Annotated in this window: 53 protein-coding genes and 1 pseudogene (2 of these 54 cut by a window edge); 41 read left to right on the top strand and 13 right to left on the bottom strand. The window is 34.6% G+C overall.

Going from position 1 to position 57,671, the window contains the following annotated elements; translation table 11 throughout:
* The 3 genes from ACHRWY_RS19400 to ACHRWY_RS19390 all read left to right on the top strand — a co-directional run.
* Positions 1-346 carry the final stretch of an alpha/beta fold hydrolase gene (locus tag ACHRWY_RS19400; RefSeq protein ID WP_395356880.1) on the top strand. Its footprint begins 593 nt before the window's first position, so the window shows 346 of its 939 coding nt (coding positions 594-939); its start codon lies off the left edge, out of view; the stop codon is at positions 344-346.
* A 334-nt stretch (positions 347-680) separates the two neighbouring features.
* Positions 681-2,672 (top strand): excinuclease ABC subunit UvrB, encoded by a 1,992-nt coding sequence (uvrB, locus tag ACHRWY_RS19395; RefSeq protein ID WP_395356879.1) that lies wholly within the window; start codon positions 681-683, stop codon positions 2,670-2,672.
* 99 nt (positions 2,673-2,771) lie between these two features.
* Positions 2,772-4,955, top strand: coding sequence for a prolyl oligopeptidase family serine peptidase (locus ACHRWY_RS19390; protein ID WP_395356877.1), 2,184 nt, complete (start codon positions 2,772-2,774; stop codon positions 4,953-4,955).
* Positions 4,956-4,990: 35 nt separating this feature from the next.
* On the opposite strand, the gene ACHRWY_RS19385 is transcribed toward ACHRWY_RS19390, so the two are convergent.
* The gene (locus ACHRWY_RS19385; RefSeq protein ID WP_395356876.1) at positions 4,991-5,392 is read right to left on the bottom strand and encodes an excinuclease ABC subunit B; all 402 of its coding nucleotides are present in this window, start codon (positions 5,390-5,392) and stop codon (positions 4,991-4,993) included.
* Positions 5,393-5,448: 56 nt separating this feature from the next.
* Between ACHRWY_RS19385 and ACHRWY_RS19380 the strand changes: the two genes are divergently transcribed.
* The 4 genes from ACHRWY_RS19380 (at position 5,449) to ACHRWY_RS19365 (ending at position 9,141) form a co-directional block, all read left to right on the top strand.
* Positions 5,449-6,249 carry an alpha/beta hydrolase gene (locus tag ACHRWY_RS19380; RefSeq protein ID WP_395356874.1) on the top strand — a complete coding sequence of 267 codons (801 nt, stop codon included), beginning with the start codon at positions 5,449-5,451 and terminating at the stop codon, positions 6,247-6,249.
* Positions 6,250-6,279: 30 nt separating this feature from the next.
* Positions 6,280-7,290 carry a dipeptide epimerase gene (locus tag ACHRWY_RS19375; protein ID WP_395356873.1) on the top strand — a complete coding sequence of 337 codons (1,011 nt, stop codon included), beginning with the start codon at positions 6,280-6,282 and terminating at the stop codon, positions 7,288-7,290.
* A gap of 5 nt (positions 7,291-7,295) precedes the next feature.
* Entirely contained in the window at positions 7,296-8,330 is a 1,035-nt protein-coding gene (locus tag ACHRWY_RS19370) for an aminotransferase class I/II-fold pyridoxal phosphate-dependent enzyme (protein WP_395356872.1), read from the top strand.
* 349 nt (positions 8,331-8,679) lie between these two features.
* Entirely contained in the window at positions 8,680-9,141 is a 462-nt protein-coding gene (locus ACHRWY_RS19365) for a DUF1456 family protein (protein ID WP_395356871.1), read from the top strand.
* Positions 9,142-9,294: 153 nt separating this feature from the next.
* Here the strand turns inward: ACHRWY_RS19365 and ACHRWY_RS19360 are convergent, their stop codons facing one another.
* Both ACHRWY_RS19360 and ACHRWY_RS19355 read right to left on the bottom strand, forming a co-directional pair.
* Positions 9,295-9,999, bottom strand: a complete 705-nt coding sequence (locus tag ACHRWY_RS19360) for a LytR/AlgR family response regulator transcription factor (protein ID WP_395356870.1) — start codon at positions 9,997-9,999, stop codon at positions 9,295-9,297.
* Between the two features lie 2 nt (positions 10,000-10,001).
* Positions 10,002-11,042 (bottom strand): sensor histidine kinase, encoded by a 1,041-nt coding sequence (locus tag ACHRWY_RS19355; protein WP_395356869.1) that lies wholly within the window; start codon positions 11,040-11,042, stop codon positions 10,002-10,004.
* Between the two features lie 220 nt (positions 11,043-11,262).
* Here ACHRWY_RS19355 and ACHRWY_RS19350 point away from each other — a divergent pair, with 220 nt between their 5' ends.
* Positions 11,263-12,066, top strand: a complete 804-nt coding sequence (locus ACHRWY_RS19350) for a DUF5694 domain-containing protein (protein ID WP_395356868.1) — start codon at positions 11,263-11,265, stop codon at positions 12,064-12,066.
* Between the two features lie 239 nt (positions 12,067-12,305).
* On the opposite strand, the gene sucC is transcribed toward ACHRWY_RS19350, so the two are convergent.
* A complete protein-coding gene (sucC, locus tag ACHRWY_RS19345) occupies positions 12,306-13,499 on the bottom strand; it encodes an ADP-forming succinate--CoA ligase subunit beta (RefSeq protein ID WP_035684436.1) in 1,194 nt (397 codons plus the stop codon).
* A gap of 415 nt (positions 13,500-13,914) precedes the next feature.
* Between sucC and gltB the strand changes: the two genes are divergently transcribed.
* The 9 genes from gltB (at position 13,915) to ACHRWY_RS19300 (ending at position 26,519) form a co-directional block, all read left to right on the top strand.
* Complete coding sequence (gene gltB / locus ACHRWY_RS19340) at positions 13,915-18,429, top strand: glutamate synthase large subunit (protein WP_395356867.1); 4,515 nt, start codon at positions 13,915-13,917, stop codon at positions 18,427-18,429.
* Between the two features lie 94 nt (positions 18,430-18,523).
* Complete coding sequence (locus ACHRWY_RS19335) at positions 18,524-19,978, top strand: glutamate synthase subunit beta (protein ID WP_395356866.1); 1,455 nt, start codon at positions 18,524-18,526, stop codon at positions 19,976-19,978.
* Between the two features lie 274 nt (positions 19,979-20,252).
* Positions 20,253-21,476 (top strand): diaminopimelate decarboxylase, encoded by a 1,224-nt coding sequence (lysA, locus tag ACHRWY_RS19330; RefSeq protein ID WP_395356865.1) that lies wholly within the window; start codon positions 20,253-20,255, stop codon positions 21,474-21,476.
* Between the two features lie 631 nt (positions 21,477-22,107).
* Positions 22,108-23,301, top strand: a complete 1,194-nt coding sequence (locus tag ACHRWY_RS19325; RefSeq protein ID WP_395356864.1) for a DUF4062 domain-containing protein — start codon at positions 22,108-22,110, stop codon at positions 23,299-23,301.
* Positions 23,302-23,588: 287 nt separating this feature from the next.
* A complete protein-coding gene (locus ACHRWY_RS19320) occupies positions 23,589-23,987 on the top strand; it encodes a helix-turn-helix domain-containing protein (protein ID WP_395356863.1) in 399 nt (132 codons plus the stop codon).
* A gap of 536 nt (positions 23,988-24,523) precedes the next feature.
* Entirely contained in the window at positions 24,524-24,973 is a 450-nt protein-coding gene (locus tag ACHRWY_RS19315) for a hypothetical protein (RefSeq protein ID WP_395356862.1), read from the top strand.
* Between the two features lie 87 nt (positions 24,974-25,060).
* A complete protein-coding gene (locus tag ACHRWY_RS19310) occupies positions 25,061-25,483 on the top strand; it encodes a hypothetical protein (RefSeq protein ID WP_395356860.1) in 423 nt (140 codons plus the stop codon).
* A 127-nt stretch (positions 25,484-25,610) separates the two neighbouring features.
* Positions 25,611-25,979: a hypothetical protein gene (locus tag ACHRWY_RS19305; protein ID WP_395356858.1), complete on the top strand. Its 369-nt coding sequence runs from the start codon at positions 25,611-25,613 to the stop codon at positions 25,977-25,979.
* A gap of 150 nt (positions 25,980-26,129) precedes the next feature.
* Positions 26,130-26,519 (top strand): VOC family protein, encoded by a 390-nt coding sequence (locus ACHRWY_RS19300; RefSeq protein WP_395356857.1) that lies wholly within the window; start codon positions 26,130-26,132, stop codon positions 26,517-26,519.
* A 79-nt stretch (positions 26,520-26,598) separates the two neighbouring features.
* Here ACHRWY_RS19300 and ACHRWY_RS19295 read toward each other — a convergent pair whose 3' ends face one another.
* Entirely contained in the window at positions 26,599-26,955 is a 357-nt protein-coding gene (locus ACHRWY_RS19295) for a hypothetical protein (protein WP_395356856.1), read from the bottom strand.
* Between the two features lie 247 nt (positions 26,956-27,202).
* Here ACHRWY_RS19295 and ACHRWY_RS19290 point away from each other — a divergent pair, with 247 nt between their 5' ends.
* The 19 genes from ACHRWY_RS19290 to ACHRWY_RS19200 all read left to right on the top strand — a co-directional run bounded on the left by ACHRWY_RS19290 (position 27,203) and on the right by ACHRWY_RS19200 (position 39,935).
* Positions 27,203-27,865 (top strand): hypothetical protein, encoded by a 663-nt coding sequence (locus tag ACHRWY_RS19290; RefSeq protein ID WP_395356855.1) that lies wholly within the window; start codon positions 27,203-27,205, stop codon positions 27,863-27,865.
* 148 nt (positions 27,866-28,013) lie between these two features.
* Positions 28,014-28,268 carry a hypothetical protein gene (locus tag ACHRWY_RS19285; RefSeq protein ID WP_395356854.1) on the top strand — a complete coding sequence of 85 codons (255 nt, stop codon included), beginning with the start codon at positions 28,014-28,016 and terminating at the stop codon, positions 28,266-28,268.
* A gap of 50 nt (positions 28,269-28,318) precedes the next feature.
* The gene (locus ACHRWY_RS19280; protein WP_395356853.1) at positions 28,319-29,359 is read left to right on the top strand and encodes a hypothetical protein; all 1,041 of its coding nucleotides are present in this window, start codon (positions 28,319-28,321) and stop codon (positions 29,357-29,359) included.
* Positions 29,360-29,399: 40 nt separating this feature from the next.
* Complete coding sequence (locus ACHRWY_RS19275; protein ID WP_395356852.1) at positions 29,400-29,813, top strand: hypothetical protein; 414 nt, start codon at positions 29,400-29,402, stop codon at positions 29,811-29,813.
* Positions 29,814-29,868: 55 nt separating this feature from the next.
* Positions 29,869-30,582, top strand: coding sequence for a M949_RS01915 family surface polysaccharide biosynthesis protein (locus ACHRWY_RS19270; protein ID WP_395356851.1), 714 nt, complete (start codon positions 29,869-29,871; stop codon positions 30,580-30,582).
* A gap of 56 nt (positions 30,583-30,638) precedes the next feature.
* A complete protein-coding gene (locus tag ACHRWY_RS19265) occupies positions 30,639-31,364 on the top strand; it encodes a hypothetical protein (RefSeq protein ID WP_395356850.1) in 726 nt (241 codons plus the stop codon).
* 8 nt (positions 31,365-31,372) lie between these two features.
* Entirely contained in the window at positions 31,373-32,080 is a 708-nt protein-coding gene (locus ACHRWY_RS19260) for a hypothetical protein (RefSeq protein ID WP_395356849.1), read from the top strand.
* A complete protein-coding gene (locus ACHRWY_RS19255; protein ID WP_395356848.1) occupies positions 32,061-32,549 on the top strand; it encodes a DUF2947 family protein in 489 nt (162 codons plus the stop codon). The genes ACHRWY_RS19260 and ACHRWY_RS19255 overlap by 20 nt, the downstream gene beginning before the upstream one ends.
* A 78-nt stretch (positions 32,550-32,627) precedes the next feature.
* Positions 32,628-33,185: a hypothetical protein gene (locus ACHRWY_RS19250; protein ID WP_395356847.1), complete on the top strand. Its 558-nt coding sequence runs from the start codon at positions 32,628-32,630 to the stop codon at positions 33,183-33,185.
* A gap of 148 nt (positions 33,186-33,333) precedes the next feature.
* Complete coding sequence (locus ACHRWY_RS19245) at positions 33,334-33,822, top strand: DinB family protein (RefSeq protein ID WP_395356846.1); 489 nt, start codon at positions 33,334-33,336, stop codon at positions 33,820-33,822.
* Positions 33,823-34,077: 255 nt separating this feature from the next.
* Positions 34,078-35,265: a hypothetical protein gene (locus ACHRWY_RS19240; protein ID WP_395356845.1), complete on the top strand. Its 1,188-nt coding sequence runs from the start codon at positions 34,078-34,080 to the stop codon at positions 35,263-35,265.
* Positions 35,266-35,288: 23 nt separating this feature from the next.
* Positions 35,289-35,777 carry a YegJ family protein gene (locus tag ACHRWY_RS19235; RefSeq protein WP_395356844.1) on the top strand — a complete coding sequence of 163 codons (489 nt, stop codon included), beginning with the start codon at positions 35,289-35,291 and terminating at the stop codon, positions 35,775-35,777.
* 11 nt (positions 35,778-35,788) lie between these two features.
* A complete protein-coding gene (locus ACHRWY_RS19230) occupies positions 35,789-36,202 on the top strand; it encodes a hypothetical protein (RefSeq protein WP_395356843.1) in 414 nt (137 codons plus the stop codon).
* A 194-nt stretch (positions 36,203-36,396) separates the two neighbouring features.
* Complete coding sequence (locus tag ACHRWY_RS19225; RefSeq protein WP_395356842.1) at positions 36,397-36,723, top strand: ArsR/SmtB family transcription factor; 327 nt, start codon at positions 36,397-36,399, stop codon at positions 36,721-36,723.
* The gene (locus ACHRWY_RS19220; RefSeq protein WP_395356841.1) at positions 36,713-37,213 is read left to right on the top strand and encodes an SRPBCC domain-containing protein; all 501 of its coding nucleotides are present in this window, start codon (positions 36,713-36,715) and stop codon (positions 37,211-37,213) included. The genes ACHRWY_RS19225 and ACHRWY_RS19220 overlap by 11 nt, the downstream gene beginning before the upstream one ends.
* A gap of 160 nt (positions 37,214-37,373) precedes the next feature.
* A complete protein-coding gene (locus ACHRWY_RS19215; protein WP_395356840.1) occupies positions 37,374-37,904 on the top strand; it encodes a hypothetical protein in 531 nt (176 codons plus the stop codon).
* A gap of 10 nt (positions 37,905-37,914) precedes the next feature.
* A complete protein-coding gene (locus tag ACHRWY_RS19210) occupies positions 37,915-38,784 on the top strand; it encodes an alpha/beta hydrolase (RefSeq protein ID WP_395356838.1) in 870 nt (289 codons plus the stop codon).
* A gap of 36 nt (positions 38,785-38,820) precedes the next feature.
* Positions 38,821-39,507 carry a GNAT family N-acetyltransferase gene (locus ACHRWY_RS19205; RefSeq protein WP_395356837.1) on the top strand — a complete coding sequence of 229 codons (687 nt, stop codon included), beginning with the start codon at positions 38,821-38,823 and terminating at the stop codon, positions 39,505-39,507.
* 59 nt (positions 39,508-39,566) lie between these two features.
* A complete protein-coding gene (locus tag ACHRWY_RS19200) occupies positions 39,567-39,935 on the top strand; it encodes a nuclear transport factor 2 family protein (protein ID WP_395356835.1) in 369 nt (122 codons plus the stop codon).
* A 76-nt stretch (positions 39,936-40,011) separates the two neighbouring features.
* Here ACHRWY_RS19200 and ACHRWY_RS19195 read toward each other — a convergent pair whose 3' ends face one another.
* Positions 40,012-41,547 (bottom strand): YifB family Mg chelatase-like AAA ATPase, encoded by a 1,536-nt coding sequence (locus ACHRWY_RS19195; RefSeq protein WP_395356833.1) that lies wholly within the window; start codon positions 41,545-41,547, stop codon positions 40,012-40,014.
* A gap of 127 nt (positions 41,548-41,674) precedes the next feature.
* Here ACHRWY_RS19195 and ACHRWY_RS19190 point away from each other — a divergent pair, with 127 nt between their 5' ends.
* On the top strand, positions 41,675-42,169 hold the full coding sequence (locus ACHRWY_RS19190) for a DUF2004 domain-containing protein (protein ID WP_395356831.1): 495 nt from the start codon (positions 41,675-41,677) through the stop codon (positions 42,167-42,169).
* Between the two features lie 35 nt (positions 42,170-42,204).
* On the opposite strand, the gene ACHRWY_RS19185 is transcribed toward ACHRWY_RS19190, so the two are convergent.
* A complete protein-coding gene (locus tag ACHRWY_RS19185) occupies positions 42,205-43,182 on the bottom strand; it encodes a Gfo/Idh/MocA family protein (protein WP_395356830.1) in 978 nt (325 codons plus the stop codon).
* A gap of 130 nt (positions 43,183-43,312) precedes the next feature.
* Here ACHRWY_RS19185 and ACHRWY_RS19180 point away from each other — a divergent pair, with 130 nt between their 5' ends.
* The 3 genes from ACHRWY_RS19180 (at position 43,313) to ACHRWY_RS19170 (ending at position 49,311) form a co-directional block, all read left to right on the top strand.
* Positions 43,313-46,309, top strand: coding sequence for an amidohydrolase family protein (locus tag ACHRWY_RS19180; protein WP_395356828.1), 2,997 nt, complete (start codon positions 43,313-43,315; stop codon positions 46,307-46,309).
* A 39-nt stretch (positions 46,310-46,348) separates the two neighbouring features.
* Positions 46,349-47,656 carry an amidohydrolase family protein gene (locus tag ACHRWY_RS19175; RefSeq protein ID WP_395356826.1) on the top strand — a complete coding sequence of 436 codons (1,308 nt, stop codon included), beginning with the start codon at positions 46,349-46,351 and terminating at the stop codon, positions 47,654-47,656.
* A gap of 338 nt (positions 47,657-47,994) precedes the next feature.
* Entirely contained in the window at positions 47,995-49,311 is a 1,317-nt protein-coding gene (locus tag ACHRWY_RS19170) for an ammonium transporter (RefSeq protein ID WP_395356824.1), read from the top strand.
* 197 nt (positions 49,312-49,508) lie between these two features.
* On the opposite strand, the gene ACHRWY_RS19165 is transcribed toward ACHRWY_RS19170, so the two are convergent.
* The 3 genes from ACHRWY_RS19165 to ACHRWY_RS19155 form a co-directional block, all read right to left on the bottom strand.
* Entirely contained in the window at positions 49,509-51,608 is a 2,100-nt protein-coding gene (locus ACHRWY_RS19165; protein ID WP_395356822.1) for a cytochrome c biogenesis protein CcdA, read from the bottom strand.
* Positions 51,605-52,918 (bottom strand): tRNA lysidine(34) synthetase TilS, encoded by a 1,314-nt coding sequence (gene tilS / locus ACHRWY_RS19160; RefSeq protein ID WP_395356821.1) that lies wholly within the window; start codon positions 52,916-52,918, stop codon positions 51,605-51,607. Before tilS ends, ACHRWY_RS19165 begins: the two co-directional genes overlap by 4 nt.
* A 179-nt stretch (positions 52,919-53,097) precedes the next feature.
* Entirely contained in the window at positions 53,098-54,384 is a 1,287-nt protein-coding gene (locus ACHRWY_RS19155; protein WP_395356820.1) for an anthranilate synthase component I family protein, read from the bottom strand.
* A 333-nt stretch (positions 54,385-54,717) separates the two neighbouring features.
* Here ACHRWY_RS19155 and ACHRWY_RS19150 point away from each other — a divergent pair, with 333 nt between their 5' ends.
* Positions 54,718-55,092 (top strand): DoxX family membrane protein, encoded by a 375-nt coding sequence (locus ACHRWY_RS19150; protein WP_395356818.1) that lies wholly within the window; start codon positions 54,718-54,720, stop codon positions 55,090-55,092.
* A gap of 87 nt (positions 55,093-55,179) precedes the next feature.
* Here the strand turns inward: ACHRWY_RS19150 and ACHRWY_RS19145 are convergent, their stop codons facing one another.
* From ACHRWY_RS19145 to ACHRWY_RS19135, 3 genes and pseudogenes are all read right to left on the bottom strand, one after another.
* Entirely contained in the window at positions 55,180-55,722 is a 543-nt protein-coding gene (locus ACHRWY_RS19145) for a lipocalin family protein (RefSeq protein WP_395356817.1), read from the bottom strand.
* A gap of 173 nt (positions 55,723-55,895) precedes the next feature.
* Positions 55,896-57,299, bottom strand: coding sequence for a dihydrolipoyl dehydrogenase (gene lpdA / locus ACHRWY_RS19140; RefSeq protein WP_395356816.1), 1,404 nt, complete (start codon positions 57,297-57,299; stop codon positions 55,896-55,898).
* 220 nt (positions 57,300-57,519) lie between these two features.
* Positions 57,520-57,671, bottom strand: a pseudogene (locus ACHRWY_RS19135) (type II toxin-antitoxin system RelE/ParE family toxin); its annotated part runs 28 nt beyond the window's last position; the annotation flags it as partial.

Genomic DNA, 57,671 nt, shown 5'->3' with positions numbered 1-57,671 from the left:
CCCAAGTGAAAAGAAATTCGGCAAAACATTAAATACATTTTCTACTCATCCCGAAAAAATTAGCCCTGTTTATAAACGACAATTTTATCTGGCCAATAAATATGCAAAGTCAAATTCAAGTATGCTCAAAATGCATCCTTTTTCAGATGACGAATTAAAGTCGATCACCAATCCGGTTTTGGTTTTAATTGGTGACCATGATGTCATTAATTCTGAAGAAAGTCTGGAAAGAGCAAATAAATATTTAATCAAAAGCAAAACGCAAACTATAAAAGACGCAGGACATTTTTTATCCATAGATCAATCAAAACTGGTAAACGATGCTATGATTAACTTTTTAGAATAGTCTTAAAAAGGTGTAGTCTCTACGGGACATATATTAGTTAACTAAATTATTTTTCACCAACATTTAATCTCTACGAGATATTCTTTTAAGGATTTCAATATTTAGAAAAAACTCCGTTAGGAATTTAATTTTGGTATAAAAGAACCATAACACGTCCAGAATGTCCCTTAGGGACTACACAAGTTCAATCAATAATAATATAAAAAAAAATTCGCAAAAATTCGTGTAATTGCTTCGCCTGTTCGCTGGCGCTCGGGTCGTGGCAACATTTTTTAGCTTTTATATAGAATTCAAACTTTGTATCTTTACAAAACTAATCTTTCATCGTCCAAAAATGAATTTCCAAGTATCCTCAGAGTATAGTCCAAAAGGTGATCAGCCGCAAGCAATCGAAAAACTTTCGCAAGGTGTAATCGATGGCGAAAAGTACCAGACATTATTAGGTGTTACCGGATCCGGAAAGACATTTACGGTGGCCAATGTTATTCAGGAAGTTCAAAGACCTACTTTGGTTTTGGCGCACAATAAAACATTGGCAGCCCAATTATATTCAGAGTTCAAACAATTTTTCCCGAATAATGCGGTTGAATATTTCGTTTCCTACTACGATTACTACCAGCCCGAAGCTTTTATGCCTGTAACAGGGGTTTTTATCGAAAAGGATTTATCTATCAACGAAGAGCTCGAAAAGATGCGTCTGAGCACCACTTCTTCCCTCCTTTCAGGACGTCGGGACGTTTTGGTTGTCGCTTCTGTTTCGTGTTTGTACGGTATTGGAAATCCAGTTGAATTTAAAAAGAATGTAATTGAAATAACCAGAGATCAGGTTATTTCGAGAACTAAATTACTTCATAGTCTGGTTCAGAGTTTATATGCCAGAACCGAGGCTGATTTTAATCCGGGAACTTTCAGAATCAAAGGTGATACAGTCGAAGTATATCCAAGTTATGCCGATGATGCCTTTAGAATTCACTTTTTTGGTGACGAAATAGAAGAAATAGAATCATTTGATGTGAAGACCTCACAAGTGATAGAAAAATTCAAACGATTGACCATTTATCCTGCTAATATGTTTGTGACTTCTCCGGATGTATTGCAAGGTGCAATTTGGGAAATTCAGCAGGATTTAGTGAAACAAGTCGATTATTTTAAAGAAATAGGAAAACACTTAGAAGCAAAACGTCTGGAAGAACGTACCAATTTCGACTTAGAAATGATACGGGAATTAGGGTATTGCTCCGGAATCGAAAATTATTCGAGATACCTTGACGGAAGACAAGCCGGAACGAGACCGTTCTGTTTATTAGATTATTTCCCGAGTGATTATTTGATGATTGTAGATGAAAGTCACGTAACCGTTTCTCAGGTGCACGCCATGTATGGAGGCGACAGAAGCCGTAAAGAAAATCTGGTAGAATATGGTTTCCGCTTACCCGCTGCAATGGACAACAGACCTTTGAAATTTGAAGAGTTTGAAGCCATACAAAATCAGGTCATTTATGTATCTGCAACACCCGCAGATTACGAATTACAAAAAACAGATGGTGTTTATGTAGAACAAATTATTCGTCCAACGGGATTATTAGATCCCGTTATCGAAGTAAGACCTAGTCTGAATCAAATTGATGATCTGATCGAAGAAATTCAGGTACGCTGCGAATTAGACGAAAGAGTCCTGGTTACAACTTTGACCAAAAGAATGGCAGAAGAACTAGCCAAATACTTAACTAAGGTTAACATTCGTTGCCGTTATATTCACTCTGAAGTGGATACTTTAGAGCGTATCGAAATCATGCAGGATTTACGAAAAGGTATTTTTGATGTCTTGATTGGTGTAAACTTACTTCGTGAAGGTCTTGATTTACCGGAGGTTTCTCTTGTTGCAATTTTAGATGCAGACAAAGAAGGTTTCCTTCGTAACCACAGATCGCTAACGCAAACTATTGGTCGTGCGGCAAGAAATTTAAACGGAAAAGCCATTTTGTATGCCGACAAAATTACTGCGAGCATGCAAAGAACAATTGACGAAACAGACTATCGCCGAACCAAACAGATCAACTATAACACTGAACATGGAATCACGCCACAGGCTTTAAATAAAAAAATCGAAAGTGCTTTTACTAAAAATCCATTGGTCGAATATGAACTAGGCCATACTTTATCAGTAGCAGCCGAACCGGAAACGGCATATTTATCTAAAGCAGAATTAGAAAAAATGATTCGTGAGAAACGAAAATCAATGGAGAAAGCCGCAAAAGAATTAGACTTTTTGCAAGCAGCAAAATTACGTGATGATATTAAAAAATTGCAGGAACAATTGGCTTAAAAAATCATTAATTATCAATTAACTAAAATGGTTTTATATATATTTACGTTTGTAAAAACCACCTGTTATTTTAATCGTACTGTCAAACTAAATTAATTTATGAATACAAGATTCATCTTAATTACTGCTTCTTTTTTAGGTTCCATAATTTCTATTTCAGCACAAAATAAGCCACAGCCAGCACCCGAAGTAATTGTTACCGACAATTATTTTGGAGAAACCATATCAGACCCTTATCGTTATCTCGAAAATCTAAACGATACTAAAGTGATTGACTGGATGAAAAGCAATGCTGATTATGCTCGCGAAAAGTTAAACGAAATTCCGGAACGTGAAAACTTAATAGCTAAATTAAAGGAGTTTGATTCCAGAAGAGAAAGTGTAATTTCTGATTTGAAGATCACCAAAAATAATACGTACTTCTATCTAAAACGAAATGCTAACGAGGCAAATCCTAAATTATATTACAGACAAGGATTTAAGGGAGTCGAGAAATTGCTTTTTGATCCCCTAACTTACAAAAAAACTAACGCTGTTACTTATAATATAAGTACAATTCGCCCCAATATTCAAGGAGATAAAGTTGCCGTTGAAGTTTCTCCAAACGGATCCGAAAGCAGTGATCTCTTTATCATTGATATTACAGGTAAAATATATCCGGAAGTATTTGATAAATGTGGATATAGCTATGCTTCCTGGATGCCTGACGGGAATTCCTTTACTTTTACAAGACTCAATTCATCTGATGTTACAGATCTCAACAGATCCTTAAACACAAAAGTTTATTATCATAAATTAGGTCAAAGCGAAAAAGAAGATATTGAATTTCTTTCTAACGCCACCAATCCCGAACTTAATATTGCTCCCGAAGAAAGCCCCTATAATTTTTATCATGAAAATTCAAATAGAAACTACGCCCTGATTCGTACTGTAGACAATAGGATTATACTGTATACCAGCAAATTCAAGAATAATTTCTCTCCTGTAAGCTGGACAAGTTTGGTCAGTAAAAAAGATGAAGTTGTTAATTATCTCCACGATAAAGAATTTATGTATTATCTAACTTTTAAGAATGCCTCTAACTTCAAAATCATCAAGGTTCCTCTTTCACATCCTGAAATAGAAAATGCCGTAACAATAGTAAAAGAGCCCAAAAATGGGAGTATTACAGATTTTAGCCTCACAAAAGATGGTTTGTATTATTCAATTACAGAGAATGGTGTCGAAGCAAAAGTTTACTTTCTGGCAAAAAATAAAACGAATCCAGTTGAATTAAAATTACCTTTTCAGGCAGGCTCAGTATCCTTTTCGACTCCAGATGAAAACAAAAGCGATATCTGGATGACATTCGCGGGCTGGACTTCTCAGTCTAAAAGATATTTATATAATCCATCAAACAATACATTTACTTTCCAGCCTTTAACAAAACCAATCGAATATCCAGAATTTAAAGATATAATCTCTAAAGAGGTTATGATACCTTCATACGATGGTGTTATGGTTCCTGTTTCACTTATTTATGACAAAAACACCAAACTCAATGGAAATAATCCTGTGCTTATAGTAGGATATGGATGTTACGGAACCTCCCTTGAGCCTTATTTTAGTCCTAATCGGGTTCTACAATATTGTACTTATGGCGGTATCTATGTTGTAGCTCACGTTAGAGGTGGCGGAGAGTTAGGAGAAAAATGGCATAAAGAAGGTTTTAAAGAAACAAAGCCGAATACCTGGAAGGATCTGATCGCAACAACAGAATACCTGATTGATCAAAAATATACCAGGCCAGAAAAAATCACAATTCGCAGCTACAGTGCAGGTGGAATACTAATAGGAAGGGCAATTACCGAACGTCCGGATTTATTTGCCGCATCGATAATTGATGCAGGTTCATTGAACGCTATTCGGTCAGAAGTTCAAGCTAACGGACCGGCCAATATTCCTGAATTTGGCACAGTAAAAGATCCAAAAGATTTTAAAGCTTTATTAGAGATGGATGCCTATCATCACATTAAGAAAGGAACTTCTTATCCGGCAACCTTAATCACGGCAGGAATTAATGATCCGCGTGTTACCGCGTGGGAACCGGCAAAATTTGCTGCATTACTTCAAAACGCTAACACATCAGACAAATCAATACTCTTTTTTACAGATTTTGAAGCCGGTCACGGAATAGGTAATAGCAGCACAAAAAATATAGAAATTTCGGCCAACATAATTAGTTTCGCTTATTCTAATACAGGACATCCAAAATTTCAGCCTTCAAAAAAATTAAAACCTTAATAATTAAAAAAGGACTGTAGCATTACAGTCCTTTTTTAATTATGTTGTTCCTGAAAAACTTTCAATAAAACTTTAGGATCAATGATCGCATTTGGCGCTTTTTTCATCAGATCTAAAACGCGTTTGGTCGCATTTGGATTCAAACCCATTTCTATGGCAATTTGCTGTATGGCTTTAGCTTCTTTTTCATGCAAAATACCATCGCAATACATGATTAAAGCTAATCTGTAAAACTGCTGAATACGCTGAAATTCTGATTTGATAATTGAACCAGTCATTTCCTGATGAAATAAATCATGAAAAACATCCAGTCCAATATTTAATTCCTGCGCTACAAGCCACAAAAAATCATACTCTCTTTTGTGCAGGTGCCCATCAACAGTAGAAAAAGCAATCATTTCTAAAAGTAAACTTCTCTTTTCTGCTTCGGTATTCATCAATTTATTATTTTTAGCTAAAATATTGTTTTTAAATCTAAAACGCAACAGCACTCATGATTAGAGCATTCTTCTTTTTTATATTACTCTGCATAACAGCTGTTGGAATTGCACAAGAAAGTACTGCTGCAAAAAATGTATCTGTTTTTACAATTGAAGCACCTCAATTAAAAACTACCAAAAAAATCTGGATTTACCTTCCTAAAGATTATTCGGCTTCAGCCAAAAAATACAGCGTGATTTACATGCACGATGCACAGAATTTATTCGATGCTAAAACCGCTTATTCCGGAGAATGGAATGTCGATGAAAAACTGGATAGTTTGAAAGCGCCAGTAATTGTAGTTGGAATAGAACACGGAAATGAGAAACGTACAGAGGAACTAACGCCTTATAAAAATGAAAAATACGGCGGAGGAAATGCCGATAATTATTTGAATTTTATAGTAAAAACAGTAAAACCTTATATCGATGCAACCTACAGAACCAAGCCAAAAGCAAAAAATACCCTAATCATGGGAAGTTCGCTTGGCGGATTAGTTTCGTATTATGCCATTCTGAAATATCCGGAAACATTTGGAAAAGCGGGCGTTTTCTCGCCATCTTTCTGGTTTTCGAATGATATTTATACTTTAACAGAACAAGCTCCGAAGATCAAAACCAAAATTTACTTTTTATGCGGAGACAAAGAAAGTGATGACATGGTAAAAGATATGACCAAAATGGAACGCTTACTCGATACTAAACGGTGTTATTGCCTGCATCTTACTAAATCTAAAGTAGTAAAAGACGGAGAACACAATGAAAAATTATGGAGGGATGGCTTTGTAAAGGCTGTTCTTTGGCTTGGGTATTAATAAAAAATCTAGCAAAAAATAATACAAATAATGAAACTGATCTTAAGAGAATATAATCTAAAATTAAAGCACACCTTTACCATTTCGAGAGAATCAATCGATTTTCAGCCCTCTTTGATTGTAGAATTACAAGGTGATGGATTTTCCGGTTTTGGAGAAGCAACTTCAAATCCGTATTATAAAACTACAGTACCAATGATGATGCAGGATTTAGAAAAAATCAGAAACATCATTGAAACAACAGAAAATGAAACTCCTGACATTTTTTGGGCAAAAATTCATCCTTTTTTAAAAGACGATATGTTTGCCTTATGCGCTTTAGACTTGGCTTATAATGATTTATATGCACGCAAAAAAGGCAAAAAACTATACGAATTATGGAATTATACTATAGAGAATAATCCGCTTACAGATTATACTATAGGAATTGCTTCTATAGAAAAAATGGTTTCAAAAATGCAGGAACTTCCCTGGCCTATTTATAAAATTAAATTAGGAACCAAAGAAGATATTGCTATCGTAAAAGAGCTTAGAAAACATACTGACACTGTATTCAGGATCGATGCCAATTGCGGCTGGGGTGTTGACGAAACCATAAATAATGCCGTCGAACTAAAAAAATTAGGCGTAGAATTTCTGGAACAGCCTATGAAAGCTGATAATTGGGAGGCACATAAAGAAGTTTTCAAACATTCGGTTTTACCAATTATTGCTGATGAAAGCTGTATTATCGAAGAAGATGTCGCTAAATGTTTCAGTCATTTTCACGGTGTAAATGTAAAACTGGTAAAATGCGGCGGATTGACTCCCGGAAAGCGCATGATCGAAGAAGCCAAAAAACTCGGTTTAAAAACAATGGTAGGCTGTATGACCGAATCTACTGTTGGTATTTCGGCAATTGCGCATTTATTGCCTCAACTCGATTATGTTGATATGGACGGAGCATTACTTTTAGCCGAAGATATAGCAACCGGAGTAACTATAGAAAACGGGGTTATTCATTATTCTGAACGTAACGGAACCGGAGTTACCTTAATCTAAATGTTATGAATGTCAATCAATTTCCGGATCGAATTATCGAAATCGACCACGAAGAATATTTATATTTTGGCGGAACGGCTTATCTGGGATTACCAACCAATAAGGAGTTTCAGGAATTGGTGATCAAAAATATTCGAAAATGGGGAACATCTTACGGAAGTTCCAGAAGTGCCAATATCAAACTAACGGCGTATGAAAACGGCGAGACTTTTTTAGCCAGCCTTATCAAAGCAGAAAGTGCCGTAACGGTTTCTTCCGGCATGCTTGCGGGAAAACTCGTCATTGATGAACTGAAAAAACAAACAGATTCTTTTTTTCATTTTCCTGATATACATCCTGCAATTCAGGTTAAGGATAGTTTTCCCGTCTTTTTAAACAGAGAAATCAACCCACGCTTGTTCGATGCTCAATCAGAAAAAATTACGTTTTTAACCGATGGAGTTTCGGGATTTAAGACTAAAGCAATTGATTTGTCGATTTTGAAAGCAATCCCCAATCATAAAGAAATTACTTTATTGATTGATGAATCGCATTCGTTTGGAATTTTAGGCCAAAATGGCTGTGGAATGTATTCTGAAATCGATCTTCCTATTAAAAGAAAAATCATGATTTCTTCTTTAGGAAAAGCATTTGGTTTAAATGGCGGCGTTATTGCAAGCGACGCTGCTTTCATCCATCAAATAAAAAATCTGAATATTTTTATTTCTGCTGCGGGAATGAACCCTGCTTTTGTTCAGACTTTGGCTGATGCCGCAGCTCTTTATAAAATTCAGCATCAAAAACTCCTGGAGAATTTGAATTATATGGATCAGAAGTTAATCAAAAATCAAAACATCAAATTTGATAAAACCTATCCGTTAATTTATTTAGAAGACAACAATCTGATCGATATATTAAAAGCCAACAAAATCATTATTGCCAATTTTAAATATCAGGAAAATGCTAATAATCTGAACCGAATCGTGATTACGGCGAATCATCTTCAGAAGGATTTAGATAAACTTATAGAGATTTTAAATCAACATAATTCTAAACCTTAGTAAAAGTAGTTAAAGAAATATTGGATTAATCTCGCGCAAAGTCACAAAGACGTTAAGTGTGAATTTGTTTACTTTGAGACTTTGCGGCTTTGCGCGAAAATAACTGCATCAGTTATACTTCATTACAAGTATCCTTTTCAATAAAATCTTTGCATTAATTCTAAATCTAAAATTGTCCTCAAATTAGTTTTAAAACGTACCTTTGTAGCAAATAAGTGCATAGTTTGCCATTCACACGAAAGAGGAATCTTCGTTGTTTGCTCACATTGCGGAAATTCCTCCTTTGTCTGAATGATAAAGATTGCAGGAATTTGAAACTTAAAACAAACTTGAAACTAAAAAACAAAAAATGACGAACAACGATATCCTAAAAAAACTTCGCGTGGCTTTGATGCTCCGTGACGACCAAATAGTTGAGATTTTAGAATTAGTAGATTTTAGAATTACAAAATCAGAATTGGGTGCTTTTTTTAGAGCAGAAGATCATGAAAACTACATGGAATGTGGGGATCAGGTTTTACGTAATTTCTTAAACGGATTGGTAATTCACTTAAGAGGAACAAAAGAAAACCCGAAAAACCCAAATGATGTTTTAGCCAAACATAAAGCTGAAATTCCTAAAAAAGACAGCACAAAAGAACGACCTGAATTTAAAGCCAGTGCCAAAGATGCTGAAAAAGGAAGAGGCGACAAAGCTCCTTCTAAATCAGGACCTGCAGCTAAAAAGCCTTTCAAGAAAAATACGAAAACTGCTCCTAAAGTACAGGTGGTAGAAAAAGTGATCTACAAAAACGGTAAGAATAAAAAATAAAGTTTTTTAACCGCTAAGAACGCAAAGGTTTACGCAAAGTTCGCAAAGTTTTTATTAATAAAGCTTTGCGAACTTTGCGTTTATCAGCGTAATGTTAATCAAAAATCTTTGCGTGCTTTGCGGTTAAACCACTCATCAAAACACAATACATGATTATATCTTATTCTGATCAATCCGATCAAAAAATGCATCTTTATAGGTTGCCCCTATTGGCAGTTCTTTACCATGAATAAAAACAGAAAAACTATCTGTAGATTCTATTTGTTTTAAAGCAACTACATACGATTTATGAATCTGGATAAAGTTCTTTTCAGGCAATGACTCAATGACATTTTTTAAAGAAGAATGGGTAATAATTTGTTGTTTCAAAGTATGAATACAAACATAATTCTGCAGACTTTCGACATATAGGATCTCCTCTAAAAACAGCTTCTGAAATTTATTCTTCCCGTCTGTTTTAATAAAAATAAAATCAGATGAGTTATTGGTTGCCACCTCCGTTTTTGGATCAGTATTCAGTTTAGAAACAGCCTGATAAAAACGTTCAAAAGCAATGGGCTTTAATAAATAATCAATAGCATTGAGTTCAAAACCTTCTAATGCAAAATCAGGATAAGCAGTTGTAAATATGACTTTTATATCTTTAGAAATAATTCTGGAAAGCTGCAGCCCCGTTAATTGCGGCATCTGAATATCCAAAAAAATAACATCAACAGATTGTGTATTTAAAAATTCCAAGGCTTTCAATGCATCATTAAAAACGCCCACTTTTTCCAGAAAAGATACTTTCGAGATGTAATTCTCCAGAATGCGGGTTGCTGGCGGTTCGTCATCAACAATGATACATTTAAAGGCCATAATTATTGTTTTAGTGGTATTTTTAAATAGGTTTTAAAGGTATTGTTTTCTGCTGTTTTTTCAAGTGTAAACTGATCTTTATAGGTATATTCTAATCGCTTGATGAGGTTTTCAAAACCAATTCCGGTCGATGAATAATTCTCTCCTCCTACATTATAATTAAAGGTAGACAATTCTAAAAACCCTTCTTTTATTTGTATCGAAATAATCGCTTTTTCATCCGGATTATTGAGTTTAGCATGCTTAAAAACATTTTCGATAAAATGAATCAACGCCGATGAAAGGATTTTTTGGGCCAAATAAACTCCTTCCACTTCAAAATCCAAATAGAGCTGATCTTCAAATCGTTTTTGCTGTAGATGAATATAATTTTGAAGAAACTGAATTTCCTTTGAAAGCAATACTTCCTCTTTTTCTGTTTCAGTAATCACATAGCGTAACAAATCCGACAATACTAAAATATCCGAAGCCATTTTATCATCTTTCAAAATCAACTGGCTATAGAAAGAATTAAGCGTATTAAATAAAAAATGGGGGCTCACCTGCGATTTTAGCATTTGGAGCTGTGCTTTTTTATTCTCTAACAACAATTCCTGATTTTGTTTATACGCATTCTGAAATTGCCAAAACAAATAACTCAAAGCACTTAAAACTATAGCCGGCAATCCGAAGAAAAAATTATCCCGAATATAATAGCCAACTTCACGTGTTTCCTCTCCATAATTATGAATTCCGGTAAGTTCAAACACCACAACTTCCTGCAAAAAATAACGCGTTCCCGCAAAGATGAATAATGAAACAGGAATACTTAGCAAATACAGTAAAATTCTTTTTTTATTTAAAAACCAATCGCAAAATGTATAGAAATTTAAAAGATAAACGATAAAAATAGACAGAACAAAGCCAATATTAAAAAAGAAATACAAACGGCTAAAAACAAAATCTATTTTTTGATTGCTCACTGCAATATCCCAAAGATAAAAGGTTAGAAATAATCCTAAGAAAAGAAGAATATGGTAATAAAAGGGGATTTTTAGCTTCATAATGATGTCGTTATTAATTCAAAAATACAATTATGGCTTTACATGAATACTATATTTATATAAAATGGCTCTTTTCTGTGATGAACACTCAAAAACAATACACGAAATTTTTTGACAGTAAATTATCAATGTTTGTAATCCGGAATTTGGAGTTCATCAAAAACTAAAAATTCAGTTCAAAAGCCACTCTACATTTGTCCTGAATTTAAAACAAATCATCATGAAAAAAATCGCTTTATTACTAGTTTTTACAATCGCATTGAATACTGTTGCTGCTCAAACAAAAAAGAAACAAATTTTATTACTCGGAACTTTCCATTTTGAAAATCCAGGACTTGATGTTGCTAAAGTAAATACGTTTAATGTAATGTCAGACAAGAGTCAGAAAGAACTGGAGAACATTACCAATAAAATTAAAAAGTTTGGACCGGATAAAATTTTCGTAGAATGGAATTACCAAAAACAAGACAAATTAGATAAATTCTACAACAGAAACGCAGATAGTTTACTGCACATAAAAGCAGATGAAATCGTGCAAATTGCAGTACGTTCAGCGAAAAAACTAGGTCACAAAAAGTTATACGGAATTGATTACAACAACACCGACTTTCCTTATGACAGTTTGGTAAAAGGAATGACTGCAGCCAATCAGTTTGATTTGATTAAAAAGAATGAAGACGAAATGAAGCAGTATGAAATTGATCAAAATAAAAAAATTGCTAAATATAATTTAACTGAACTTCTTTTAGACCTTAACACAAAAGCATCTAATGAAGAAAATATTGGCTGGTATCTTGAAACAGCAACCAAAGGTGGAAAAACAGATAATTTCGTAGGAGCCTATTTAGTTTCGGAATGGTACAGACGAAACCTTTATATGTATGCTTTAATACAGAAACTAACAGAAAGCAAAGACGATAAAATTATGGTTTTACTGGGAGCAGGCCACACTGCCATGATCAGAGAATTTGTGGAGCACAACCCTGAATTTGAAATTGTAGAATTAGCGACGGTTTTGAAGTAGCGGATAATTTAACCGCGAAGATCACAAGGGTTTACGCAAAGGTCGCAAAGTTTTTTTTATGCGCAAGGTTCGCAAGGCTACACTTAATAAAGCTTTGCGAACCTTGCGTATATATCGATTCCTATATTTAAAAATCCTTGCGTGCCTTGCGGTTAAATCTCCCTACGCTCAAAACAACTCAAAAAAAAAATCCCTCCGATGACCGGAAGGATTTTCTATATAATTGATTTCTTATTTGATTAAGAAAGTGCAGCTTTAACCTGATCAGCAGCTTCCTGAAACTGAACAGCTGATAAAATTGGCATACCAGAGTTGTCAATTAATTCTTTTGCAATTTCAGCATTTGTTCCTTGCAAACGAACGATAATTGGCACATTGATAGCATCACCCATATTTTTGTAAGCGTCAACAACTCCTTGCGCCACACGGTCACAACGAACGATTCCACCAAAAATATTGATTAAAATAGCTTTTACGTTAGGATCTTTTAAGATAATACGGAAAGCAGTTTCAACACGTTTTGCATCAGCAGTTCCACCAACGTCTAAGAAGTTAGCAGGCTCAAAACCAGCGTATTTAATTAAATCCATAGTTGCCATTGCAAGACCTGCTCCGTTTACCATACATCCTACAGTACCGTCAAGATCTACATAGTTCAATCCTACTTCTTTAGCTTCTACCTCGATTGGATTCTCCTCACGGATATCTCTCATCTCAGCATATTTTGGTTGTCTGTATAAAGCATTATCATCGATATTTACTTTAGCATCAACAGCCATAATTTTATTGTCTGAAGTTTTCAAAACCGGGTTGATTTCAAACATAGAAGCATCAGAACCAATGTAAGCATTGTATAATGAATCGATGAATTTTACCATTTCTTTGAAAGCATTTCCGGAAAGACCTAAGTTAAAGGCAATTCTTCTTGCCTGAAAACCTTGTAATCCAACAGAAGGATCAACTTCTTCAGTAAAAATTAAATGAGGAGTGTGCTCAGCAACTTCTTCAATATCCATTCCACCTTCAGTAGAATACATAATCATGTTACGACCAGTAGCTCTATTTAATAAAACAGAAACATAAAATTCAGAAGTTTCACTTTCACCAGGATAGTAAACATCTTCTGCAACTAATACTTTGTTTACTTTTTTACCTTCAGCAGAAGTTTGAGGTGTAATCAATTGCATTCCGATGATTTGTCCAGCAATTTCTTCCACTTGTTGCAAGTTTTTTGCTAACTTAACTCCACCACCTTTTCCACGACCACCTGCGTGAATTTGTGCTTTTATTACGTGCCATCCTGTACCAGTCTCGGCAGTTAATTGTTTTGCAGCAGCCACAGCTTCAACTGCATTGTTAGCCACAATTCCGCGTTGAATGCGTACTCCGTAACTCGCTAAAATTTCTTTTCCTTGATATTCGTGTATGTTCATAATATAGAATTTGTCTGGTTCTGAATTTATTTCAGAATAAAAGTGCGACAAAAGTAGCAAAATTCAACTTAAAAGTAAAATCTTTTTCAATTAAAAAATGAGTGCGATATCTCTAAGGCGTTTATTCTTTTTCAATACCAAGAAATAGTTAACAAAACGATTTGTTAATATTAACTGAAAACCACTAAAACGTTTGATATTTAACAAAAATATCACTGTATTCATTAGCCTTACGGCGATTTTTCTTAATATATTTTAACACGTGTTGTCATTTTATCAATTCGCAATGGTTAATATAATATTATTATCAATTAAGAAGCGTTTTTCTAGTATTACAATAAAAATGTAAGTCAAATTATAATTTCAATACATTATGTTTAACGAAATCTTTATTTTTGTAGAAAAAATATCAAGAATGAAAGTTAAAGAACAAGGGCTTTATTTGCCTGAATTTGAACACGACAATTGTGGTGCAGGATTTATTTGTAATTTGAATGGTATTAAATCAAATGATATTATTCACAAAGCATTGGATATCTTAATAAAATTGGAACATCGTGGTGCCGTTAGTTCTGATGGAAGAACTGGAGACGGGGCTGGAATTTTATTCGATATCCCACATGATTTTTTTAAAAAAGTATGTGACTTTGAAATCCCTGAAACACGTGAGTATGCAGTAGGAATGGTTTTTTTACCAAAAAGCAAAAACCAGGTTTCTTTTTGTATCAACGCTTTCGAATCGACTATTAAGGATCAGAACTTAAAGATCCTTGGTTGGAGAGATGTACCGGTTGAAGTGGAGAATTTAGGGCAGATTGCCGCAGAAAAAGAACCAACAGTTAAACAGGTTTTTGTTAGCAAAAACGGTCAGGATTTAACTGAAAACGAATTTAATGCAAAACTTTTTGCAGCTAGAAAAATTGCTGAACATGCCGTAAGAGGATCTAAAACCTCTGAAAGCCATATGTTTTATTTCTCTAGTTTATCGACAACTACCATAATATATAAAGGTTTATTGATGCCGGAAGACATCAGCCGTTATTATGTTGACTTAAAAGATCCCGATTTAGTGACTCGTCTGGCGTTAGTGCACCAGCGTTTCTCTACCAATACTTTTCCTTCATGGGAATTAGCGCAGCCATTTAGATACATGTGTCATAATGGTGAGATAAATACACTTCGCGGAAACGTGAGTCGTATGCGTGCTCGTGAAGAATTGATGGAAAGTAAAGTTTTCGGAAATGATATCAAAAAATTATTCCCAATTATCTTAGAAGGAAAATCAGATTCTGCTTCTATGGATATGGTGGTTGAACTTTTATTAATGACAGGTCGTTCGTTGCCGGAAGCAATGATGATGGTGGTTCCTGAAGCCTGGGAAAAACACCAGACGATGTCTCCTGAAAAAAGAGCATTCTACGAATTCAACTCTTGTATTATGGAGCCTTGGGATGGTCCTGCTTCTATTCCGTTTACAGATGGTAACGTAATTGGTGCGTTATTAGACCGTAACGGATTACGTCCTTCCCGTTATACTTTAACAAAAAGCGGTTTCGTAATCATGTCATCAGAAATTGGTGTATTGGATGTAGAACCGGAAGATGTAGTACAACACGGTCGTTTAGAGCCAGGGAAAATGTTCCTTGTAGACATGAACGAAGGCCGTATTATTGAAGACGATGAAATTAAAAAAGCGATTGTAACAAAACGTCCTTACCAGGAATGGATCGACGCTAACTTGTTGCCATTATCTAAAATACCATATACCAATAATCCTACTCCTGTTGAGAAACTTGATTTCCAGACAAGACAACGTTTATTTGGTTATACTATCGAAGATTTAAAAACAATCATTAACCCAATGGGAGCTCAGGGCGCCGAAGCCATTAGTTCTATGGGTAACGATACACCATTGGCTGTATTATCAGATCAGCCGCAATTGTTGTACAACTATTTCAAGCAATTATTCGCTCAGGTTACCAACCCGCCTTTGGATGGTATTCGTGAAGAAATCATTACTGATATTAGTTTAGCAATTGGTGGAGATTTTAATATTTTTGAAATTGAATCAAAACAATGTAAAAAATTAAAAATCCAGAATCCGGTTATCTCGAATGAGGATTTGGATAAAATCAGAAACATTGATCACGCAGATTTCAAATCGGCTACCATTTCTACTTTATACAAAATAGAAAAAGGAGTTAACGGTTTAGAAAGAGCCCTTGAAAAATGTGTTCAGGCCACTTTTAAAGCTGTTTCTGAAGGATGTAACATCATCATTTTATCAGACAGGGGTGTTAGCGAAGAATTTGCTCCAATACCAATGTTACTGGCTTGTTCTTACATTCACCACTCTTTGAATATCTTACAGGTACGCTCTAAATTCGGAATCATAATCGAATCTGCTGAGCCTCGTGAGCCGCATCATTTTGCTTTATTGTTTGGGTACGGTGCAAGTGCCATCAATCCTTACATGGTAAACGAAATCATTCACGATCAGGTAAACCAGGGATTCATTACCGGAGTAAAAGCGGATTATGCTATTGTAAATTACAATAAAGCAATTGCAAAAGGTATCCTTAAAATCATGAACAAAATTGGTATCTCGACTTTACATTCGTACAGAGCTGCACAGATTTTTGAGATTTTAGGTTTAAATAAAACTTTCACTAATAAGTATTTCCCATTCACACCTTCAAGAATCGAAGGAATTGGTTTGATCGAAGTAGAGAAAGAAGTGAAGAAACGTTTCCAAAAAGCATTTCCAAATTCAAAAATAGCCAACTTATTACCTTTAGAAATTGGAGGCATTTACAGATGGAGAAGATCAGGAGAAAAACACATGTTCAACCCAACAACTATTGCTAAATTACAGCAAGCAGTTCGTTTGAACAGTCCTGAAAGTTATAAAGAATATTCTAACATGGTCAATGAGCAAAGCTCAAACTTAATGACTATTAGAGGTTTATTCGAATTCAATAATTTAGATCCAATTTCTATTGATGAAGTAGAGCCATGGACAGAAATTGTAAAAAAATTCAAAACGGGTGCGATGTCTTACGGATCTATCAGTAGAGAAGCACACGAGAATTTAGCCATTGCAATGAACAGAATTGGCGGAAAAAGTAACTCTGGAGAAGGTGGAGAAGATCCTAAACGTTTCCAGAAAGAAATTAACGGAGATTCAAGAAACAGTGCGATCAAACAAGTGGCTTCGGGACGTTTTGGTGTTTCGATCAACTATTTGACAAATGCTAAAGAAATCCAGATTAAAATGGCTCAGGGTGCAAAACCTGGAGAAGGTGGACAATTACCTGGAGAAAAAGTAGTGCCGTGGATTGCTGAAACCAGAAACTCTACACCTTATGTAGGTTTGATTTCGCCTCCGCCTCACCACGATATTTACTCTATTGAGGATTTATCACAGTTAATTTTCGACTTAAAAAATGCCAATCGTGAAGCGCGTGTAAACGTAAAATTAGTTTCTGAAGTTGGAGTTGGAACCATAGCTGCCGGTGTTGCCAAAGCAAAAGCCGACGTGATCCTGATTTCAGGTTATGACGGAGGAACTGGTGCTGCACCATTAACTTCTTTACAACACACAGGTATTCCTTGGGAACTTGGATTAGCAGAAGCACAACAAACTTTGATTCTTAATGATTTAAGAAGCCGTGTGGTTCTTGAATGTGACGGACAATTGAAAACAGGTCGTGACGTAGCTATCGCTGCATTGTTAGGAGCTGAGGAATTTGGTTTCGCTACTGCCCCACTTGTAGCTTCTGGCTGTATCATGATGAGAGCTTGTCACTTAAATACCTGCCCTGTTGGTATCGCAACTCAGGATCCTGAATTGAGAAAAAATTTCAAAGGAACTCCGGAGCACGTGATTAACTTCATGTATTTTATTGCTGAAGAGTTAAGAGAAATCATGGCACAATTAGGTTTCAGAACGTTGAAAGAAATGGTGGGTCAGTCACAAAAATTAAATGTGAACAAAGCGATCAAACATTATAAAGCCAATGGTTTAGATTTATCATCGATTCTATACAAACCAGAAAAAGCGAAGACAGTTCCAAATCACAATACAACTGAGCAAGATCACGCTTTAGAGAACGTATTGGATTTCGAAATTATCAAAGAAGCTATTCCTTCTATTTATAGAAAAGAAAAAACAAGAGTTACATTTAAAATTAAAAATACAGACCGTTCCGTAGGGGCTATTTTGAGTAATGAAATCTCAAAAATATATGGCGCACAAGGTTTACCTGAAGACACTATTTTAGTTGATTTTGAAGGTTCTGCCGGACAAAGTTTTGGTGCTTTTGCAACAAACGGATTGTCGTTTAAAATTCACGGAAACTGTAATGATTATTTAGGAAAAGGATTGTCCGGAGGAAAATTGATTATCAAAGTCCCTCCTACTGCAACTTTCAAACCTGAAGAGAACATCATTATTGGTAACGTTGCCCTTTACGGAGCTATTACCGGAGAGGCTTATATTAATGGAATGGCCGGTGAGCGTTTTTGTGTGAGAAACTCCGGAGCAACTGCGGTTGTTGAAGGAATTGGAGATCACGGATGCGAGTACATGACAGGTGGTACAGTGGTTGTTTTAGGAAAAACAGGAAGAAACTTCGCAGCAGGTATGAGCGGTGGTGTAGCTTATGTTTACGACCCTAAACAACAATTCGATGCAACATTATGCAACATGGAAATGGTTGCTTTTGACCCTATCGAAGAAGAAGATGTGACTAAATTGAGAAAATTAATCAAAAATCACTCTTTGTACACTAACAGTCCATTAGCAAAAAGAATTTTAGCAGACTGGGAAAACGAACAAAACCATTTCGTAAAAGTAATGCCAACTGATTACAAAAAAGCATTACAACGAATTGCAGAAGAGAAAAAAATAGAAGAATTAATAGCTTAATTAAAAGGTTCTGAGGACAAAGGTGCAGAGGTGCTAAGTTTTTCAACTCACCTCTCACATTTTACAACTCACAACTAAATTTATTAAAAATGTCATGGGTAAAATAGGCGGATTTAAAGAATATAACAGAGCCGACGAAAGTAATTTAGCAGTTGCAGAACGTGTTTCGAACTACAGCGAATTTACCATTCCGTTAGCAAAAGATAAAATAAAAGAACAAGGTTCAAGATGTATGGATTGTGGTATTCCTTTTTGCCACAGTGCTTGTCCGTTAGGGAATTTAATCCCTGATTTCAACGACATGGTACATCAGGAAGAATGGCAAAGTGCCTTAGAGATTTTACAATCTACTAACAACTTTCCTGAATTTACAGGTCGCTTATGCCCTGCTCCATGTGAGAAATCATGTGTATTAGGTATTATCAAAGAACCTGTTGCCATCGAAAACATCGAGAAAAACATCATCGAAAGAGGTTTTGCCGAAGGCTGGATCAAACCACAAACACCATTAACCAGAACAGGAAAAACTGTAGCCGTTATTGGTTCAGGTCCTGCAGGTTTGGCAGCAGCTCAACAATTAAACAGAGCCGGTCACACGGTAACTGTTTTTGAAAGAGATAATGCTATTGGAGGTTTATTGCGTTACGGAATTCCGAATTTCAAATTAGAAAAAGGAATCATCGACAGACGTGTAGCGATCCTTGAAGCTGAAGGAATCACTTTTAAAACCAATGTAAATGTTGGAGTTAACTTTAGTGTAGCAGAACTTAATGCATTTGATTCTATCGTATTGTGCGGAGGAGCAACAGAAAGAAGAAGTTTGCCAACTAAAGGAATCGAAAGCAAAGGCGTTGTGCAGGCAATGGATTTCTTAACACAGCAAACCAAAGTTTTATACGGAGAATCAATTCCGGATCAGGTTAAAGCGACCGGAAAAGACGTAATTGTAATTGGTGGTGGAGATACAGGTTCTGACTGCGTTGGAACTTCAAACCGTCACGGAGCAAAATCAGTAACTAACTTTGAGATTTTACCAAAACCTCCGGTTGGAAGAAGCGAGTCTACGCCTTGGCCTTTCTGGCCGTTGCAGTTGAAAACTTCATCTTCTCACGAAGAAGGTTGCGACAGAAACTGGTTAATCAATACTAAAGAATTCATATCTAACGAAAAAGGTGAATTAGTTGGATTAAAAACCGTTGAAGTACAATGGAAAATGACTCCTGGTCAACGTCCTGAATTAATCGAAAAAGAAGGCTCTGAGAAAATCTGGCCTTGCGATTTAGCCTTATTGGCTTTAGGATTTACAGGTCCCGAGAAAACTTTAAGCGAGCAATTAGGTCTTGAAGTTGACATGAGAAGCAACTATAAAGCAAAAAATTATCAAACGAATGTACCTCATATCTTCACTGCCGGAGATATGCGTCGCGGACAATCATTAATCGTATGGGCTATTTCAGAAGGTCGCGAAGCAGCAAGAGAAGTAGATTTGTTCTTAATGGGCTCTACTAACTTGCCAACCAAAGGAAACGGAGACTTACCAAGTCTTTAATTTCCTTATAACAACACACAGTAAAAAGCCCTTGACTAACGTCAGGGCTTTTTAGGTTCAAAGGTGCAGAGAAACAAAGGAACAAAGGTTAAAAACCTAAGAAAAAACCTTTGCTCCTCTGAACCTTTGTATCTTTGCACCTAAAAGATTTACAAAAATCCAAAATAAGCAACTTTTTGTTTAAAATTAAACAATTTGTTATAATTTGTTATTTTTCTACAATTAATTTGCTGTTACTTAAAAGTGTAATAACTTTGCTCAAAATAGTTTAAAAATGCAAGCAAAAGATTTACTGCAGTTAGCAGACCAATTTGGAAGTCCATTATATGTTTATGATGCCGAAAAAATTCAATCTCAGTACAATAGATTAACTAAAGCTTTCTCTAAGGTAGAAAACTTAAGAGTTAATTACGCCATGAAGGCATTGTCAAACGTTGCGATTCTTCAGTTATTAAAGAACATGGGGTCTGGTTTAGATACTGTATCGATTCAAGAGGTTTTATTAGGACTTCATGCTGGCTATGATCCTGACAAAATTTTCTTTACACCAAACGGAGTTTCTCTTGAAGAAATCGAAGAAGTTGCCGCAATGGGTGTTCAAATCAATATTGATAACTTATCTATTCTGGAGCAATTCGGAACAAAATACCCACAAATTCCGGTATGTATTCGTATCAATCCGCACGTAATGGCTGGAGGAAATGCCAATATTTCGGTAGGACATATCGATAGTAAATTCGGAATTTCTGTTCACCAGATACCACATATCTTACGAATTGTAGAGAACACAAAAATGAGCATCGTGGGAATTCACATGCACACAGGATCTGATATCCTTGATATCGAAGTATTCTTGTATGCTGCCGAAATCTTGTTCGATACTGCAAAACACTTCAAAGATCTTGAATTCTTAGATTTCGGAAGCGGATTTAAAGTTCCTTACAAAAAAGACGATATCGAAACAGACATCGAAGAATTAGGTAAAAAATTATCAAAAAGATTCAATGCATTCTGTGCTGAATATGGCAGAGATTTAACGTTAATTTTCGAACCAGGAAAATTTTTGGTGAGTGAAGCAGGTTTCTTCTTAGCAAAAGTAAACGTAGTAAAACAAACAACTTCGACAGTTTTTGCCGGAATCGATAGTGGTTTCAACCACTTAATTCGTCCTATGTTTTACGGTTCACAACATTATATCGAAAACATCTCGAACCCTAAAGGAAAAGAGCGTTTTTACTCTGTAGTAGGATACATTTGCGAAACAGATACTTTTGCCAACAACCGTAGAATTTCAGAAATTACCGAAGGTGACATCTTAGCGTTCAGAAACGCCGGAGCCTATTGCTTCTCCATGGCATCGAACTACAATTCAAGATACAAACCAGCCGAAGTTTTATGGAAAGACGGAAAAGGAATCTTAATCCGCCAACACGAAACATTCGAAGATTTGCTTAAAAATCAAATTCCGTTGCCTCAGGAAGCTGCTGCAACAGTTTAAAATAAAAAAAAAGAGAATATCACTTTAATCCCGTTTCTTAATTGAGGCGGGATTTTTTATTGCAAATTTCTGATTTTAGATTGGTAAACGATTGTCATGCTGAGCGATCTAGGGGCGTCGGGAGAAGCTCAGGCAAAGTAACCACAACGTTTGTCATTTCGAGGAACGAGACCCGAGCGATAGCGAACCGACGAAGTAAACCACACTAGAAATTCCATAAAGCAAGTCGCCAACATAGAACGCGGATGACACGGATTCGCTTCGCGAAAACACAGATTAAAACGGATTTTTACAATGATCTTGCAACTGAATCTTCTTGATGTAACAAACCCGACAGGTTTTAAAAACCTGTCGGGTTTACTAAACTCCACAATTAGAATTTAATATTTTGGGCGTCTCCCTCCGGGCCGGGCTTTCGGCTATATCTTTTGCTCCGTTTCTCTTCACAAAAGGATACCGCCTTTATCCCTGACGCAAAATAGTTTTATAAAGTAGAATAGTTTAATTTTAACAGCATCCTATATTAATCCAAATACAGAAAAACTTATATTAGCTAAATAATCATAACTTTCGATTAGAAAATGAAATATTAATTTTTTTCACAAGCTAAAAAAGAAATATAAAACTAAATATGGCAAAACAAATTACTAAGTATTCGATTTTTTTAGCATCACCTTCAGATTTAGATGATGAAAGATTCGCAGTAGAAGAAGTTGTTTCAGAACTTAACTTAACATATTCTCCTGCAAATAATATAGTTATTGAATTATTAAAATGGGAAACTCACTCAGCACCAGGTATATCAAATTTGCATCCGCAAAAAATAATTAATCAAGACATCGGAATGGATTATGACCTTTTTTTAGGCATGATTTGGAATAGATTTGGAACAAAAACTGATGAAGCAGAATCAGGAACTCAAGAAGAATTTAATAATGCAATTAAAAAATTTAATTCGGATAATAACTCGGTTCAAATACTTTTTTATTTCAAAAATGCAGTGCCTAAAACTATGAAAGAAATTAATCCCGAGGAATTAATAAAAATTAGAGATTTTAAAAAATCATTAAATGAAAAAAAATTGCTTTACTCAGAATTTAATTCTGTTGATGATTTTAAAAGTTCCCTAAGAATACACCTTCCTAAAAGATTAACTTCTCTGATTGAAAATCAAAAGAATGGAATTGTCGAGATATTGCCAATTGCTAATAACATTGTAGAGGAGAAAGAATTAGGAATCTTGGATTATAGCGACATGTATGAGAGTTTACTTGGTGATTCCACTGCTTCATTGAATAAAATTACTGAGTATACTGGCGCAATTGCAAAAGAATTGGAAGAGAAAGCAAAAGAAATTACTCGAATAAGTTTAGCTCCTAACGCAAATAAATTTTCGATTAATGAAATTATGAAAAGAACTGCCAAATTAATGAACGATTACTCAAATAGATTGGAAACTGAAAATCCTATTTTCTATAATAGTTTTGAAGAAGCAATTAAGGCTGGAACAAGCATTATTAATCTGACTGATGAGTTTTACACAGATAACACAATAAATGATCTAGAAGAGGCAAAAAATGCTATTATCATTTTAAGAAGGAATACACCTAACGCAATTAAAGAAATGACTGGTTTTTATACAAGCGTAAAAGAACTACCAAGAATTCAGGTTGATATAAATCAAGCAAAAAAAATGTTAATGATTCAACTTGAAGATCTAATATTAAAACTTGAAAAATCATTAGAGCTTATGATTGATTTCTCAGACGCAATCTCTTCTAAAATCGACAAATTCAAACTTTTAAATGAAAAAAATAATTTATAAAAGTTTTGAATTAAATTAGAATAATACACTATTTATTACCGTCATTAGCGCGAGCTTCCCGCTTTTGAACACAAGCCATGCAAATCCACAAACATAAAAACTTTGCTAGCACGAGCGGGACGCTCGCGCTAGCGATGGAGACAAAAATCTGAAAAGAACAGATTAATTCATATAAGAAAAATCATATATTTGTTTTCTACAAAAGCACGCAAAATAGTATCTTATCAAAAAAAACATGTTTTTTACCAACCACTATTTTGTAAAAGAATTTTAAATATCTTTGAATTATGAGCACAGCAACAAAACCAAAACACATTGGCAGAAATATTAGCCGAATCAGAGAACTTCGTGGTATGAAACAAGAAGCACTTGCGCAAGCAATTGGTACAAACCAACAAGCTATTTCTGGAATTGAAGGAAGCGAGGAAGTTGATAATAAAAAGCTTGTGGAAATTGCAAAAGCGCTTGGAGTTACAGTAGAAGCTATTGAAAACTTTTCGGAAGAATCTGTTTTTAATTTTTTTAATAATTTTTACGATAATAGCTCCAGCCAAGGAAATAGTTTTAATCAAGGAAGTCATTGTACATTCAATCCTCTTGATAAAGTAGTTGAACTTTACGAACGTTTGGTTCAGGCTGAAAAAGAAAAAGTAGAATATTTAGAAAAACTATATAAAGGAAAATAATTCCTTCGAAATATAAATTTTACAGAAGCACAAGTTTTCGACTTTGTGCTTTTTTTATGAACGAAAACTCCGCTCGTGTATATAAGCCTGTCAAATAATGAAATTAAAGAACCTGCAGGCATGAGCGAAACACCATAGTGTGCGAAACTTTTAAAAATGGGCTGAAAGCCCTAAAAAGCAATAGCGTAGTGCAACGCACTACGAATTAAATAAAAAGTGGGAATTGCCCTGAAAGGGCAAAAGAAAGCTGAGAATAAAGATTTAAAGAGGTTTTCTAAGAGAATATCATGTAAAATAGGATAAACACGCTTTTTGAAATTATGCTTCCGCCCTTACAGGGCTTAAAATTATAATTGTTTTTCATTCATAGTGCTTCGCACCCTGCTATTGCTAAGGCTCTTTCAGAGCAACAAGGTTCGAACACCTATACTGAGACGTTCGCGCTGGCATGCTACTATTTTTTCTCAACAAAAAAACAAACTCAAAAACCTCAAATAAAAAAACTATTTTAGCAAGCCAAATCAAACCCAAAAACCATGAAAATTACGATTCCCCTATCGCTATTATTCCTGTTACTTACTACCAACATATTCAGTCAGACGCTTGCTGATTTAAAACTAAAACCAAAAGAAATTCCCAAAGGCTACACTTCAAACGACGGTAATATTTGTGTTACTCCCGCGGCTTGTAATTTTTATACAGATATCGAAACCTACAGCACCATTGTTGGAACCATAAAAAGTAAAGCAATTCAAAGTTTTAAAAGTAAAACCGATCGCGGATCTATCCTGTATTTTGAATTTGAACACACCTTCAAAGGCGATAGATTTCTACAGGGATTGCTATGGGGAAAAAACGGTCAGCCAACTGACGAACATCCCGAAGAATATCTTGCAAAAGGGAAATTTCTCGTAATCTGGAGTTTTCGTCCGGACAGTGTCATTAAAGAAAAATCAGAAACTAAAATTGAGGCGATTTTGCAATAACCTACTTAAGTGAAAGACATTAGATAATCAATAAAAATTAGAGATCATTCAATTCCCAGTTTATAAGAGTTCTTAAAAAATTTCTATATGAAAAAAATAATTCCAGTTTTATTTATTTTATTAATTCCTTTTCTTTCAAAAGGTAACACCTTAGATACAATTGCCACTTGGAAAGTTTACTACAATAATTCGCTAATTAAAAATTTGAGTGTTGTTTCAGACAAGTCCATTATTATAGACAGAAAAAAATATAAAAGCGGAGATTATCTGACAATTCAGTATTTTGATGATATGCCTTGCGAAAGCTGCAATTATGTTTGTGTAGTAAGAGGCGAAGGAAAGATGGAAATTTCCAAAATCAAATTTACAGGAAAGAACAAATTCATTAAAATAGATTTAAAAGAACTTCAAGATTATCTTTCCAAAACTGATCCATCATATTTTTCGTTTTTTTTATATGGTCCCAATGATAAAAGAGGAATACGATTAATAACTTTAAAAATAGATTAATAAACTATATAAGCAGATAATACTAATTTGCTCAAGTTCGTAGTGTAATAAAAACCGTTTTTTTAATCTACCTTAATTACAGCTTCATTTTTAATTCGTAATTTCGCCAAAGCAAAATAAATTTCAAATGAAACCACAAGTCCGAATCTTAATTTACTCCATCCTATTTTTTCTATACCTTTCTACAACGTCACTTTTACTGTCGTTAGGAGAAATATTAAAAACGGATCCTTATATCACTTTAGGCTGTGGTTTTGCTGTTTTAAATCTTATCTATACTTTCTTCGCCCTAAAATGGACGCCTTTACTCAATGTAATTTGTTCTGTTGTTATTGCTGCTTTAAGTTTATTTTTAGCAGTGCAATTTGCAAACTTACATCTGTTTGCCAATTATGATCCTTATCTGGTAAAAACAGCAATCTTTACAAATGCCATTTTATCAATATTATTTTGGGAAATTGTGTATCAGGTAAAAAGCAGAAAACAAATAAAATAATACGCAACCAGATGTTAGACGCATTGCTATGTATCTCTACAATAAAGAGGTGTGCCTTCATTTGTATGATTTTCAATTTAAAATTCATAAATTTATTATACGATTAATTTTATGGTCGGAACAAAATTCTAATTTTTTAAAACGAATCATATGAAAACTACAAAAATATGGGCCAATTTTGGAGTAGAAGATTTGGCACGAACCACAAAATTTTACAGCGAATTAGGTTTTAAACCCAATGGCACTAATGATGAACTGACAAGTTTTACGTTTGGAGAAGACAATTTTATAATTCATTTTTTTACAAAAGAAAGATTTAAATGGGCTGTTAATGATGAAATGGCCGACTTAAAACTTGGTAACGAAATCATATTTTCGCTCTCGGCCGAAAGCGTAGATGAAGTACATCAATGGTTACTCGCGGTTAAAAATGCTGGAGGAACTATTTTTGCTGAACCGCAAAGCATTGAAAAAGGATATTTCTTTGGTTTTTCTGATCCTGATGGTCACAAATTTAATGTTTTGTACTGGCCGAAATAAAATTATACTGCTGAATGTCTGACGCACTGCTGTGCGTCTCTACGCCTCAAATTCTTAATTTTTAATTTAAGAGATTAATTTATTCATCAACATTTAATTTGAGATACGAAAACCATTTATCTTCCATAGACTTCTCTAAATCAATATCGTGATAATTTGCAAATAATAAAATTTGCCCCAGAATGTCAGCCACTTCATTTGAAATATTTTTCTTTAATTCTTCTTGTGTTAGGTTTCTTTTCCTGCCTCTAAGTGTATAGGAAAGATAATTCTGTGTTAATTCTCCAACTTCTTCATGTAGTTTTAAAATATACCAATCTGCATCTCTTTTGATATCACAGTTTTTTTCATACTGATCAGATACCATTACCACTTTTTTTGTTAACTCATTTAAATCCATTCGTTTTTTATATAAAATTATCGTACTGATTGTCATTTTATTTCCTTTTTATCTTCTTGAATAAAAAGAAAAACAGCTCTGTAAAGATACTAATATCACCTGCTTTTCTGTAAAAAAAACTTTACGTTTTAAACTTTTATATTTATGCGCGGTAAGATGATTCTATTTTTGTTTTCATGGCGTATTAGTTTTTATAAGAAATAAAAAATCTTTTAGAGCTGTAAGAATTATTTTCAATATTTTTACAAGGATAAATCGAATACGATAAACGATACTATAGAAAATGAAGCTACTCTCTAATTTATTTTTTAATCTGCTTATACTTCTTGTTTTAGTCTCTTGCCAGGCAAAATTAGATCCTAAAAACAGTGTGCAAATTGATGACAAAACTATTTTACCCAAGAAGCCCTATTCAATTGACAAATCAAAATTCCTAAAAAAAGAAGTTTTACTCGACTATATAACGAAAGCCAATACCATAACACCAAATGCTAAGAATGGTGTACCGTTTGATAAACTTGATTACGATAAAATTATCGCCTACGACTTTGATGGAAGCGAGGAATCCTACCCGAGCGTAATTAATAAATTCAAAAATTTTGTTCCTGTAGTATTGGCTCAAAAAGCGCTCTCGCAAATTCAAGCCGACAAAATACTTTGGGCTTTAACGCAAAAATCAACCTATGGCGAAGGCACAGCTGCTTGCTTTGATCCTCATTTTGCACTTGTTTTCTATAAAGACAACAAGGCAATCAACCAGATTAACATTTGCCTGGGCTGTAATTATTTAATTGCAGACCTTAACATTCCGGCCCAAACACATTTGAAAGTAAACAAAGGAACCGCAAACGAATATTCGCTAACAGGATTTACAAAATCAGGAACAACAGCAATAGTAAGTTTGTGCAAAGAATTAGGCTTTTTTTATCAAAGCAATCCAAATTAAATCCTTTCAAAAAACACTAATAACCAAATTCCTAAAATGAACTTTGAAGTACTTGATATACGTAGAATAGACACCACAACAAAATATTTCAAATTACATGAAGATTATATTCTTTCACTTTTTAAACGGTTACCATAAACAAAACCACATGAAAAAACTACTTTTTTTAGTGCCTTTTTTATTATTTTTTCAAGCTTCCTATTGCGACGTTGTTCCTTTAAATTCCCATTATTATGAGAAATGCGTTAAAATAATCAATATCGATGATTTTCCGGATTATGCTTTTATTGGCTTTGTAAAACAGGTAACAGGAAATGTTTCTTTTATATGTACTATCGTATCGTTTTTAATCGGGCTGCTTATCAATTGGAGCTATATCTATACAATTTTAAAAAACGTTTAAACAACAAAGAATATCCAGATTCCAAAGACCATTAAAAACAGAGCACTAACATGAATTTTTTCAAAAAGATAATCAAAACAATACAACCCGATCAGCCTGTTGCTTTAACAGCCGTTACAAGGACTGAACAAATAGAAGGTTTTTCGATTCCGGGAATCATCTTAAACATGCAGTATCATTTTACTGATCTTCAGGTTTATAGCGATGGACTTATTTCCTGTTGGGGAATGGTTGATTTACCGATGTTCAAAAACAAATTATCCAAAAGCTGGGTCGTTACTTCAATTCCGGACGGACAGACCATTTCTATCTTTAGCCTGGGAAGCTGGGTTATTGAAAATGGAGCGTGGGATTATGACGAAGAATCATTTTATGCCTATGTAAAGAAATTAATAAAAACCCTGAACCCTACTCTTGAAAACCTTTATAATTATAATGGCGAAAATTATAAAATGATTGGTAAATCGAGTGTGGCCAAACACTCTTCGCTGAATTCAAAACCATATTATTATGACAATCCGGATTCATTTTTATCTAAAAGAAACGAAGGCGAAAAGTTTCATATTTTTTACAGAAACGACGATACTAAAACCTATCTGGCAGAGCTGTCCCTATACAAAACGGGAAAAATTGAAATCACAAACCTTCCTGTAAAAAAGACTTTCAAATTTGAAGAAATAAAGGATTTAATTCAAAATGAAAAACTAATAACCGAATTAAATACGGGAGAGAAAATTACGATTCTGGGGCTGGGTTCTTTTACTGTTAAATCAGGAAGCGGAGTTGATATAACAGCCAAGTACAATGAATTTGAAGACAAATACAGTGAGTTAAACGGTACTGAAAATAGTATTTCCAAATGTGCCAGAATTTTTGATGCCTACAAACTAGATCCATCCTTCAAATTAAAGCAGGAACTTAAAGAAGCTTATGAAAAAGTCCCTGAACACCAAAGAATGTTTGTTGGTGATATGGACACTAAAGATTATGAAGTACGCCAGATTATTTATGGTGATAGTATAAAAAAAGAATGGGAAGACCATTATGGTTTTGAATATCCGTATGATGATATGCCTGAACCTGAAAAATAAAAAAGTAAACTTTTAATTTCACCAAAAATCAAAGCATATAATGACTGTTGATAAAATATTCAAATACAGTTTTTCAGTTTACAGAATAGTTTTAATTGCCATTGCTGTATTATCGCTTTTTGCAAAATTCATCGTTGGTGCAGCAGGACATAATACACCTTTGAAAGCTACAGATTATTGTTTTTTTGCATTCACAATTGCAACTCCGCTCTTATTGTTTTTATTTACTAATATCCAACCGGATAAAATCGCGGCTAGGAATATAATACGCATGGTTGCTCTCTTTTTAATCGCCATTAGTGTGCTGTTTCTATTTCATGAATGGTATGATATGGCATTATTTTCTCAAAGCCAAAAAGTCGGAAATGACGAGAATATCCTGGTCGGTATTCTGCTTTTATTTATTGCATTAAGTTCAATTGTCTTTACTGGTTTAATCAGAAACAGAATTTAACCGGAATTAAAATCGGAAGATACTCCTTAAGAACTCCAAATTATTCAAAGAATATATGAAAAAAATTGCAATCTTATTACTATTTATCGTTTTCTTTTCAAGCTGTAAAGAAGATAAAAAAGAAGATGTACAAAAATCTGAAACCACTGAATTAGACACCACCACAAACAAGGACTTTACCCTGACAGTCAACAAAATCGATTCGACACAATTGCCGGCTTCTGTTAAATATGAAGGGTTTATTAAAAATGCTGTCCGCTGGAAAGATCAACTGGGCGATAATATTGTCATTACCACCGAAACCGGTTATCACATCAATAAAAAATTCAAACACGAATTTGAAGACAGTTCTGATGCCGAATTGTTTGCTTACCATTACATCATTTCAGGTAATGACGCCAGACAAACCTGGAAAGTTTACGATTATATTAGTGATTGTCCTGTTGATCTGGTAGCTTCGTTTGTCAAAAATACTTTTCAAATCACCGACTTAAATAAAAACGGAATTGCCGAAACCTGGCTCATGTACCTAACGGTTTGTCACGGCGATGTGAGCCCGTCTGACATGAAAATCATCATGTACGAAGGAAACCAAAAATACGCCATGCGCGGAGAAAACAAAGTTGAGGTTGGAGTGGATGACAACGGTAAAAAACAGTTTTTGGGCGGCGAATATAAATTTGATGAAAATTTTAAAAAAGCGCCCCAGGTTTTTAAAGAGTTTGCTCAAAAATTATGGAAAGATCATTTAATTGCAACCTGGGAATAATTAAACCCTTCGTTTTAAAAACATTGACTTCGTACAACCCAAACAAATTATTAAAAATGAAACAGTTAATCCTCTCGCTTTTAGTACTGACTTTATTTTCCTGTAAAAAAAATGAAGAAAAATCAGGTTCTGAAATTTCAAACAGAAAAGTACAAGACACGCTGCAAACTGAAAGAGAAAACGATGAAATTGAAAAGCAGGACACTTTAAAGATCAACTATACTGAACATAAAAACTTATTAGATATTCTTACGGTTTTGCCGGACAGCTCGATGGGAAGCTGGGAATGGAATAAAATAGACAGGGTTCAATATGTGAAGAAAATACAAAAAAACAACTATGCACTTCCGCCGCGGGACCGCTTTTCTAAAATTTCGCTTACACAACCCAACACTCTCGAAATTCAAGTGGTCGACGGAAATTGGATTTTATCTATCTATAAAGTAAAACCCAATAATTATATTGTAATTACCGATGATATCGTGGGTGACGGAAATCAGCTTATGGCATTCGAATACCTAAATGGAACATTAACATACCTCCCTTTCAAAAATATATTCGACCACTATTTGACGACATTGATAATTGACCAAAAGAACGAAAAATGCACGGATTTTTTTGAAGATAACAAAATTGGATTTGAATACAATTTCATTGGAACCAAAAAAATAAAGATGAGCAATTCTTTATTCAAAGACTCCGAAGGTTGTTTTAAAGGCACTATTTTAAATTACGAGTTTAATCCTGCCATTAAAAAATTCAACTTAATTAATATAGAATAAGTACAATAATGAATAAATCCCTCTTTGCTTTGATGCTGTGTTTTCAAATTTCGTTTTCACAAAATACAGATCATTTAAATACAGTTTTAAAACAACTTAAGATTAAAAAAAGCGAAATAAACCTCGAACTTTTTACGCAAAAAGTATTGCCGTATGATAAAAGTAAAAGTGTATTGGTTTTTCCTAAATATGCCTCTGAAGTATCTGACGATTATTTTGTAGCCGATGCTTATGTACTGGTGATCGATAATGCGACCGGAAAAATACAGGCTAAATTTATTGGACACAATGCATGGACATCAGATGCTGTAAGGTTAACCGCCATTTCAATCGATACGGGATTGTATCTTTTAAACAAAACCACAAGAGGCTTTGGAGTAAGAGTTAGTTTTGCCAACAACAGCCAGCCTAATCCATACAGAGAAAATAGCTTGTCTCTTTATATTACAGACCAAAATACGTTGAAACAAGTGCTCAGCAATTATACCGTTTCACTATATAATGGAGAGTGGGATACCAATTGCGCAGGCGAATTTGAAGAAAGTATTTCAACTTTTAATATGGACAAATTGCAAAACCATAATCTTAATAATATCATTGTTACAACTAAAATTGTTAAGACGAAAAGTAAACCAGTAAAGGATGATTGCATTTCTAAAGAAACCATTAAAAAAGAAACCTCAAAATTAATTTTTAATGGAAAAGAATACAAATAGATATGAGGCCCTGGAAAAATTCTATTATTTCGGGAATGACTATTGTGATCCTAAATTAACCGATCTCGATAAATCGGAAATAAAGGTGCTATCAGATGATTATTGTGCTGAGCTTTGGAATGAATATGTTTCGGAAACTAAAAATCACCTGATGCTTGTAAATGATCCCAAAGACTGGAAAATAAAAAATGAGATTAAAAAGGAATATAATTGGCAAGCCGACTGGAATAACACAAATATAGAAGCCTTAACAGCAAATGTAAGGCCATTCACAGACTGGAAAGATGATGATACTATTTTGTTTTTTTGGAATCAATCTTCCGGGGTAGAAACTACATGGGGTTTAATTTGCAAATACTGGATTTCGTTTTTATACGAAGATGAAGCCAATATTATGGTAAACCCTAAAAGCAAAAATGTAATCATTTTAAGTGTAAATGGAAATTTGGCGATTGCAGAAAGGGAGTAATATCATTACATCATAAAGTCTGAAAAATTGCTAATGAAATTATTACTTACTATTTTTAAACTTTCTTATCTAAAAACCATGAAAATTAAAATTCTGCTATTCTCCGCCTTAATTCTTATTTCCTGCAAAAAAGAACAACCAACAGAAAACGAAAAAATACAAGTTGCGGCAAAAGATACGACACAGAGACCTGAACAAAAAGAAAATTCAAAAACCACTTCAGATACGATTGTAATTTCTGTCAAGCATAAAAAGAACAAAATCGAATGCGATTTAGATGGCGACGGAAAAAATGAAACGGTCGAAATTGTCCGAAGCACCCATAATAACAAAAGTGGTTTAAGAATCGTATTTGGAAACGGAAAAAGAACAGATTATCTCGGAATGGGAAATAATGTTTTAAAACAAGGTTTTGACGAAATTGACTGGGCCGGAATATTCGAAAAAGCACCAAAAAACGAAATCTACTGGAATAATGTAAGTGAAGATGGCGAAATACTGGGCGATGAAGAAATAAAGGAAGAAGATAAAATCAAACTGCCTAATGATGGGATATTCATTCACGCTGAAGAAAGCTGCGGAGGCGGAATCATTTACCTGAAAAATGGCCAATACGAATGGATTCAACAGGAATAATGCGGCAACAAAATTTTGCTGACACTAATGAAAAAAGTAAAAGTGTACTTATTTTAAATACAAACGAATTTTTGGCGATTGCTGGAAGAACGTAGACAATACAGTATTTATAGCGTAAAGCGAAACCTATAATTTGTTACAAAAAAATATGAATAAAATACACAGACAAGGCGCTATTGGAGCTTTACTTGACGAATATGAAAGAGCCATTTTTGATTTAAATGAAATAATTTCGGACCTAAATGACAACGAACTGATTACAATAGTGGATACTCTGACACAAGATTCCAGTTGCGAATCGGTGCAATCAATACTTGCGCATGTTGTTTGCTCCGGATACGCTTATGCTTTATATATTAAGCAATTAACAGGTGATCAAAGTGATTTCAGAGATGAAGTCTTCAGAAATACCATAGCCGATTATCAAAAAGATATAACTGACTTTTTTATTTACACAGAAAATACTTTTAAAAATATCACAGACGATCAACTGGAAGAATCGGACAACCAGAAAAAAATCATGACTTCATGGGGGCAACTCTATGATATTGAACAAATAACGGAACATGCCATTGTACATGTTTTACGACATAGAAGACAAATTGAAAAATTTAAAATACAATTGCGCAAACCGTAATTATAAAGAAAGGTTAAGATTTGTTTTTCAGTTCGTTCTCTTACCAGATTTCTAATGAATCAAATCGTCCTGTCTGGCCCCGATAGAAGCGATATCATTTTTTTTGCTTCTTTAGCAAGAAAAATATTTAGCGTATAGCGGGACAAGCCGCCCTTATAGAAGCTGAAATTACTGCTCCTTAAATTTCAGATATTTCTGATCTGAATTCATTCAAAACCAATATATTTACAGCTTCAAAATCAATGCATGTTCAGAATGAAAAAAATTACCTTACTGTTTTCAATATTATTTTTAGCACTTTCTTCATGTGGTGTAAAAACGACGCAATCCCTATTAAGCGACGGGAATTATGATGGAGCCATCGACCGTGCGGTCGAAGGATTGAGAACCAAAAAAGATTCAAAAGGAAAACAAGATTATGTGTATTTGCTCGAAGAGGCTTTTGCAAAAGCGAAAGACAGGGATTTACGCAATCTGGACCTGATGATAAAAGAAGCAAATCCGAACAATGCAGAACGTGTTTATAATACGTATTTGCAACTCAATAACCGTCAGGAAAAAATAAGGCCTTTATTGCCGTTGCCTTTATTAAAGCAGGGCAAAAATGCTACTTTTCAGTTTGACAATTATGCTGATCGGATTGTAAGCAGCAAAATTGCACTTTCGAAATATTTATATGAAAATGCTTCGGCACTTTTGAAATCTAATAATAAGATGGATTTCAGAAAAGCCTATGATGATTTTTTCTATTTAGAAAGTATCAATCCGGGATATAAGAACACGAAAAAACTAATGGATGACGCCCAGTTTAAAGGAACTGATTTTGTAGATGTTTATGCCACAAACGAAACCAATATGGTGATCCCAAAAATGCTTCAGGATGATTTACTGGATTTTAAAACCTATGGCTTAAACGACAAATGGACGGTTTATCACAGTTTGAGACAAAAAAATGTCACGTACGATTATAGTCTGATTATTAATTTCAGACAAATTAATATTTCGCCGGAACAAATTAAAGAGAAAGAATTTATTAAGGAAAGACAGGTGAAAGACGGCCTTAAAACCCTTCTGGACAGCCGCGGAAGACCCGTGAAAGACAGCCTGGGCAAAGAAATAAAAGTAGACAATTATAGAATACTTCGTGCCAATATTTACGAATTCAGGCAATTTAAATCCTGTCAGGTAACAGCAAAAGTAGATTATGTAGATGTAAGAACTAACCAGCTGTTACAATCGTTTCCAGTAACAAGCGAGTTTATTTTTGAGAATATTTACTCGACTTACAAAGGCGATAGAAATGCCTGTGAAGATAGTTATGCAGCGTATTTTAACAAGCGCTCCGTACCTTTCCCGAACAACGAACAAATGGTCTACGATACCGGCGAAGATCTAAAAGCCCGCATTAAGGACATTATTGTCAGGAATAAATTTAGAGGATAAAAACCAGCAATACCAACATCAGGATGAAAACCAAAATTATAATTGCATTCCTTGCATTCTGCCTTATAAGCTGTAAAAATTCAGATAAAGTAGAAAGAGAAAACCAGCCTGACATTTACAATGTTAAAGGCAGTGACAAAGAAATGAACGAGGCAATAGAAAAAGCCAACCAGACTCTGGCGGATTTTAATACTGCTTTATTGGATCCGAAAATTGAAGTTAAATCACTGAAAGTTAAATTTCAAAATGAAACTGATATTGAGCATATCTGGCTAAGCAATGTAGAATTTAAAGATGGTCAATATTCCGGAATTTTAGATAATGAACCTGAATATATCACAGATTACAAAATGGGAGACACCGTAAATATCGACAATAAAAATATTAGCGATTGGATGTACATTGAAAACGGAAAACTATTTGGAGGCTACACTATAAAAGTATTACGAAACAGAATGTCTGAAACTGAACGAAAACAATTTGATACCGAAAGCGGAATGCAAATAGACTAAACACTACCGTTATGAACATTTATATATTTGGAAACGGAAATATCAGTTTTAATAATTTTAAGAAATATTACGAAAGTGTAATTACTAAATACGCAGCACTTGAAAACACCAGCTTTTTACTCTGCGATTTCAAAGGTGTAGATGTATTAGCAATGGAAGTACTAAAATGTACCTCCCCTAATGTTTCTGTTTATCATATTGGAGAAAGGCCCCGATATTTATCCGATAAATTTAAAACAAAAGTTAGCAGCTGGAAACTAATTGGTGGTTTTGAAAACGACGAACAAAGAGACGCTAAAGCCATACAAAACTGCACACACTACATAGCCATCGATTTTAATGCTGATGCTAACAGAATAAGTGGCACACAGAAAAATATAGATCACTGCGAAAAAATGAATAAGATTAAATTAACGGCCGAATAGCATCGTATTCAGCAATATAACAACCTAAAGAATTAAAAAATATAATTCTATCCTTCATATCTTGTAGAGCCCTACAACACTATTTCTACACTCCTATTGGCTGTATTCATCTAAAAAAAAACAAAAATTATTTTGCGCAACCAAAAAGTTGCGTATATTTGCAACTAATTAGTTGCGTATTTAAATTATTCAGGATGACACGAGATATTTTTCAAGCCATTGCCGACCCTACCCGCAGAGCAATCTTAGTATTGGTAGCTACTAATGCCCTGACACCAAATACTATTGCGGAGCAATTTAATACAACACGACAAGCTGTTTCAAAACACATTAAAATTCTCAACGAATGCGAATTACTGGAAGAGAAAAAAGTGGGAAGAGAAATTTATTATCAGCTCAAAATCGACAAGATGAAAGAAATAGACCAATGGTTAGCCCAGTTTAAAGAAATTTGGGAAAACCGTTTTAGTCAGCTGGATCAAGTATTAATGAATTTAAAATCTAAAGAAAATGAAATCTAATCTTTTAATGAATTTTACTGTAGACAAAGAAACGAGCACAGTAAAGGTAAAACGTGAGTTTAATGCATCCCTTGACCATGTTTGGTCAGCGTGGACTGAAGCTGAAATACTGGATCAATGGTGGGCTCCTGCCCCATGGAAATCGAAAACAAAAAGTATGGACTTTAAAGAAGGCGGTCAAAGACTTTATGCTATGGTTGGACCGCAAGGCGAAGAACATTGGGCTTTAGCCGATTTTACTTCGATAACCCCTAAGTCTAACTTTAAATACCTGGATGCCTTCTCTGATAACGAAGGAAATTTAAATACCGGTTTCCCAAGATCTGACTGGAATGTGAGTTTCTCAGAACATGGAGATCTTACCATTGTTGACATCGCTATTAAGCATGAAAACCTGTCCGATTTAGAAAAAATGATCGAAATGGGCTTCAAAGAAGGATTTACTATTGCGCTGGAAGGCTTAGACAAGGTTTTTGCTTCGAGAACCTAACAAATTTCTCCTGGCTTTTAAACAATCCCACTTGGCACGAAGTGGGATTTTCAGTTTTATAAAAGTACTATTCTGACTGAATTCACAAGTATAATTTGTATTTTCGTCTAATAAAGCAAGTTCGTCTATTTCCAAAAATAAGCATTTTACAATCCTTTAAATGATCAAGAAATTACTCCCATTTGAAAATTTAGTCTATCATTCTGCCTTAACAAAAGAAGAACTGGCAGTGCATCTGCAAAATGAAATTGAAGCCGAAAAATCTTTCGGTTTTGGCAGGAACCGCTTTTCATATTCTAAACCGTATATTGGTAAAGTTTACCCTGATAAATTCGAAATCAAACGCGCTATAAACTACAAAAACTCATTTCTACCACTAATAAAAGGCGAGATTAAAGAAGATATAAGCGGTTCCAGAATCAATGTTAACATGCTTCTGCCTGATTTTGTTAAAGTATTCATGTGTATCTGGTTAGGAATAGTTTTCTTGGTTAGTTTAGGAACATTATATGTTTTAGTATTTAATAACGGCTTTAATGGAGGAGGCCCTTTTATATTTATTCCTTTCATAATGCTCTTCGCAGGAGTCGCCATGGTTGTTTTTGGTTTTAAAACTGAAAGTAAAAAAAGCATCAGTGATTTAGAAGAACTTCTGCAAGCAAAAATAATACAAAACAGCAACAGCAAATAAATCCCACAAAATGAATAAAATTATTACCGTTATCGCATTCCTTTTTACCTCAGCATTTCTTTTTAGCCAAACCAGTAAATCAAAATCTACAGAAACAACAAAACCTTTTGTATTGGGCGTGATCGAAGAAATTCAATCGAAAGAACTGGGCGAAAAAAGAATACTGAACATTTATCTTCCTGAAGGTTATAAACCAGAAGATGCAACACGATATCCGGTAATTTATGTATTGGATGGTTCTGCCGATGAAGATTTTATACACATCGCCGGACTGGTACAATTTAATAGCTTTGAATGGATCAATCAGATTCCAAAATCAATTGTTGTGGGCATTGCAACGGTTGACAGAAGACGTGATTTTACATTCCCGACAAGTATCGAAAAAGATCAAAAACGTTTTGCAACTTCAGGACATTCAGATAAATTTATTGCTTTTATCGAAAAAGAATTACAACCTTTTATAGACAAAAAATACAAAACAACTCCTTCTAAAACCATTATGGGACAATCATTAGGAGGATTGTTAGAAACAGAAATCTTATTGAAAAAACCAGCTCTTTTTAATAAATATGTCATCGTAAGCCCAAGCATTTGGTGGAACAATGGTTCTATATTAAATCTCGACAGTCCTATTTTCCAGGAGAACTTTAGTCCCCAAACAGAGATTTATATTGCTGTTGGTAAAGAAGGACTTACACCAACAGAAATTCCAAGAGTGATGGAAGTCGATGCCAACTTACTTGCTGAAAAAATTAAAGCGACAAAAAGCAAAAACATAAAAGTATATTTCGATTATTTGCCTCAGGAAAATCATGCGACCATTTTGCATCCGGCGGCTTCGAACTCTTTTAAATTCTTTTATCCACAGATCAGGGAATAAAAAAAGAATTGAAAATGAATACCAAATTAAACAGAAATGAAAATTACAGAAGAACATAAATTAGACAATCCGGTTTGGAATTCTTTGTCAGAAACTCATGCAGCATTTGCTGTTGATTATAACGGAACTCAGTTTTACCATCCTGATTATGGTCCGTTTGGAGGTTTTATACATCCTGAAAGCACTGTAAAAGCCACAAATCAATATGGCTCATTAACCGAAAATTTCTTTATTGTGGGCGAAAAACCCGAATTATCTGATTCTTTAAAAATAGCAAAGGAATTAGTTTGTCTTCAAATGATTATTGACAATAAAATCGTACAGCCAATAACATCTGAAATCGTAAAACTTACTGAAAAGCACAATGACGAATTGGTACAATTAGTCAATTTAGTCCAGCCCGGATATTTCAAAAACAAAACTTCATCGCTTGGCAATTATTTCGGGATTTTCAAAGAGAACCAATTAGTTGCGATTACAGGCGAGCGAATGAAAATGAATGCTTTTACAGAAGTAAGCGCTATCATTACCCATCCAGACCACACCGGAAAAGGGTATGCAAAACAATTGATTACACATGTTGTAAATACTATTTTTGATGAGAATAAAATTCCTTATTTACATGTGGTCGAAAATAATATTGGCGCAATTTCACTTTATGAAAAACTTGGATTTGTAACCCGAAGAAAAATGAGTTTTTGGAATATTTCTAAAAATCATTAATTTTATAAGACCATTTTAAATCAGTCAAGTTAAGTTTAATATTAATATTTTCTTTGAAGATGACACCTAATAAACAAACAGTAAACGAATATATGGAAGCTTTTAAAGTAAGCGATCATAAAAGAATTTTGAATTGTCTGACGGATGATATTGTTTGGGAAATGCCCGGAATTTATCAGCATGTGGGCAAAGAAGCTTTTGATAAGGAAATTGAAAATGACAATTTTGTCGGAAGTCCAACAATACAGATTATAAAACTGGTTGAAGAAAATAATATCGTGATTGCAGAAGGCGCCGTACAGGGAAACATGAAAAACGGAAACATTTTAGATGCCGTATTTTGTGATGTCTTTGAAATGGAAAATGGTAAAATTAAAAAACTTACTTCGTATTTAATGTCAAAAAATGCAAGTTTAAAATTCGAATGATAGCCAGCCTCAAAGCGCAAAATGCTGATAGCAATCTTGTCATTCCGGAGAATGACAAGATTTAAAATCCAGAATATCATCCCAGCCATCCATCACGATCAAGACTTCTGTACTGAATGGCTTCGGCGATGTATTGCGATACTACATTTGGCGCATTGTCTAAGTCGGCGATGGTTCGTGCTACTTTCAGGATTCTATCATAGGCACGTGCAGAGAGATTCAGTCGTTCCATAGCCGTTTTTAATAATTCTTTTGATTGTTCGTCGAGCACACAATACTCCCGAATTAATTTACTGCTCATTTGAGCATTGTAATGTATGTTTTCGATTTCTTCAAATCGTTTGGTCTGAATTTCGCGCGCAGCAGTTACTCGTTTACGAATTTCTACACTGCTTTCGGCTTTTCGGTCATCGGCTAATTTCTCGAACGGAACCGGCGTCACTTCGATATGAATATCAATACGATCTAACAAAGGCCCGGAGATTTTGCTTAAATAACGTTGCATTTCGTGTGGCGAAGAAGTATTTGGCATACTGGGATCGTTAAAAAAACCACTCGGACTTGGGTTCATACTTGCCACCAGCATAAACGATGACGGATAGGTTACTGTAAATTTAGCCCGCGAAATAGTCACTTCACGATCTTCCAGCGGCTGCCGCATTACTTCGAGAACATCCCGTTTGAATTCCGGCAACTCGTCCAAAAACAAAACACCATTATGTGCCATTGAAATTTCGCCCGGTTGCGGATAACTGCCTCCGCCAACAAGCGCCACATTCGAAATAGTATGATGCGGACTTCTAAAGGGCCGCTGGTTCATTAAGCCTACTTCTTTTAATTTTCCCGCTACACTATGAATTTTAGTCGTTTCTAATGCTTCACGCAAAGTCATAGGCGGTAAAATGCTGGGCACACGTTTGGCCAGCATAGTTTTTCCTGCCCCGGGCGGACCAATTAAAATGATATTATGACCTCCGGCAGCTGCGATTTCCATACAGCGCTTTATGCTTTCCTGTCCGCGAACATCTGAGAAATCAAACTCAGGAAAATCGAGTGTTTTATAGAACTCTTCTCTGGTATCAATTACAGTAGGCTCCAGTGTTCCTCTTCCGCTAAAAAAGTTAAGGACCTCCTGAAGGTTTTCAACACCATATACGTCTAATCCTGCTACAATTGCAGCTTCCTTTACATTTTGAATCGGGAGAAAAAAACCTTTGTATCCTTCTTCCTTTGCTTTGACAGCAATAGGCAATGCCCCACGAATGGGCTGTAAACTTCCGTCGAGAGAAAGTTCTCCCATAATAATATACTCTTCTATATTAGGTGCTTTTATCTGATCTGAAGCTATTAAAATTCCCATTGCTAAAGTCAGGTCATAAGCAGAACCCTCTTTTCTAAGATCTGCCGGTGCCATATTAATCGTAATTTTTTTTCCCGGCAAACTTAAGCCGTTGTTTTTTAAGGCAGCGGCAATTCGGTAACTGCTTTCTTTTATGGCATTGTCCGGCAATCCTACCAAATGATAACCAATCCCTTTATCCATGTGTACCTCGACTGTAATAGTCGTTGCTTCAACTCCAAAAACGGCACTTCCGTAAACTTTTACTAACATAATTAATCCTTATTGAAAAGTAAAAGTATTTAATTATATAGAAAAAACTATTATTTTTTGTAAACTTTTTATTACTTTATTATTTTACTAAATACGAATTTTACTTAATCCTTAAATACACAACACTATGACTAATTTTACATTTCCATATTTCGGAGAAATCGATCTTAACAATTTACAAGAAGATTATGAAACAAAAATAAGGATCAACAATGTAGAGGTTGACCTTCATTTCGAAAATAATAGTATTAGCATTGCTAAAGCTCAAACTATAAAAAATGTATTAGAAAATCTTACTGATTTTGATATTCAAAATAAAACCTATATCGAAAATGATTACCATGATGAAGAGAATAGTACGGTTAAGGAATATTTAGAATTCCATCTTGAAGAATTAGACAACAAAATTTTAGCTGAGTTTATTGATTTTGAAGATCAAAATAGTAATCCTGAAAAACAGCTGCTTAAAAAATTAAAATTAGCAAGTATTGGATTTTATCCTGATGATTCAGATAATTTTGCCGTATTTGATTATACAATTGACAAGAAAATAACAAACTATTTAATTGTGGTTAACACTGATGAAAATATCAAATTAGACCAAATAACCTGGGAAAGTTAGTTTTGATAAATTGACAAATAAAAAACCAAATCGGATTAAGAAAAACTTAATCCAATTTGGTTTTTTATTTCCTCCACTATTCTGCTCAAATCCAAACTATTCTGATGTGACCAAAGCTGGCTTTCGATTCGATTATTTCTAATGCATTTATGGCATTCCATTGCTTCGTACGTATAACCTTTTCCAAGATTTGATAAACTAAAAACTGTTTCATGATTGTCTTTAAACAAAGAATATCCATCGGCAACAAACCACGGTGCATTCAGAACAATTGTCCCTTCAGTTCCGCTTAGGGTCGCTTTCATATCAGATTCAGAAACTATAGAAGCATGCAAAATCGCTTGTGCCGATTCGTATTGCAATACCATAGCAGTCTGCAAATCGATTCCGTTTGCATTATAGATTGATTTTGCGATTATTTCTTTCGGAATACCAAGCATTATATACGAGAGAAATAGCGGATATACCCCAATATCAAATAGCGCGCCTCCTCCTTGATTTTTATTAAATAGCCTTCCTCCCTGTTTTTCATCTGCATAAAAAGCAAAATCAGCTTTTACATATCTCAATTCGCCAATTATTCCCTTATTTACTTTTTCTAAAACCTCTTTAACTGACGGCAGAAAACGTGTCCAGAATGCTTCCATAAAGAAGGTATTGTGTTTTATTGAAGTTTCAATCATACGAATCGCATCCGGATAAGATAATGACATTGGTTTTTCGCATAAAACATGTTTGCCACTTTGCATGGCTTTAATTGATAATTCAGCATGTGAATCGTGAGGTGTGGCAATATATACAATATCAACACTAGCATCAGCAAATAAAGCTTCATAAGAATCATACCCTTTATGACAATTGTACTTTTTTGCAAATTCAGCCGCTTTATCTTTATTTCGGGAAGCAACAGCAACTATTTCAGCCTCTTCTAAAAGCAATAAATCGTCGGCAAATTGATTGGCAATATTTCCCAGACCAATAATACCCCATTTTATTTTATTATTATTTTCCATACTATTGTGTAAGCACTCCCCCGTCAACGGTTTAATTAAAAAATTATATAAATAACGAAAAAACATTTCAAAAAATAAAACGTACATAACATATATTTCATATTTTTAGCAACAAAATTGCAAATTAACTATGAAAAAAGCCCTACTACTATTCTTTTTGAGTGTTTTTTTAACAAAAACGTATGCTCAGGACTACTTCCCCACTAATGAAAGTGTACAAAACAAAAGCAAGAATTACACTGTTTTTACCAATGCCACCATTTATGTGACCCCAACACAAAAAATTGAAAAAGGAACTTTACTTATCCAGGACGGAAAGGTTGTTGCTGTTGGAAACAACATTGGAATTCCTAAAAACAGCATTGCAATCGACCTTGCAGGAAAAACAATTTATCCTTCGTTTATTGATATTTATACAAGTTTTGGAGTTGAAAAACCTAAAGCCAATATCACCCGCGGACGTGATCGCAACCCTCTTTACGACACAAAAAGAGTGGGCTATTACTGGAACGAAAGCGTGCGCCCTGAAATAAATACATATGAAACTTTTAAATACGACCAGCCAAAAGCCGAAGAATTACTAAAAGCAGGTTTTGGAGTTGTAGGCACTCATATTCCCGACGGAATTGCTCAGGGAACCGGAATCCTTGTTGCCTTAAATAATACCGAAAACAGCAAACAAATTATTGCCAATAAAGTAACCAATCACTTTGCTTTTTCAAGAAGTGCTTTGACGAATCAGGCTTATCCAAGCTCCTTGATGGGTATGATGGCTTTGTTGCGTCAGATGTATCTGGATTTAGACTGGTACAAAAAAGGAAATTCTGAAACTAAAGACTTATCATTAGAAGCCTTGGCAAACAATGAAAAATTAGTGCAGATTTTTGCTTCCGAAGACAAATTAAACAGTTTAAGAGCCGCCAAAATTGCTAAAGAATTTGGTTTGACTTATGTCTTAAAAGGTAGCGGAAACGAGTTTGAGCGAATCGAAGAAATCAAGAATACCAATGCAAAATATATTATTCCAATAAGTTTCCCGGAAGCTTATGATGTTTCAAACCCGTATTTGTCCAATAAAATTGAATTGGCCGATATGCGTTTCTGGAATCAGGCACCAACCAACTTAAAAGTGCTTTCAGACAACGGAATTGTTTTTGCCCTGACGACTGATAAATTAAAAAAAACCGAGGATTTTAAACCTAATTTATTGAAAGCTATTAAATACGGCTTTGATAAAACAAAAGCTTTAGAAGCTTTAACTACTATTCCGGCTGCGATTCTGGGAAAAAGCAATGAAGTTGGAAGTTTAAAAACAGGCAGTTATGCGAACTTCATCATCACTTCTGGTGAAGTCTTTGACGAGAAAACAGTTTTGTATGAAAACTGGGTTCAGGGAACGAAATATGTAGTAAATGATGTGAATGCAAAAGATATTCGCGGCAACTACGACTTAACAGTTGGAAAAGATACCTATAAATGGAAAATAGACGGAACGGCTGATGCTCCAAAATCTGAAATAACAGCTGCTGATGCTAAAAAATTAAAAACAACTTTTTCGGTTTCCAAAAACTGGATTTCACTTGTAATTAAACCTGCAGATACTATTAAATCTAATTTTACCCGTTTAACCGGATTTATAGAAAAACCCGAAAATTTATCGGGCAAGGCTGTTTTGTCAAACGGAGATGAGCTTACCTGGACTGCATTAAAGACAAGTGCTTTTGTGGCTGTAAAAGATACAGTTAAAGCAGAAAAACCAAATAGTATTATTCCAACCACTTTCCCTAACGTTGCTTTTGGTGATACAAAAAAAGGAACAGCCCAGACTTTATTGTTTAAAAATGCTACGGTTTGGACAAACGAAACCGAAGGGATCTTAACAGAAGCGGATGTTTTAATTAAAAACGGAAAAATCGCTGCTGTTGGCAAAAATCTTTCAGATGCAGCTGCCACTGTTATTGATGCAAAAGGAAAACATATCACAAGCGGAATTATAGATGAGCACTCCCATATTGCCATTTCCAGAGGTGTAAACGAAAGTGGCCACAACTCGACTGCCGAAGTGACAATTCAGGATGTTGTAAACTCTGAAGACATTAATATCTACAGAGATCTTGCCGGTGGTGTAACGATTTCTCAATTATTACACGGATCTGCAAATCCAATTGGTGGTCGTTCAGCAATCGTAAAATGGAAATGGGGTTCTGCCCCGGATGAAATGTTATACAAAAACCAGCCTAAATTCATCAAATTTGCTTTGGGAGAAAACGTAAAACAAGCCAATTGGGGAATTGATAATCCAACTCGTTTTCCGCAAACCAGAATGGGCGTTGAACAGGTTTTTACTGATTATTTTCAACGTGCCAAAGAATATGACGAAAGCTGGAAAAAATTCAACAGCAATTCTAAAAAAGGAAAAGCACCAAGAGTAGATTTAGAATTGCAGACTTTGGCAGAAATCATCAACAAAGAACGCTTTATTACCTGCCACTCTTATGTAGAATCTGAGATTTTAATGTTGATGAATGTTGCCGAGAAATTCAATTTCAGAGTCAATACTTTTACACATATCCTTGAAGGTTATAAAGTAGCCGATAAAATGAAAGAACACGGAGTTGGTGCTTCTACTTTCTCTGACTGGTGGGCTTATAAATTTGAAGTAAATGATGCAATTCCTTTTAACGGACCAATTATGCATAATGCTGGATTGGTAGTTGCTTACAATTCTGATGATGCCGAAATGTCCAGAAGATTAAATCAGGAAGCCGCAAAAGCCGTGAAGTATGGAAACATTTCTGAAGAAGATGCCTGGAAATTTGTAACCCTTAACCCTGCTAAGTTATTACATATTGATGATAAAGTAGGTTCTCTTAAAGTAGGTAAAGATGCTGATGTAGTGCTTTGGAGCGAAAATCCTTTGTCTATTTATGCCAAAGCCGAAAAAACCATTATTGACGGTGTGGTGTATTTTGACATCGAAAAAGATGCTGAAAAACAAAATGCCATTAGTAAAGAAAGAAGTTTACTGATTGGACAAATGCTACAGGAAAAAAACAAAGGAGCAAACACACAACAGCCTACGAGAAAAGAAAAAACAGAATATCACTGTGATACTTTAGAGGAATAATTAAGGCGTTAGATAATTCAAAGATTAAAAACAGATAATATGATACATAAAAACATATATATAATGTTGCTTGCCCTTTGTGCTTCGGTACAAATAAAAGCGCAGCAAATACCGGCACCAAAGCAAACCAAATCGGTTTTAATTTTAAATGCGACCGCACATTTGGGTAACGGAACCGTTATTCAAAATAGCGCGATTGGTTTTAAGGACGGAAAAATTACGCTGGTTGCAGATGCCACAACCATCAGACTTGCAGCAAATGCTTTTGACACCACAATTGATGCCAGCGGTAAACATGTTTATCCCGGATTTATTGCACCAAACACTACTTTAGGTTTAGTAGAAATTGATGCTGTAAAATCATCAGACGATGAAAAAGAAATTGGAAATTTTAATCCCAATGTAAGAAGTATTATTGCTTATAATTCTGAATCTAAAGTGGTAGAAACCGTTCGCCCAAATGGGGTTTTAATGGCTCAAATCACGCCAAGAGGAGGCAGAATTTCAGGAACATCCTCAGTCGTACAATTAGATGCCTGGAGCTGGAAAGATGCGATCTTAAAAGAAAATGACGGAATTCAGCTTAATTTTCCATCCAATTTTAAAAAATCAGGATCCTGGTTTGAACCTGGAACAATCGAAGCAAACAAGGACTATCCTAAAGAAGTAGAAGAAATTAATGCTTTTCTCGCAAACGCAAAAGCCTACAATAAAGATGCAGAGAAGGAAAGAAACATTGTGCTGGAAGCTACAAAAGGACTTTTTGACGGAACTCAAACACTATATATCCACGCAGACGAAGAAAAGCAAATTATAGATGCCATTCAGTTAGCGGTTAACAATCAAATAAACAAAATTGTTATTGTGGGTGGTTTTGAAGCTTACAAATGTGCTGATATGTTGCAAAAGTACAATGTTGGTGTTTTATTAAGACGTGTTCACGATATGCCAACAAGTGCTGATGAAGATGTAAACCTTCCCTATAAAATGGCAAAAATACTGACCGATAAAGGTATTCTGGTTGGTCTTGAAAACAGTGGAGATCACGAACGTATGAGCGTAAGAAACCTTCCGTTTTTAGCAGGAACCTGCGCTGCTTTTGGTTTAGATAAAGAAAAAGCACTCCAGCTTATCACTTCAAATACAGCAAAATTATTAGGTATTGACGCTTTATGCGGAACACTGGAAACAGGTAAAGATGCAACACTTTTTATCTCTGAAGGCGATGCGCTGGATATGAGAACAAATAAATTAACCACTGCTTTTATTCAGGGCAGAAAAATTAATTTAGAAACTTTCCAGACCAAACTGAATGACAAATTCAAAGCAAAGTACAATCAGAAGTAGTTAAATTCTTTTTATAAAAAAGGCATCATTTGAAATAATCATCTGATGCCTTTTTTATTTACAATCCGAAACGTTTTGATTAAATTGTTACTTATTTGTCTACAATTACTCTTAAAATCAGAATTATTCTTTCATTTTTTCGTTAACAAAATCCCTAAACAGGCAAAAAATCACTTTTGGGATTAGTAAATTGTAAATTTTAAGTTCTTTTTAACAAATACAAACAAATTTTAGGGGGTTAAATTTAAAAATTAACAAAAATTAAGCATTAGACTCTATTTTTTATAGGGGTGTCGATTGATTTTATACTTTTATAAAAAATTTAAAACTAAATAACTATGCGAAAAATTATTTTAAGTGTGATTCTTATCACTATTTTGGTACTAACCTTTATATCAAACTTTATCCTGTCAGACAATCCAATTCCGGCCGAAGCTGTTAAGTTTGATACAGGAGACACTGCCTGGATGATTGTAGCAACTGCATTTGTATTGCTTATGACACCAGGACTAGGATTTTTCTACGGAGGAATGGTAGGTAAGAAAAACGTTATCAGCACCATGCTGCAAAGTTTTATGGCTATGGTAATTGTTACTATCTTATGGGTTGTTGTTGCTTTTGGACTTGCTTTTGGACCTACTATTGGAGGAATCATTGGAAACCCTACTTCTAATTTATTCTTTCAGGGAGTTGGTACTAATACTGCCTGGAGCCTTGCCCCAACTATTCCCTTTATGTTATTCGCATTATTTCAGGCAAAATTTGCCATCATTACACCTGCATTAATCACGGGTGCATTTGCAGAACGTGTTCGTTTCTGGGCTTATTTGTTGTTCATGGTTTTATTTATCTTAATTATATATGCTCCTCTAGCACACATGACGTGGCATCCTGATGGGGTTTTCTTTAAAATGGGAGTATTAGACTTCGCCGGAGGAACAGTAGTACACATGAGTGCTGGTTGGGCTGCATTGGCCGGAGCGATCTTCTTAGGAAAAAGAAAAGTTCAAAAAGTAAACCCTGCCAGAATTACTTATGTATTATTAGGTACAGGTTTATTATGGTTTGGATGGTTTGGTTTCAATGCAGGTTCTGCACTAGGATCTAACGGATTAGCTGTTCAGGCTTTAGGAACTACAACAGTTGCTGCCGCCGCTGCCGCTATGGCGTGGGTTTTCCTAGACAAAATAATTGGTCACAAATTATCTGCACTAGGAGCTTGTATCGGAGCTGTAGTAGGTCTTGTTGCTATTACTCCTGCTGCCGGTTTCGTAAGTATTCCTCATGCGATTTTTATTGGTGCTTTTGCTGCAATTGTTAGTAATCTTGTAGTAAGCAAATTTCCTAAAGGAAAAATTGATGATGCCCTGGATGTTTTCGCTTGTCACGGTGTTGGTGGTATGGTAGGAATGCTTTTAACGGGTGTTTTTGCTTCTAAAGCTATAAACCCTGCTGTTGGAGATAATCAAGGTTTAATTTTTGGAACCCCAACGTTATTCATCAATCAATTAATTGCTTTAGTCATCGTTTCAATCTTTGCTTTTGTAGGTTCTTATATTTTATTCTTTGTTGTAAATAAAATTACCCCTTTAAGAGTTACTGAAGAAAAAGAAGAATTAGGTTTAGATATTTCTCAACACGGAGAATTCTTATAAGAAATAACTTCCCCCTTTTTACCCCAATAAAAAATCCCTCTAAGCTTCACCTTAGAGGGATTTTTATTTGAATTAATTTCAACCCGTAATAACTTTTAGATTTTAGATCGCTACTCCCAACTATATTCTATATTCTATATTCTTCACTCTTTCCTCTCCACTCTATTCTCTATAATCTTTTCTCTCAAAAAAAAAATTTATTTAAAGTTCCCAATTCCTTCTTTCAGCCAATGCAAATATTCATCTGCACTTACATAACTGATAGTCGGTTTCGAACTGTTTAAGTTCTTGCCTTCTAAATCTGTTATCACGTATAAAGGCTGTGTATTGGTTTTATATTTTGAGATCATAAAATCTGTCCATTTATCGCCAACAGTAATGATTTTATCTCCGGATTTAGTTACAAATTGTTCTTCTGCAGGCAATTCGCGTTTATCATCCACATAAAGGGAAATCAAAACAACATCATTTTTCAAAATAGGTAAAATAGTTGGTTCTGACCAGACATTGTTTTCCATTTTTCTGCAATTTACGCAGGCATACCCTGTAAAATCAAGCATAATTGGTTTGTTGATTGATTTTGCATACGCTAATCCATCTTCATAATCATGAAAAACCATAATACCGTGTGGCCCTAATTCTGCACCGTCCGGCAATCCTTTTATCGATTCAGTACTTACTCCTGAATTTGCCGAACCTCCTACTCCAAACGGACTTTCACTGTATTGCGGCGGAGGCGGAAAAGCACTGATTAATTTCAAAGGTGCTCCCCAAAGTCCCGGAATTAAATATACGGTAAACACCAGTGTAAGTAATCCTAAATACAATCTTCCTACTGAAATATGCTGTAACGGACTATCGTGCGGTAATGTAATTTTTCCGAATAAATATAAAGTCAGAGCTGCAAAAATAGCAATCCAGATCGCAATAAAAACTTCTCTTTCTAATAAGTGTAATTGTAAAACCAAATCGGCATTTGATAAAAATTTGAATGCTAAAGCCAATTCTAAAAACCCTAATACAACTTTTACCGTATTGAGCCATCCGCCAGACTTTGGTAATGAATTCAGCCAGCCCGGGAACATCGCAAATAACATAAATGGCAAAGCCAAAGCTAAAGAAAACCCTAACATTCCAACAATTGGAGCAATTCCTCCGTTTGAAGCAGCTTCAACCAATAAGGTCCCAACAATTGGTCCGGTACAGGAGAAGGATACAATTGCCAAAGCCAAAGCCATGAACAATATTCCTATTATTCCGCCTCTGTCTGCCTGCTGATCTACTTTATTTCCCCAGGAATTGGGTAGCATAATTTCGAAAGCTCCCAAAAATGAAGTAGCAAAAATGATTAATATAATGAAGAAGATTAAGTTAAACCAAACATCTGTAGACAATGCATTTAATGCATCTGCACCAAAAATTTTAGTTACAATTAATCCTAAAATAACATAAATAGCAATAATCGAAAGTCCGTAGAAAATAGCATTTCTAATTCCTTTTGCCCTGCTTTTACTTTGTTTAGTAAAGAAACTTACCGTCATTGGGATCATCGGAAAAACACAAGGCGTCAACAAAGCTGCGAATCCTGATATAAAAGCAATAAAAAAGATTGACCATAAACTTCTTGCCGGCGCAGGCGCAGGAACATCTTGTTTGTCAGAAGCATCAGCAACAGCAGATTTTGTAATCTCAGATGTAGCAGGTTCAATTACTGGTTTTACCGTATCAACAGCCAAACCTTCTACTTTAGTTTCGTCTTTCTTTGCCTCTGTTACACTTGCAACAGCATCCATTTTAAACGTTGACGGAATTGCAATCGAGAATTTTTTACTAGAATTAATGCACACTTCTTTACACACCTGAAAATCAAAATCAACATCAACTGTTTTTAAGTTTGGATTGATAATGGTAATTTCCTGTTCGATATGGGCTTTCCCTTCAAAAAAAGTTTCATTTACACCAAAAACATCATTAAAAGCGGTTCTGGTTTTTCCTTCTTTAGCTTTTCCAACTAACGTATAATTTCCTTTTTGATTTTTAAATGCAATTTCCAGTGCCAGTGGTCCGCCTTCTGGTGTAAACTGCGAATACATATGCCAGTCTTTTTCAATTGTTCCATCAAAAATTAAAACAGCATTGTTTCCTGATTTTTTTTCGATTTTTGAAGTCCATTTTACCGGCTCCAGAATTTGAGCATTTCCTTTTGCAAAAGCAAACAAGAAAAACAGCAAAAGCACAATGGTTTTATTCCAGACACTTTTTGACATTATTGTTTGATGGTATTGATTAAAGTTCATGATTGTAATTCTATTTTAAGTATTCGATTTGTGGTATTTTCAATTTTAAAACGTTCATCCTGTCTGATTCCAATAACCCAGACAATTTTGTTATCTGAACACAAAATCCATATTTTTTCTTTTTCAATCAGGGATAATTTTTCATCTTTAAAAAGTTTACTTACTTTTTTAGACTTTCCCTGCATCCCAAAAGGATAAAAAACATCCCCTTCATTCCATTTACGTAAAACCAAAGGAAACTGGATTTTTTCAGCGTCCACAAATATAGCCTTATTTGAATCTAATGTTATGTGACTAACGTTACAAAGCTTTAAATTTAAGGGAAAATTAACTTCTGTATCGTTTGCTGTAATCTCAAATTCTTCCTTTTCTGACATTTCAGAAATGGGGCTTAAAATCAAGGTATCTCTGTTTTTTAACAATCTGAATTCAGCCGAAAGCACTTGCTTTCCGGATTGTCCGTCTACTAAATCATAAATATCATTCCAGGCCAAAAATCCAAATTCGTTAAGCCATTGATATAAATACGATTTATAGTTAGGTAGTTTTTTAAGCTGATTTAAATCAAAATGAATATTATCGACCTCTTCTTTTGCTATTTGCTGATAAATCATAATCGAAGCATCTTCGACCATTTCCTTAGACTCCTGCAGATACGATTGTGTTTTCTGGAAAGCATTCAAAAAATGGGGATTGATCTCTTTTAGCATCGGAACCAAATCATGGCGGATCTTATTTCGAAGATATTTATGAGACGCATTACTACTGTCTTCTCTCCACTCAATCTTATTCTCCTGAGCATATTTCAGGATTTCGTCTCTGGAAAAAGGCAAAACCGGACGAATAATGCGATCGTTTTGTTCCGGAATTCCGGTTAACCCCTCTAATCCCGTACCTCTGGTTAAGTTGATTATAAAGGTTTCCAGATTGTCATCGGCATGATGTGCCGTTAAAATATAATCGAAGTTTTCTTTTTCTAAAAGTTCGTAAAACCAACTGTACCGCAATTCACGTGCTGCAACTTGTGTCGACAATTTATAGTCTTTAGCGAAAGCTTCTGTATCAAATTGAGTTATAAAAACCGGAATATTATGCTGATCACAATAGTTCTGAATAAAATTCTGATCTCCAAAACTTTCTAATCCACGAAGCTGAAAATTACAATGTAAAACAGCAATTTCATAAGGCAATTGCTGCAATAAATGCAATAAAACCATACTATCCAGTCCTCCGCTAACAGCCAGAAATAGTTTTTTATCTTCCAAAAATGGAAATCTCGAAGCGATGTGATTTTGAAATTTTGAAAGCATCTGATAAAAGTAAAAAATTAAATTCGATCTATTTTTAAATGAAATGTTAAGCGTGCATTTTTTTGTCACGAATTATGCTTTTGCACCTGGATTCAAAAAGGATTTACGCAGATTTCACGCAAATTAATTTTAATAAAAATCTATTTAAATCTGCTTAAATCACGTCTTAACAAACCTTTTTATTGCAAAACTTCGTGCATCGCCTTAGCCTTCAACAGACATTCTTCGTATTCTTTTTCAGGAACAGATTGTGATGTAATGGCACTTCCCACAGAAAATGAAACATATTGATTTTCCTGATTGTATAAAATACTTCTGATGACGACATTAAAATCAAAATCACCATCCGGAGTAAAATATCCAACCGACCCACTATATAAACCCCGTTTGGTTTCTTCCAGATTTTCAATAATTTTCATAACCGAAATCTTTGGAGCCCCTGTCATACTTCCCATTGGGAAAGTGGTTCTTAAAACATCAATTGGCGAATATTGCGGATCTAATTTTGAAGTTACCGTTGAAATCATTTGATGAACCTGCAAAAACGAATAGATTTTACAAAGCTCAGCCACTTCAACAGAACCTTTTTGTGCGGTATGTGATAAATCATTCCGAACCAGATCCGTAATCATAATATTCTCGGCGCGTTCCTTTGCATCTGATTCCAAAAATTGTTTCGATTTCTCATCTTCTACAGGATCTACAGATCGTTTTGAAGTTCCTTTTATGGGTTGCGAAATTAAAATCTCTCCTGTTTTTTTCAGATATCGTTCCGGTGATGCCGAAAGCAAATATTGTTTATGATTTTTAAAGAAAACCGAAAACGGTGCCTGCGAAATTGCATTCAGCTTTTGGAATTTCTCTAACGGATTAATGACTGCATTTTCAGCAAAAAATTCCATACAAAAATTAGCTTCATACATATCGCCTTTATGAATATGATTCAGCATTTTTGTTACTTTTTCAACATAGGAATCTCTGGAAATGCGTTGTTCAATCTTTAAAGATCCTTCACTTTCGGCTTTTGGCTTTTGATTTTCGCCTATTTCATTAAAATCATTTTCAACCTCATCATCACAAAGTAATAAATACTGAATTTCAAGCTGATTTTCCTTTAAGAGAAATATTTTTTTAGGCTGAAAGAAAAACAAATCAGGAAAATCTAAACCATCAAAATTAGACGAAGTTAATTCCTCAACATCGTTTTTTAAATCAAATGCCAGATAACCAAAAAGCCAGTCTTTTGTGGTTTGCTGATATTGTTTCAGATCGTCAAAAGCATTGTAAAAATCTGTTTTTAAAGATGTAAAAGCATCCACAGCCAAAACACAATCAAAACTGGAATATTCTTGCGGATAGGAATTGCTATCCAAAAAAACGACCTCGCGAAATTGTTGCGACCAGCTTAAAAGTTGTTGTTTAAAGTGCTCTGGATTTGAAATATGTTTATGAATTGAAACTCTCAAAAAAGTATAAATTTTAGATTTCAAAATTACGATAAAAAAAATCCTTCAATAAAATCTTTAGTCTTTTATTTTAATGGGCAGAGGTGGATTTTTCCTTTATAACAAATACAACTAAAGAAATAAGAAAAGTGTTAATAAAGTCGCAATTTCATAAGAAAAAATTCGTTATATTTGATATAGCTTTGCATTAATCCCAAAACAGGGTTAATTAGATTGTAAAATTCTCAATAGAAAAGCTTTAAAAACAAAATACCATTTTAATTGAGGATTTAGATTATACCGTTTTTCCAAAAATTAATTATACTTTTTAACCTATCTAAAATCCTAAGTATTATGAAAATTGCTACGATTATTGTCCGCGTTTTAATTGGGCTTTTGTTACTTTTTGCCTCTATCAGTTATTTTTTTCACCTGGCACCTGAACCAGAAACAACAGGAAATTTTAAGGCGTTTAATGTTGGTTTAGTGGCTTCAACTTATTTACTTCCGTTAGCAAAATCTATCGAATTGCTTTGCGGAATTGCGTTTGTAACGGGCCGTTATGTAACATTGGCCAATATTTTGATCTTACCTATTACGGTAAACATTTTGTTTATTAATTATTTCCTGGCTCCGGAAGGTCTGCCAATTGCAGTAGTATTATTTCTGGCTAACTTATTTTTGATTTACAGATATTGGAATAATTATAAAAGTGTTTTTACCAGATAATTTATTTTCAGTTTAAAATAAACAAACCCGATATTCAAAAAATACCGGGTTTGTTGCTTAATAAAAATTTCAACCTTAAAATCCCTATTAATTTACTTTATCGTGTTTTACCCAAACCAAATCTGAAACTTCATATCCAATTTCTCTGGCTTTAATAAGAAAATCTGCTTTTACACTTTCCGGAATAGTTGTTTCTCTTGAAAGTATCCACATGTATTTTAAGCTTTCTCCGGCTACAAGTGCATATTTGTAGTTATCTTCAACAGCAATTACATTATATCCTGCATAAAAAGGCCCAAAAAACGAAACTTTCAACATTCCGACATTGTCTGTTTTGACAAATTTAGCTTTACCAATACTTTCTTTCCATTTGTCTTTTTTAGCATCATAGCCTTTATTATCTACTTTTATAGTTCCGTTATCGTTTAGGGAATATTCGGCTGTGACATTGTTCAGTCCTTTTTCATATTTAAAATCCAGTCTGGCAATTTCGTACCATTTTCCTAAATATTTCGATTTATCAAAATTAGTGATGGCAGCCGCTTTTTGTGGAATTGTTGATCCACAGGAATACAGTGCCAGAGCTACTCCTGCTCCAACTAAGACCGGGGCTATATATCTATTTTTCATAATATTATCCTTTAGTTTTGTAAAGATAATATCTCATCACCAGAATTGCCTTATAGAATTCCCATTGCTTTTTACATTTTTACAGACCTGCAAACAAAATTTTTACAAACTAAAAAACCGCCATTCCCGAAGCTCGGGAGTGGCGGTTTTCAAAAAATATGATTTAACGTAAATTATACGTGTAAAGCTCTATTATCTGTAGCGGCTAATGCTGCTTCTTTTACTGCTTCAGCAAAAGTTGGGTGCGCATGGCTCATTCTCGAAATATCTTCGGCAGAAGCTTTGAATTCCATTGCTGTAACTGCTTCTGCAATTAAATCAGCTGTACGGGCTCCAATCATGTGAACTCCTAAAACCTCGTCTGTCTTAGCATCAGCGATGATTTTTACGAATCCGTCAAGATCCCCGCTTGCTCTTGCACGACCTAAAGCTTTGAAAGGAAAACTTCCCACTTTATATTCTGTTCCGGAAGCTTTTACCTGTTCTTCAGTTTGTCCCACTGCAGCCACTTCCGGCCAGGTGTACACTACACCAGGGATTAAGTTATAATCGATATGCGGTTTTTGACCTGCCAAGATTTCAGCAACCATAGTTCCTTCTTCTTCTGCTTTATGTGCCAGCATTGCTCCACGAATAACGTCACCAATAGCATAAATATTTGAAACGTTCGTTTGTAAATGGTCGTTTACTTCTACTTGCCCTCTGTCTGAAATTTTTACTCCGGCTTTGTCAGCGTTTAATCCGCCTGTGTACGGACGACGACCTACAGAAACTAATGAATAATCTCCTTCGAGCGTGATTGTCTCTCCTTTTGCATTTTCAGCCTGAACGACAACAGCATCACCGTTTCTTTCTACTGATTTTACTTTGTGGGAAACGTAGAATTTCATTCCTTGTTTTTTCAACACCTTAGTCAATTCTTTAGACAATGAACTATCCATTCCGGGAATAATTCTGTCCATGAATTCTACTACAGAAACCTGAGCTCCTAAACGAAGGTAAACTTGTCCAAGTTCGATCCCGATAACACCACCACCAATAATTACCAGGTGTTTTGGAACTTCTTTTAAAGCCAAAGCTTCTGTTGAAGTGATGATTCTTTCTTTATCGATTTTGATGAAAGGCAAAGAAGATGGTTTTGAACCTGTAGCGATTACAGCATATTTAGTTTCGATAGTTTCTGATGTTCCGTCCGCTTTTGCTACTGCAATGTGTGTAGCGTCTACAAAAGAACCTAAACCGTTGAAAACAGTAATTTTATTTTTATCCATTAAGTAGTTGATTCCACCTACGGTTTGATCTACAACGGCTTGTTTGCGCGCGATCATTTTCTCTAAATTGATTTTTACATCTCCCGAAACTTCGATTCCGTGGTCTGCAAAGTGAGCAATTTCAGCATAATGATGAGAAGAAGATAATAATGCTTTTGAAGGAATACAACCTACGTTAAGGCAAGTTCCGCCTAATGAATTATATTTTTCTACAATGGCAGTTTTGAAACCTAATTGTGCGCAACGAATTGCTGATACATATCCGCCAGGACCTGAACCTATAATGACTACGTCAAATGAACTCATAGTTTGTCTATTTTATTTTTAGCGATACAAAATTAAGGAATAAAGTTTTGTTTAAAGTTTAATTTTCAATGTTTTTTGTGTGAAATTTTGGAAGGTAGTTTTACTGCGAAGAACCTTAAAGGTTTTACGCAAAGACTTACAAAGTTTTGTTTTTTTGATTTTGAAAATGCAAAAAAATGTTTTACGCAGATTTTACAGATAAGGCAGATTTTTTTCTAACTTAAGGTTTTATTTGAGGATTTCTCGACATGTGAAAAACAGAGTAAACAATTACTTCATTTTCATTAATTTCATAAATAATTACGAATGGAAATTTTACCAAAGTTAATTCACGATAACCTGGCTCTTTTTTTATTTCAAATAATTCCGGAT

The organism is Flavobacterium sp. FlaQc-48, from assembly GCF_044007335.1.
Classification (GTDB): domain Bacteria; phylum Bacteroidota; class Bacteroidia; order Flavobacteriales; family Flavobacteriaceae; genus Flavobacterium.
This window is presented reverse-complemented; position numbering and strand designations above follow the sequence as displayed.

Coding starts and splice junctions, on each gene's coding strand:
- uvrB (WP_395356879.1), top strand. CDS start 681: ATGAATTTCCAAGTATCCTCAGAGTATAGTCCAAAAGGTGATCAGCCG.
- ACHRWY_RS19390 (WP_395356877.1), top strand. CDS start 2,772: ATGAATACAAGATTCATCTTAATTACTGCTTCTTTTTTAGGTTCCATA.
- ACHRWY_RS19385 (WP_395356876.1), bottom strand. CDS start 5,392: ATGAATACCGAAGCAGAAAAGAGAAGTTTACTTTTAGAAATGATTGCT.
- ACHRWY_RS19380 (WP_395356874.1), top strand. CDS start 5,449: ATGATTAGAGCATTCTTCTTTTTTATATTACTCTGCATAACAGCTGTT.
- ACHRWY_RS19375 (WP_395356873.1), top strand. CDS start 6,280: ATGAAACTGATCTTAAGAGAATATAATCTAAAATTAAAGCACACCTTT.
- ACHRWY_RS19370 (WP_395356872.1), top strand. CDS start 7,296: ATGAATGTCAATCAATTTCCGGATCGAATTATCGAAATCGACCACGAA.
- ACHRWY_RS19365 (WP_395356871.1), top strand. CDS start 8,680: ATGACGAACAACGATATCCTAAAAAAACTTCGCGTGGCTTTGATGCTC.
- ACHRWY_RS19360 (WP_395356870.1), bottom strand. CDS start 9,999: ATGGCCTTTAAATGTATCATTGTTGATGACGAACCGCCAGCAACCCGC.
- ACHRWY_RS19355 (WP_395356869.1), bottom strand. CDS start 11,042: ATGAAGCTAAAAATCCCCTTTTATTACCATATTCTTCTTTTCTTAGGA.
- ACHRWY_RS19350 (WP_395356868.1), top strand. CDS start 11,263: ATGAAAAAAATCGCTTTATTACTAGTTTTTACAATCGCATTGAATACT.
- sucC (WP_035684436.1), bottom strand. CDS start 13,499: ATGAACATACACGAATATCAAGGAAAAGAAATTTTAGCGAGTTACGGA.
- gltB (WP_395356867.1), top strand. CDS start 13,915: ATGAAAGTTAAAGAACAAGGGCTTTATTTGCCTGAATTTGAACACGAC.
- ACHRWY_RS19335 (WP_395356866.1), top strand. CDS start 18,524: ATGGGTAAAATAGGCGGATTTAAAGAATATAACAGAGCCGACGAAAGT.
- lysA (WP_395356865.1), top strand. CDS start 20,253: ATGCAAGCAAAAGATTTACTGCAGTTAGCAGACCAATTTGGAAGTCCA.
- ACHRWY_RS19325 (WP_395356864.1), top strand. CDS start 22,108: ATGGCAAAACAAATTACTAAGTATTCGATTTTTTTAGCATCACCTTCA.
- ACHRWY_RS19320 (WP_395356863.1), top strand. CDS start 23,589: ATGAGCACAGCAACAAAACCAAAACACATTGGCAGAAATATTAGCCGA.
- ACHRWY_RS19315 (WP_395356862.1), top strand. CDS start 24,524: ATGAAAATTACGATTCCCCTATCGCTATTATTCCTGTTACTTACTACC.
- ACHRWY_RS19310 (WP_395356860.1), top strand. CDS start 25,061: ATGAAAAAAATAATTCCAGTTTTATTTATTTTATTAATTCCTTTTCTT.
- ACHRWY_RS19305 (WP_395356858.1), top strand. CDS start 25,611: ATGAAACCACAAGTCCGAATCTTAATTTACTCCATCCTATTTTTTCTA.
- ACHRWY_RS19300 (WP_395356857.1), top strand. CDS start 26,130: ATGAAAACTACAAAAATATGGGCCAATTTTGGAGTAGAAGATTTGGCA.
- ACHRWY_RS19295 (WP_395356856.1), bottom strand. CDS start 26,955: ATGACAATCAGTACGATAATTTTATATAAAAAACGAATGGATTTAAAT.
- ACHRWY_RS19290 (WP_395356855.1), top strand. CDS start 27,203: ATGAAGCTACTCTCTAATTTATTTTTTAATCTGCTTATACTTCTTGTT.
- ACHRWY_RS19285 (WP_395356854.1), top strand. CDS start 28,014: ATGAAAAAACTACTTTTTTTAGTGCCTTTTTTATTATTTTTTCAAGCT.
- ACHRWY_RS19280 (WP_395356853.1), top strand. CDS start 28,319: ATGAATTTTTTCAAAAAGATAATCAAAACAATACAACCCGATCAGCCT.
- ACHRWY_RS19275 (WP_395356852.1), top strand. CDS start 29,400: ATGACTGTTGATAAAATATTCAAATACAGTTTTTCAGTTTACAGAATA.
- ACHRWY_RS19270 (WP_395356851.1), top strand. CDS start 29,869: ATGAAAAAAATTGCAATCTTATTACTATTTATCGTTTTCTTTTCAAGC.
- ACHRWY_RS19265 (WP_395356850.1), top strand. CDS start 30,639: ATGAAACAGTTAATCCTCTCGCTTTTAGTACTGACTTTATTTTCCTGT.
- ACHRWY_RS19260 (WP_395356849.1), top strand. CDS start 31,373: ATGAATAAATCCCTCTTTGCTTTGATGCTGTGTTTTCAAATTTCGTTT.
- ACHRWY_RS19255 (WP_395356848.1), top strand. CDS start 32,061: ATGGAAAAGAATACAAATAGATATGAGGCCCTGGAAAAATTCTATTAT.
- ACHRWY_RS19250 (WP_395356847.1), top strand. CDS start 32,628: ATGAAAATTAAAATTCTGCTATTCTCCGCCTTAATTCTTATTTCCTGC.
- ACHRWY_RS19245 (WP_395356846.1), top strand. CDS start 33,334: ATGAATAAAATACACAGACAAGGCGCTATTGGAGCTTTACTTGACGAA.
- ACHRWY_RS19240 (WP_395356845.1), top strand. CDS start 34,078: ATGAAAAAAATTACCTTACTGTTTTCAATATTATTTTTAGCACTTTCT.
- ACHRWY_RS19235 (WP_395356844.1), top strand. CDS start 35,289: ATGAAAACCAAAATTATAATTGCATTCCTTGCATTCTGCCTTATAAGC.
- ACHRWY_RS19230 (WP_395356843.1), top strand. CDS start 35,789: ATGAACATTTATATATTTGGAAACGGAAATATCAGTTTTAATAATTTT.
- ACHRWY_RS19225 (WP_395356842.1), top strand. CDS start 36,397: ATGACACGAGATATTTTTCAAGCCATTGCCGACCCTACCCGCAGAGCA.
- ACHRWY_RS19220 (WP_395356841.1), top strand. CDS start 36,713: ATGAAATCTAATCTTTTAATGAATTTTACTGTAGACAAAGAAACGAGC.
- ACHRWY_RS19215 (WP_395356840.1), top strand. CDS start 37,374: ATGATCAAGAAATTACTCCCATTTGAAAATTTAGTCTATCATTCTGCC.
- ACHRWY_RS19210 (WP_395356838.1), top strand. CDS start 37,915: ATGAATAAAATTATTACCGTTATCGCATTCCTTTTTACCTCAGCATTT.
- ACHRWY_RS19205 (WP_395356837.1), top strand. CDS start 38,821: ATGAAAATTACAGAAGAACATAAATTAGACAATCCGGTTTGGAATTCT.
- ACHRWY_RS19200 (WP_395356835.1), top strand. CDS start 39,567: ATGACACCTAATAAACAAACAGTAAACGAATATATGGAAGCTTTTAAA.
- ACHRWY_RS19195 (WP_395356833.1), bottom strand. CDS start 41,547: ATGTTAGTAAAAGTTTACGGAAGTGCCGTTTTTGGAGTTGAAGCAACG.
- ACHRWY_RS19190 (WP_395356831.1), top strand. CDS start 41,675: ATGACTAATTTTACATTTCCATATTTCGGAGAAATCGATCTTAACAAT.
- ACHRWY_RS19185 (WP_395356830.1), bottom strand. CDS start 43,182: ATGGAAAATAATAATAAAATAAAATGGGGTATTATTGGTCTGGGAAAT.
- ACHRWY_RS19180 (WP_395356828.1), top strand. CDS start 43,313: ATGAAAAAAGCCCTACTACTATTCTTTTTGAGTGTTTTTTTAACAAAA.
- ACHRWY_RS19175 (WP_395356826.1), top strand. CDS start 46,349: ATGATACATAAAAACATATATATAATGTTGCTTGCCCTTTGTGCTTCG.
- ACHRWY_RS19170 (WP_395356824.1), top strand. CDS start 47,995: ATGCGAAAAATTATTTTAAGTGTGATTCTTATCACTATTTTGGTACTA.
- ACHRWY_RS19165 (WP_395356822.1), bottom strand. CDS start 51,608: ATGAACTTTAATCAATACCATCAAACAATAATGTCAAAAAGTGTCTGG.
- tilS (WP_395356821.1), bottom strand. CDS start 52,918: ATGCTTTCAAAATTTCAAAATCACATCGCTTCGAGATTTCCATTTTTG.
- ACHRWY_RS19150 (WP_395356818.1), top strand. CDS start 54,718: ATGAAAATTGCTACGATTATTGTCCGCGTTTTAATTGGGCTTTTGTTA.
- ACHRWY_RS19145 (WP_395356817.1), bottom strand. CDS start 55,722: ATGAAAAATAGATATATAGCCCCGGTCTTAGTTGGAGCAGGAGTAGCT.
- lpdA (WP_395356816.1), bottom strand. CDS start 57,299: ATGAGTTCATTTGACGTAGTCATTATAGGTTCAGGTCCTGGCGGATAT.